Genomic DNA, 57671 nt, shown 5'->3' with positions numbered 1-57671 from the left:
ACGCAACCGCACCGCGGCAGCGTCTCCGGAGCGGGCCGCGCCACGTCCCGGTCCGGTTCCGGGTCCGCGACCGGTACCGCCGCGGAGTTCGCCCGCAAGGTCCTGGAACTGGTCAATGCCCAGCGCGCCCAGGCCGGTTGCGCGCCCCTGACCGTGGACCGGCGCATCCAGGCCGCGGCCCAGGCGCACTCCGACGACATGGCCGCTCGCAACTACTACGCCCACGACACCCCCGAGGGCGTCGACCCGGGTACCCGCATGACCAATGCGGGCTTCCACTGGCAGAGTTGGGCCGAGAACATCTTCAAGAGCCCCAAGGACCCGGCCACGGCGGTGGACGGCTGGATGAACAGCCCCGGGCACCGCGCCAACATCCTCAACTGCTCCTACAAGTCCACCGGCGTGGGCGTCAACCTCAGCTCCAACGGCCCCTGGTGGACACAGGACTTCGCGACCGGTTCCTGAGACTGGCCGTACGCGTCCAGCGGGGTCAGCACGCGAGCCAAGGGACGGCGCCTTCCGGGAGGAGCGGGCGGGCGCCGTCCCGTCGCCGGCCAACCCGTCTCAGGCGGCCCAGGCAATTCAGGCAGGGTGCGCGCCCGTCCTGCGCGACGGCTCCGTAGAGTGAGGGCCCATGGCGGCGGAATCCCCCCTGATACAGAGCATGCGAGCGGCCGTTGCCGCGGCGCCCGATGACATACCCCTGCGGCTGCACCTCGCCGAGCTGCTGCTGACCGCCGGGGACGACAGCGCCGCGGTGCGCGAACTCGCCGCGGCGCTGCACCGCGTGCCCGACGACGCCCAGGCGCGCGGGCTGATGCTCCGGGCCCTGAGCGACACCCCGACGCCCGCTCAACCCGCCGTCGTCGCAGCACCACGGACACCACCACAGACACCAGTACAGACATCTCCGCGGACGCCGCCACCGTCGCAGTCCCAGGCGTCGCCCGGTCACCCCCCGGCCATCGCGTCGGAGACGCCCGAGGCGCCACCCCAGGCACCGCCACAGTCCCCCGCCGGCTTCGACTGGAAGGCCGCCGAGGACCAGGTCGGCGATGCCGTGCCGCCCCGGTTCGTGACCGCGCCGCTCGCCGTCGACGGTGCCGGGGATCCGGGCGACGCCGCCGCCTGGGACGTGGCGCGGCCGGGTACCGTCCGCCTCACGGACGTGGGCGGCATGCAGCAGGTCAAGGAGCGCCTGGAGGCCGCCTTCCTGGCGCCGTTGCGCAATCCGGAGCTGCGCCGCCTGTACGGCAAGAGCCTGCGCGGCGGGCTCCTGCTCTACGGCCCGCCCGGCTGCGGCAAGACCTTCATCGCGCGCGCCGTCGCCGGCGAACTCGGCGCCAACTTCCTTTCGGTGTCGGTCAACGACGTCCTCGACATGTGGATCGGCAACTCCGAACGCAACATGCACGAGCTCTTCCAGACCGCCCGCCGCCAGGCACCGTGCGTGGTCTTCCTGGACGAGTTGGACGCGCTCGGCGGGAAGCGCAGCCGCACCCAGAGCGCCGGCATGCGCAACACCGTCAACCAGTTGCTGACCGAGCTGGACGGCGTCGAGGCGGACGCCAACGAGGGCGTGTTCGTGCTCGCCGCCACCAATGTGCCCTGGGACGTGGACCTCGCGCTGCGCCGGCCCGGCCGGCTGGACCGCACCCTCCTGGTGCTGCCGCCCGACGCGCCGGCCCGGGAGGCAATCCTCCGCTACCACCTGCGCGAACGCCCCATCGAGAACGTCGATCTCGGCAAGCTGGTGAAGGCCACCGACGGGCTGTCCGGCGCCGACCTGGCCCATGTCTGCGAGGCCGCGGCCGAGCACGCGTTGCTGGACTCGGCCCGTACCGGAACCGTGCGCCTGATCGGGATGCCCGACCTGCTGGCCGCGGCCGGGCAGATCGCGCCCTCGACCGAACCGTGGTTCGCTGCCGCCCGCAACGTGGCGATGTACGCCAACGACGGCGGGATGTACGACGACCTGGTGGCCTACCTCAAGAAGAGGCGCAAGCTGTGACCGCACCGCACCCGGCCGTCGAACGGGCCCAGGCCCTCATCGACTTCGAACGCCACGACCAGGCAAGGGAGTTGCTGGCCCGGCATCTCGCCGAGATCCCCGACGACCTGCGTGCCTGGGTCAAGCTCGGCTACTGCGAGCTGCACGCGCAACAGCCGGAAGCGGCCCTGCACGCGTCCGACGAGGCGCTCAAGCGGGCGCCCGTGGACTTCGGGGCCCTCATCCTGCGCGCCCAGGCACTGACCCGCCTGTCGGGCCGGGGATGGCGGGAGGCCGAACCGGTACTGCGCGAAGCGGTCCGCGTCGACCCCGGGCACTGGTACGGCTACGCCATGCTCGCCGACGCGGTGTCCCGCATGTCGCTGGTCCGGTACGCCCAGGCCAACAGCCTCAAGGAACTCCCCGAACGCGGGCTCGACGTCGTCGTGGCGGAGGCGACCGCACTGGCCGCGGAGGCACTGCGGCTGGGACCCGAGGAGGTCTACGCCCACGAGGTCGCCAGTCAGATCGCCGGCTTCGCGCGCGACGCCGAGGCCGTCGACCGGCACGACCGCGCCCTCCTCCGGCTCGACCCGACCCATGCCGAGGCGCTGGCCAGACAGACCCGCAAGGCCGCCCAGGCACCGGGCGTCAAGGCGGCCGAGGCGGCCGACCTCTACGCCACCGGACTGGCCGCCGCACCGGACTCCACCGCACTGCAACGCGGTCTCGACCGGGCCACGTACCGGATGCTGCGCGGCGTACGGTGGTTGGCCCTGCTCTGCGTCGGCCTGGCGGGCGCGATGATGGACCTGTTCGCCGTCGAGGGCCAGGTGCAGCGGGAGTTGCCGCTGCCGCTCGGCCAACGCCTGTGGTATCTGGTGCCGATGACGGCCATCTGGCTGGTCGGCTGCCTGCTGCGCTACCGACAGCGGCGGGCCGGCGTCCGGCTCAACGCCCGGTCACTGATCCGCCGTCATATGTGGTCCCGCATCGTGCTGGGCCAGGCCGCCTGGGCCATGCTCTGCGCCCTGGTGATCGCCCAAGCCCCCTGGACGGAACGGGCGTTGCCGCAGGTGCTGTTCTGGGCGGGGCTGGCGCCCACCTTCGCCACGGTCTGGTTCGACCGCCCGAACGACCGCTGATCGGCGCGCGACTCGTTGGCGCCAGCGGCCGGCCCGGCGACCGGCGAAGACGGGCCGGCCGACGAAGCAGCCGACACAACCACGTCACCACCAGCCGCCACAACAGCCGACGCGACCAACCGTCACCGCAGCCTACGCAACAGTCGACAAAACAAAAGGCAAGGAGCACGTCCGCTCCTTGCCACTTTCAAGATATAGCGCACTGGGGGCCTTGCGGCAAGGCCCCGGTCATGCCGCACAATCACTGGCCGAAGCCAGAAGTTGGCGGAATGGGAGATTTACGAAGTGTGTGCGGTTTTGTCGAGGTATGAGGAATTTTCTGACGCTGGACCGTCGACGGGGCTCGCGTTCGACCTTCCCGACCGCCTCTCCCCCAAGGCCGATCCGGCGTTGATCGCCGCGGACGAGAGGCACTTCGCGGCCGTCGGGGCCAGCCTGCGGCAGGCGATCGACGAGCTGTCCGGCCGCCTCGACGCCGAGCTCAAGGCACCCGGCGGCACCGGCCGCGAGGCGATGGACCGGGACGCCGAGATCCACCGGCTGACCGGTCGCCTGCGCGCCCTGCGCCGCTTCGGCCTGGACCTGTGCCTGGGGCGCGTCGTCCGCGCCGACGACCCCGAGCCGCTCTACGTGGGCCGGCTCGGTCTGACCGACAGTGCGGGGCGCCGGCTGCTGGTCGACTGGCGCTCCCCCGCGGCCGAACCGTTCTTCGCGGCGACCCACGGCAACCCGATGGGCCTGGCCAGTCGCCGCCGGTACCGCTGGACCGGCGGCCGGATCAGCGACTACTGGGACGAGGTGTTCACCGCCGACGGGTTGGAGCGGCACGCCGCCCTCGACGACCAGTCCGCCTTCATCGCCAGCCTGGGCGGCAACCGCTCGGACCGGATGCGGGACGTGCTCGCCACCATCCAGGCCGACCAGGACGCCATCATCCGGGCCGGCTCCCGCGGCGCCCTCGTCGTCGACGGCGGCCCGGGCACCGGCAAGACCGTCGTCGCCCTGCACCGCTCCGCCTACCTCCTCTACTCCGACCCCCGCCTCGGCCACCGTCGCGGCGGCGTGCTCTTCGTCGGACCGCACCAGCCCTACCTGGCGTACGTCGCCGATGTCCTGCCCAGCCTCGGGGAGGAGGGCGTGCAGACCTGCACCGTGCGGGACCTGGTCGCCGAGGGCGCCGGGGCGGCGGCCGAGACCGATCCGGACGTGGCGCGCCTGAAGTCGTCCGCGCCGATGGTCCGGGCGATCGAGGCGGCCGTGAGGTTCTACGAGGAGCCGCCCGCCGAGGGGATGACCGTCTCGACCGACTGGGCCGACCTCTGGTTGAGCGCCGACGACTGGGCCGAGGCGTTCGACGCACCCGGACCGGGCACGCCGCACAACGAGGCGCGCGAGCTGATCTGGGACGAACTGGTCGCGATCCTGCTGGACAAGTGCGACGACGACGTCCCGCCCGAGCAGTTCAGCCGGTCGCTGCGGTACGACGAGGAACTGGTCGGCGCCCTCGGCCGTGCCTGGCCGCTGCTCGAAGCGACCGACCTGGTCGGCGACCTGTGGTCGGTACCCGCGTACCTGCGACGGTGCGCGCCCTGGCTCGACCGCGACGAGATCCGGAGCCTGCAACGCGCCAGGCCCCAGGCATGGACCGTGTCCGACCTGCCGTTGCTGGACGCGGCGCGGCAGCGGCTCGGCGATCCGGAGGCGACCCGGCGCAAGCGTCGGCACGAGGCCATCCTCGCCGCCCAACGCGAGCAGATGGACCAGGTCGTCGACAACCTGATCCAGGCCGCGCGCGACTCCGGCGCCGACGGTGACGACGGCGAGGGCCTGGTGACCATGTTGCGCGGCCAGGACGCCCAGGTCAGTCTCGTCAACGAGGCCGAACTCCCCACGGTGGAACCGGACCTGCTCGCCGGCCCGTTCGCGCACATCGTGGTGGACGAGGCGCAGGAACTGACCGACGCCGAGTGGCAGATGCTGCTGCTCCGCTGCCCGTCCCGCAGCTTCACCATCGTCGGGGACCGCGCCCAGGCCAGGCACGGCTTCACCGAGTCGTGGCAGGAACGGCTCGAACGCGTCGGACTGGACCGCGTCAACGTGGCCTCGCTGAGCGTCAATTACCGCACCCCCGAGGAGGTCATGGCGGAGGCCGAGCCGGTGATCCGGGCCGCGCTCCCGGACGCCAACGTCCCCACCTCCATCCGCAGCAGCGGCATCCCGGTCACCCACGGCCCCGTCTCGGACCTGGACGCGATCCTCGATGCCTGGCTCGCCCGACACACCGACGGCATCGCCTGCGTCATCGGCGCCCCCACGTTCCGGGCAACGCCCCGCGTCCGGTCGCTCTCCCCCGAACTCGTCAAGGGCCTCGAATTCGACCTGGTCGTCCTCGTCGACCCGGACACCTTCGGCAACGGCATCGAGGGCGCGGTCGACCGCTATGTCGCGATGACCCGCGCGACCCGGCAACTCACCATCCTCACCAGCGGCTGACGGCGGCGGGGCGGCCTGCCCGCACCGCGCCGCCCGTCACCGCCCCCCCGACACCCTGGTAGCCACCGCGAACTTTGGTATACCGTACCGGCCAATCCGTCCTCGTCCGGCCCGAAAGGTGACAGCCATGTTGATCCGTGACGTCCGGCCCTGGGGTGGCGAGCGCAGCGATGTCGAACTGGCCGGCGCCCGCATCGCGGTGGTGCGGCCGCACGACCCGGCCGCGCGGCCGGCCGGCGAGGTGGTCGAGGGGCGCGGCCGGCTGCTGCTGCCGTCGTTCAGCGATGTGCACGTCCACCTGGACTCGACCCGGATCGGCCTGCCGTTCCGGCCGCACACCGGCGGCCCGGGCGTCATGGCGATGATGCTCAACGACCGGCAGAACTGGCGCACCGCGGAGGTTCCCCTCCAGGAGCGGGTGGCCGGCACGTTGGAGCGGATGATCGCCCGCGGTACCACCCGGGTGCGGTCGTACGCCCAGGTGGATGTGGACTGCCGGTTGGAGCGGTTCGACGCCGTGGTGGCGGCGAAGGAGAGGTTCGCCGGGCGGGCCGACGTCCAGATCATGACGTTCCCGCAGGCGGGCATCCTCCGCGAGAAGGGCACCGTCGACTACCTGGAGGCGTCGTTGAAGGCGGGCGCCGAGGTGATCGGCGGTATCGACCCCTGTTCGCTCGACCGGGACCCCAAGGGGCACTTGGACGTGGTGTTCGGACTGGCCGAGAAGTACCAGGTCGAGGTGGACATCCATCTGCACGAGCCGGGGCACCTCGGGGTGTTCTCCACCGATCTGGTCTTGGAGCGCACCCGGGCGCTGGGCATGCAGGGCAAGGTCACGATGTCGCACGCCTACGCGTTGGGGTCGGTGTCGGAGGCGGTGAGCCGTCGACTCATCGACGAATTCGCGGAGTTGGACGTCGCGATGGCCACCGTTGCGCCGCCGGACCGCGGGCAGTTGTCGCTGGTGGCGCTGACGGAGGCGGGCGTCCGGGTGGGCCTGGGCGAGGACGGCCAGCGGGACTACTGGAGCCCGTACGGCAACTGCGACATGCTCGACCGCACCTGGCAACTGGCCTTCACCAACGGCTTCCGGGACGACGCGCTGATCGAGATGTCGTTGGCGGTCGCGACCGTCGGCGGGGCCTCGATCATGGGCCATGGCGTCGCCCGCCTGGCCGGCGTCGCCGACCGCCCCGGGCTGGCCGTCGGCGACCGCGCCGACCTGCTGCTGGTCGACGGCGAGACGCCCACCAGCGCGGTGATGGACCGCGGCACCGACCGCACCGTCCTGCACGACGGCGTCGTCGTGGCCGACCAACTGGCCGTACTGGGCGACTGATTCAGCCCTCGACACCCGTTCGCCCGGCCACAGACACCTTGCGCACCCGCCGCACCACCCGCCGGACCCCGTAAGCCAGCAGCACCACGCCCAGACTCCCCAGACTCATGAGGAGTTGCGGCCGGGTGTCGGCGAACAGTGCCATGGAGAACAGGATCGCCAGGAGTGCGGCGATGGTCAGCCAGGTCAGGTAGGGGTGGGCCCACATGCGGAAGGTCAGCCGGTGGGGTTCGGTGCGCCGGGCGCGGGTGCCCAGGCGCAGTTGGGAGACGGCGATCGTGACGTAGAGGAAGATGAGCACGGCGCCGGTGGAGTCCAGCAGGAAGCCGAACGTCCGCTCCGGCTGGAGGACTTGGGCGCCGATGGAGAGATAGCCCATCACGGTGCCGAGGAGGAGGGCGCGGGTCGGGGCACCGCGGCGGTTGGTGTGCGCCAGGGCCCGCGGCGCCTCACCATGGCGGCACAGCGTGGTGAGCATGCGGGACGAGGCGAAGAGGGTGGAGTTGAGCACCGAGAGCAGGGCGGCCAGGATGACGGCGGTCATCACGGTGCCGGCGAACGGGACGCCCATCCGCGCCATGGCGGTGGCGTAGGGGCTTTCGGCCCCCGCCACGGTGTCCCACGGCACGATCGCCACCACCAGGAAGATCGAGCCCAGGAAGAACACGAGCACGCGCCAGAGGACCTGACGGGTGGCCCGGGCGACGGCGGCTCCGGGGTCCGGGCTCTCGGCCGCGGCGATGGTGACGATCTCGGTGCCGCCGAACGCGAAGACCACGACCACCGTCGCGGCGAGCACGGCGCCGGGGCCGTTGGGGAGGAAGCCCCCGTGGTCCACGAAGTGACTGAGGTGCGGGCTCCCGTCGCCCGGCCAGAAGCCACAGACATAGGCGGTGCCGAGCGCGAGGAATCCCACGATCGCGCCGATCTTGACGATCGCCAACCAGAACTCGACGCTGCCGAACGAGCCGGTGGAGCACAGGTTCACCACGGCCATGGCGGTCAACAGCACCACACTCACCGCCCAGACAGGCACCGCAGGCAGCCAGCCGTGCACGATCCGGCCGCCCGCGATGGCCTCGATCGCGACGATCGCCACGAACGCGTACCAGTACAGCCAGCCGATGGTGAACCCGGCCCAGTCACCGAGCGCCAGGCGCGCGTAGTCGGCGAACGAGCCCGCCATCGGCCGGGCGACGACCATCTCGCCCAGCATCCGCATGACGAGGATCACCAACAGGCCGGCGAGGGCGTAGGAGAGGACGGCGGCGGGCCCGGCACCGCGAATGGTCTGGGCGCACCCGAGGAAGAGGCCGGTGCCCACCGCCCCGCCCAACGCCATCAAGGTGAGATGCCGTTGCTTCAGCGCGCGCCCGGCGGGCGCGGACTCCCCGGGACGGTGGCCTTCCGTGCCGTGTGTGCCGTCCGGGCCGCCCGGGCCGTCCGGCGCCGGTCTGTGGCCCGGTGCGTCCGCCGGCCGTCCGGATGTGGCCACGGTCATGCTGTCTCCCCCTCGTTGGTTACTCAACGAGAAGTATGTACGGGTTCGGGGTGGGCCGCCTCGACGGGCCTGGTCACCCCGCAGACACGAAGCCGACCGGCCGGCCGTTCAGGACTTCGCAGCCCCTGCTTCGGAACTCCCGCTTCACGTCCCCGACTCAAGATCGCTCAGCGCATCGGCCCAATGCTCTGCGCTGTCGGGTGCGAACGCGGCCTCGTCCACGGTACGGAGCCGCCGCTCCAGGCGCTCGACCCGCGCTTCCTGGGCCTCGACGTCGTACTCCGGCTCCTGCTGCAGGGCGACCAGCGCGAACTCGCGGGCGAAGGTGACGAAGGCGGCGAGGCTGCTGTTGAGCAGCGTGGCCTCCTCGTAGTCGGTCTCCGCGCCGACGATCTCCACCGCCCCGGCGGGGCTGAGCACCAGATCGTCGTCGTGCCACGTCCCCAACCAGTGGTAGGCGTCCATGCCTTCGGGGACGTAGAGGGCGTCGGGGTCGTCGGGGTCTTCCGGGCCGACGCCGACCTCGTCCAACGGGGCCGGGCCGTCCGTCGCCAGGTCCCGGTCCAGGGAGAGGCCGGGAACGGGACAACGGGGCAGCCCGATGCCGCACAGCACCTCGCGTGCCTGCGCGGCGAGGTCGGCGCTCGCCGCGCCGTCGTCGAGAACGAGGACCTGGTCAGCGCCCCAGAGGTCGACGAGGTCGGAGTGCGACGGCAGCCCCGCGGCGTCGCGCTCGGCACCCCCGCCACAGTCACGCGTCGATTCGGGCGCGGGGATGCCGGTCAGGTCGAGTTCGGTGCGTTCGCCCGAACCGGCCGCCAGTCGCCCGGCGTCGAGACGGAGGGCGAGCGGACCAGCCGAAGTCCCCAGCAGGAGCAGCCCGTCGGGGGCGAGATGGACGGTGCGCGTCCACGCGCTCAGCCGGAGGTCGAGCAGTGCCTGACCCGTGTCTGCGTCTCCACCTAGTAGATAGACGCCGTCGCCGTAGGCGCAGGCCACCAGGGGCAGTCGGGTGTCCTCCGCCTCCAGGACGGTGGCGCTGAGGTGCAACGGTCGGCCGGGGAGCGGCCGCGCCTGGCCGAGCGGTTCGCCGGTGCGCGGGTCCCAGGCACGTAGCCGCGCCTCGGTGTCCGTCGTGAGCAGCGCGTCTCGCCCGCCGACCGCCGACCGCGCCCAGATCATGTGCGTGACGCGGGTCTCCGAGGCGGTCCAACGCGCCATCAGCCGGCCGGTTTCCGCCTCGTGGACGGACACCTGTCCGTCCTCGCTCACCGCGATGCACGTCGTCGTGCCCACGGGACTCGTCGTACCCACCGGATGCGTCGCGTCCACGAGGTTCGTCGTGTCCGTGAGACCCGTCGTGCGCGGGAGGAGGCCCGCGCACAGGCAGTCCGGGCTCCGCAGTTCCGGCAACGGCAGCTCGACCAGGCACCTGTGGGCCGCGACGTCCCAGACCCTGATGCCTTCGTAAGGGTGGGCGGTCACGATCCGGGGTTCGGGCGACCCCGTCACGGTCGTGAGGAGGCCGACGCCGGACGAGCTCTCCCCCGCGTAGGCGTGACGGGTGCCGTCGAGGGGCTCGACGATGTCGCGCGTGCCCACGCCGATCGGCGAAGCGGGCCCGGCGACCAGCGCGAACGTGTCCTCGTCGGCGTCACAGAGCATGGCGGGTGCCAGCCGCTCCCCGGTGGCGGCGTCCAGGAGCGTCAACCGGTGCGGTGTGGTGAAGCCGACGCTCGCGAAGGCCATGCCCCCCTTCCACGCGGCGGTCTGTGCGGCCATCACGGGCCCCGGCCAGCCGGTCCACGCCCGCGGAGCGGCGTCTTCGGCAGGCCGCAGGCGGGCCCAGAGGGGGGTGAACGGCGGGGTCATGCTCTCTCCAAGCCGACTGACTGTCGTGGTCTGCGCAGCCTAGTGGTCGGACGTGTGATCGGACGGTGCGGCCCCCGCGCCCGTGCGCAGTCGGTCGGGCGCGAACGCCAGACGGATGCGGGAACCGCCGAAGCCGACGTCGAGTTGGCCCGGGCCGGCGGGCGCGAGTGCCGTGATGTCGGAGCCGAACCGGAGTTCCGCCACGGTCGATCCGTCGTGCAGCCGCGCCAACCACAGCCGGTCGCCCGCCGCGCAGGCGCTCAACGGGTCCGGCGTCGCGGCGACGAGGCACACGTGCTCCGCCACCTCGTCGGCACGGACGGTGGGACGCAGGAACCGGCCGTCGGCCTGGCTCCGGACCTGCAACAGGCCCTCCCGGTCCGCCAACAGGACCACGGGGACGCCGTCGAGGACGGTGGACTGGCTGGCGGTGAGCGGCGTCCCGTGCAGCGTCCACCGGAGCGGCGCCGCGCCGTCTGTCCGGCCGGCCTCCAACGTGCCTGTCTCGGTGAGGACGACGGGCTGCGGGGAGGCGACGGGTTCCTTCGCCCCGGTCGCCTCAGTTGCCCCGGCCTCCCCGGCCTCACCGGCGCTCTCCGCGGGCTGCGCCTCCCGCTGTTGCGAAACGAGCCGGAGTGCGCGGAACGGCAACCGGTCGTGGCCGGACTCGACAGCCGCCGCCAGGCGGCTCAACCCGTGCTGGAACGCGGCTACTTGGAGCCGGGCCGCCTGGTGGGACGACGGCGGATGCAGCAGGTCCAACACCGGGCGCAGGGCGACGGCGGCGTCGTCCGCGGTGGCGTCGACCGCGGTGCGGAGCTCGTCGAGATCCGCGTGCAACACCACGTCGGGGTAGTCGAGCAGGGGCCCGAGCGCTCCGGGAACGGCAGCGGACTGCCGGATCAGCGTCGACAGCAGCGCGGGAGGGGTCTCCGACCAGAGGGGGTGCGAGGCCCCTTCGGTCTCCGGAGCGACGGGCACCCACCCCGCGAGGGAGTGGACGATGGCCGTGCGGCCCTGCCGTTCCGCCTCCGGGTCGCGCAGGCCGAGGAGCGCGGCGCCGACGGCGGGATGCCGCAGCCGATACCGGCTCTCCTCGTCCCCGCCCTCGGCCGTCGCGAACCCGCCCTGGTCGAGCAGCACTTGGGACTGACCGAGGGCCGCGTCGAAGTCCCGCGAGCCGACCTGGCGCCCCGCCACCGCGGCCGTCGTCAGGCGCCACAGTCGACGGTCGAGCCCGTTGGGCCCGGCGAGCGCCAGCGCGTAGAGGGCGTCCGCCACGAGCGGGACCTCGGCGGAGAGCGCGTGCAGGTGCCGCGCGACGGTGGCGTGAACGCTGTCCGGGAGTTCACCCACGGACGGGGGCTGGTCCTTGGCCTGCCCCTGGATCTGCTCCACCGGCGCCACGAACACCCGGTCCAGGACGAGGAGTTGGGCGAACAGGAAGTTGGGGAACGCGGCCCGGGAGATCGGGTCGGCGAGCAGCGGCGGTTGGCCCTCCCGCTCATCGTCGTCCTCCCCGCTCGCGGCGAAGTCGCACAGCGTCGCCACATAGCGGTCGAAGGCGGCCCGGTCGGTCCAGCGCGGCTCGTCCAAGTCCACGACCGTGCAGTCCTCGAAGAGGCGGGCCCACTCCGACGCCCCCTCGGTGACCAGCCGCACGTTGGGCAGCTTCGCCATCGGCGCCAGCAACGTCTCGATGACGCGCACCGCGTGCCGGTCGTCCGGCACCGGACCGGCCTCGTCCAGCTCGCCGACGATCACGCAGACCGGACGCGCGTCGGCGCCGAGCACCGACAGCAACTCCCCGGCCGTGGCCGTCTCGTAGCCGAGTTGCTGCCCGAGGGCCGTCGCCAGGTCGTCGGCGCCCCGGCCGCGCGCGCCGAGCGCCGCGTGGAAGACCGAACCCGCCGGGCTGCCACCCGCCCCGTCGTCGGCGTCGTCCCGCTCCGCCTGGCTGAGGAGGAAGAGCCAGGTGAGCACGGTGCTGCGGCCGCTGCCCGGCGCCCCCGTCACATAGAAGGTGCCCCCGCCGTCCGACGACACCGCGAGGAACTCCTGGAAGGCATCCGCAACGGCCTGCCGCCCACACGGGAAGTCCGGACCGGCGCTGCGCTCGCCCGTCGACGCCGGGCGCCCGGGGCCGGACTCCTCCGACGAGAAATCGGTACCGCTCACTCCCCTGACCCCTCCGACTCCCCTGACTCCTCCGACTCCTCGATGAAGGCGGCGAGTTCGCGGATGCCCGCGGCGCGGCCGTCGGCGTCGGGGCCGTAGTCGAAGCTGTAGCTGACCTCGGCCTCGGGGAAGGTGGCGGCCAGCCACTCGGCGCAGTAGCAGCCGGGCAGTTCGCAGGGTTCGAGATCCGCGTGGATCCGGGTGACGCGGTCCGCTTCGATGCCCCGCTCCAGCAGTTCCGTGCCCAGGCGGCGCGAGACGTGCCCCTGCCCGGGAAGGGAGTAGCCGGAGACCGTGCGCGTCGCGCCGGCGTCGGTGCGGAACTCGAAGATTCCCGAGGCGTCGACCGACGCGGTGAGGCGGAGGTCGTCGGTCACCAGCGGCCACCAGTTGTCCTCGTCGGACATCGCCTCGGGGTCGAGGGCGGCGAGGCGGTCCCGGAAGGCCGTGATCGCGGCCACCGCGCCCGGACCGATGGGGTCGGACGACAGCCGCCCGAGCAGCCCGCCGAGTTCGGCCAGGGCGGTCAGCCATGCCTGGGCGGAGCTGTTGACCAGGCGCGTCGGGAACAGGGCCCCGCCGGAGGCCGAGAAGACGGCACCGGACGGCGCGCAGCAGATGTGCGACCCGCTGTCGTCACCGAGCCGCCAGAACGCGGTGGCGTCGCCGACGGGCCGGGGAAGCTGGACCTCCTGCGTGTACCGCGTGAGCAGGTCCGGCTCGTCGGCGGCCCGGAAGTAGGGGCCGACCTCCTCCGGGACCCCCACCGTCGCCAGCAGCTCGCCGACGGGTCCCGGCAGCCCGAGCTCCGCCAGGAGCCTCGGGTGCCAACGACGCACCGGCGCCCCGGTCCGCCCCCACGCATCTTGCATGCCCATTAAGCCGTTCCTCCGCTACCGCATTTCAAGTTCGCCGCACGTCAACTTCGCCGCTTGATGGGCGGTTCCCCGAAGACCCACCGTAGGTGGTCCTGCATGTCTCGATTCCCCTGTTTCCTCGAAGGCTTCGTGTTGTCGTATTCGAAAGCGTAGCTGCGCTCGGCATCCGGGAAGTAATGCCGGGTCCAGTCGTTGCAGTTGGGGGCCTTCTGGTTGCAGTAATCGCGTTCCGAATACATGCGGGTGACTTTGATCTTGCGGTCGGGCCCGGGGTCACGCCCCTCCGCGATGGCGTGCTTCCGCTCCTCGTCGAGCCGCTGCTGCCGCTCCAGCAAGGGGACGCCGATGACGCGCTCCGAGTGCATCCCGTCCTTGCTGCGGTCGACCTCCACCCGCTTGTTGCCGTGCTCGTCCTCGAACTCGAATGCCGCGTAGTTCTTCCCGCTCTTGTCGCCCTCCTTCTTCCGCCGCTCATTGACCTTGACCGCCAGGTCGTGCGTGCGCGGATCGACTTTCGTGGCGTCCTGTTTGGGATTGCGCTTGGCAGTGGCCGGCAGTGGGAACTTGCTGGGCTTCTTCCGCCGCTTCGGCTTCTTCTCCTCGGTGTCGGAACCCTCGGACGAAGGACCGCCCTTGCGCTTGAGGGAGCCGCTGCCCTTCTCCCCGTCCAGATTGAGTCCCTTGAAGCGGCCGGACAGCCCCTTGTCGTTGTCCTGATGGTTCTTGTCCATCTGCTTGACGCCGCCGGACATGTCTTCGCTGAGGTGTTTGGCGACCTTTTTGGTGCCGTCCTCGATCCCGCTGATGACCTTGTCGAGCATGGGGTTGGCGGTGTTGGCGATGATGTCCTTGCCGCGGGTACGCCCCTGGTGGCTCTTGGCGCGACGGATCTTGCCGCCGGCGTTGTCGCGGAAGGAACCGCCGGCGCTCTCCAGGCTCGTGGCGACCCGGCTGTGCGCCTCCGGATCGTGCGTGAACCCGCCGCTGCCGCCGGAGGACCCGCCGTGCCCAGAGGATCCACCGCTCCTCGACGAACCGCCGTGTCCGGAAGACCCGCCACGGCTCCCCCCGCCGTGGCCGCCGCCGGTGCTGAGCAGTTCCATCTGCCCACTGGCGGCGGACTTCGCCGCGTCCTTGCCCGCCTCGGCGGTGCGCCCCAGGTCGACGCCCTTCTGACCGCCGAGGGCGTTGGCGCCGAGCTGCACCACCAGGTCCCCGACCATCGCCCCGAGCGCCTCCTCCACCGGCGTGAGGGCCATGCTGACGACCTGCTGGGCGATCTGCTCGCAGACCTCCTTGATCAACCGCTTGACGATCGCCCGGGTCGCCTGGGTCGCCGCGATCGCACCGGCCTCGGAGAGCCCGAACGTGAACGGGGCCGCGGCCTGTGCCGCGATCACCTCCGCCGCGAGGATGCCCAACTGGACCAGGGCCGCGATCTTGGCCCCCTCGATGAGGGTGGCCACACCGTCCATGGCGGTGCCCGCCAAACGCCCGCACTCCGCAAGGCCCTTGAGGTGTTTGTCGTTGATCTTCCCCCAGTGGGAGTTCAACGCCTCCACGGCGATCGACCCGCCCGCCGAGCCCACCAACCCCTGGATCGCGGTGTGCGCCTGGTTGGCGCCGTCCTCGATGTCATCGGCGAACTCCCGCATGGCGTTCGCCATCTCGCGGTAGTCGTCCTCGTCAACGTTGGGCCACGACACACCGATGAGGTCGAGCACCTCGTCCGCCCAGCCCGGCAGTACCACACCCACGCGAAAGACGCCCCCCGCTCAGCAACCTGTCAACCCATCAGACACTCTCAGCCGGGCAAACGGTTCCTCAAGTCCCGAACTATTTTCCCGCCCGCGCGCTTCGCCCACACCACCCGGCCGGCCGCCAGCCCTCAACTCCCCCTCACCGACGGATACTCGGCAACGGGCCGAGGGCAGCACGGCCGGCCGAGAGAGGGTGCCCCACATCCAACTCCCCCTCACATACCGCCCGTTGCCCATAACGGGAGGAAAGCGGACCGAACTTCACGTCGCCAGGCTCCAACTGACAGTCACCCGCACCCAGTCGTGGGCATGACCCACGTCCTCGGGATCGCCCTCGCGCCTCGAACTGGCTTGATCATGCGCTCCGCCACCGCCAACGCCTGCCCGACGGACGGCGCCCGCCCCCTTCGCACCCGAGGCGGCGAAGGCGTCGACGAGGCGGCAGGCGGCCGGGGCGGAGGCGATCAAGCCGAACGCGGCCGGCTCGGCTCTCGGCAGGGCGGCGTCCGCGCGGCAGCCCCCGCCGAGTAAGGCCGCAAGCACGGGGGCGGGAGGACCCTGCCGGGTTCGTGGACGGCGCGCGGCGGCCTGCGGCACGCGAGGAAGGAGCCGGTGCCGTACGCCGGATCGCTCCATCCAGCGCCCCGGCGAAGGAAGTTGGCACGAACCCGGAATCCGAGCCGGGCTCAGCCACCCGGCACTGCCGTCAACGCTAGGGCCTCGGAGCCGGAGGCTGCAGACCGAGCATGTCCAGGGCGGAGTTCATCTCGGCCTGGAACAGCACCTGCGGATTGGCCTCCGGACCGAACTGGCCGAAAACCTCCAGCGCCACCGGCCCGTACATCCGCCCCCACACCCGCAGGGAGGCCAGCAGCGCCTGGGGAAGGGAGGTAGGGGAAGACCTCCTCGAATCCAAGGTGAAGTCGCTGTCCCACACGGGCCCCAAGGTCGAAACCCTCTACGGCAAGGACGGCAGCCTCCTCCAGCACGCCGACGACGCTCCCAAGAGCACGTCGTCCCAATCCGCCGTGGGCGCAAACAAGCCGCGCGTTGAGGCCCCGGTCCGCCAGAAGGAGCCGGTCCTCGCCAGCGTCGGCGGACGGGGCGACGATGCCAGGCACGTCGGCTCGGACATAACTAACCCGACCCACGCCAGCGATATCGCGGGCACCGTTCCTACCGGCGGCAAAGCCGATCACACGCCGGGCGGCGAAGGCGGCACCTCCCACACCCCGATAACCGGCGGGCTGGACAACTCCAAGGAGAGCGTGCCGCCCGAGGGCTGGCTCAGGCTTGGGAGTTGGCGTGGTCGAGATGTGAGGCACAGCTGTCGAGCCCCAATAGAGCCCGAACACGGGCGTACTTGGCGATGAGCCGCTCCTGGGTCGGTGCGTCCAGGATGGCCAGCCGTACCGGATCGGCATTGTGCGCGAGATCAGATTCCTTGATCAGAAGTGCACCGGGTGTGGCCAGGATCCGCGCGGTGTACTCCTCGACCGGCTCGCCGGCGCGCTTGGTGACGGCCAGCACCATCGCCTTGGTTGCCTCGCTGAGCGGCGCCTCCATCAGCCACGCCTCGCTCAGCGCGTCGTCCTCCACGGCATCGTGCAGCCAGGCCGCCGCAACCTGCTCCTCGCTGCCGCCGCGCTCCCGTACGCCGGCCGCAACCGCGGCCAGATGCTCGGCGTACGGGCGGCCGGCCTTGTCGGTTTGCCCCGCGTGCACGCGCCGGGCCAGCGCCTCCACCTCGGCAAGCGACAGCAGCCGGCACACCACCTCGGGTGCGGACGGAGTCTCAGAGGAAGCCATACGGCCATTGTCACGCAGCAACTCCCGCTCAGGTGTACGCCCCGGAAGCGAGCATCAGCTTGTCCGCATCGGTCAACGTCCACGAATTGCGACGGCCAGTGCGGCCTTGAGCCAGGGGGCCGGCGGTGCGGCACTGCCTGATGGCCAAGAGTGGGCAACTGCCGTTGACATCAAAGGGTCAGGCGATACCCCGTGTTGCGAGGGCCTTGGAGGTGGCACCTGAGGGCTTCTCGATGGTCCGGCTGATGCAGGTGACGATGAACGCCTCACCGGTGTGGGACTGGTGGCTGATCGCCATCCACCGGAGGGCTCCTGGCGCGAGCCGCTCGCCCTTGCGCGATGAGGGTGGGGTCGGCATCGGCTGCGGCGCGGCCTCGCGGTCGCCCTTGATATCCACTCCCTCCGGATTCGTCGTCGCTGTGCTGCTGGTCGTGTGACGCTTCGTGTCTTGCGGTGGGCCGATGAGAGGGATGGCGCTGATTCCCGGTTCAAGGCTGGGGTGTTGGGATCTGTGACTTGGCAAGGGAGCGGCGTCAGCTCATCCGCCGCGCCATCCTGGAAGTTCTCAGGTTCAGCGGCTGCGGTCGATGTCATACCGCCCGAACCAGGGGAAGTGATGCCGTCGGAGGGGTTTCGTCAGACGAGTTGGGGGGCCTTCCGCGTTGCCGTCGAACGGCTCGTCGGGAGAGGAGAAGCTCCGCGAAGATCAGAATCCAGCTCGTGACCAAGAAGTTCGACACCATGACCGACCACACACAACCCGCGCCCCCGGACGCAAGGCCCCACTCCATGCCGCCGGCTTCGGGCTCGGGCTGGCGCATCACGCACAACAGCGGGTCGTGATCACTGGATCACAACCCGCCGACGTGTACTTATTTGAGTGTCCGAGGGGGGACTTGAACCCCCACGCCCGATAAAGGGCACTAGCACCTCAAGCTAGCGCGTCTGCCATTCCGCCACCCGGACTTAGGTGGTCTTCGCGGGGCGTTCCCCGCGGCGACATGGATAACAATACCAAGGTTTCGGAGTGCCTTTCACCTGCGTATCCCCGTCGGGCATAAGGCGCGTTTATGAGCGACGGCGTTCGACGTCAGCCGGCCAGATGGCTTGATCGTGGCGTTGCCCCCTGGACAACCAGGGGGTGGTGAGGGATAACGGGTCCATACAGTATTTGTCGACTGGCGATTGTATACAGTCTTCAGTCGACGGGAAGGGTGGCCCCTGTGGCGGCGTCGAGGCGCTTCGGTCGGCGGCTCTCGGGGGCTCAGTGACTCGGTTCGGCGGCTGTGGATGCGCGCGGCAACCGCGCCCGGAAGGAAGCGACGCAGATGGCTCAGGACAGGCAGATCACTCGGGGCAAGGACCAGCAGGGCGGCGAGCGGGGAGGCAGCCGTACCGGGATTTCCGGGGGGCACCTGGTGGCCAAGGCGCTCAAGGCGGAGGGGGTGGAGGTGATCTACACGCTCTGCGGGGGGCACATCATCGACATCTACGACGGGTGTGTCGACGAGGGCATCGAGGTGGTGGACGTCCGGCACGAGCAGGTGGCGGCGCATGCGGCGGACGGGTACGCGCGGCTCACCGGGCGGCCGGGGTGTGCGGTGGTCACCGCGGGGCCCGGGACCACGGATGCGGTGACCGGGGTCGCCAACGCCTTTCGGGCCGAGTCGCCGATGTTGCTGATCGGCGGCCAAGGGGCGCGTACGCAGCACAAGATGGGGTCGCTGCAGGACCTGCCGCACGTCGAGATGATGACGCCGATCACCAAGTTCGCGGCCACCGTGCCGGACACCGCGCGGGCCGCGGACATGGTCTCGATGGCGTTCCGGGAGTGCTTCCACGGTGCGCCCGGGCCGTCGTTCCTGGAGATCCCGCGCGATGTACTGGACGCCGAGGTGCCGGCCGAGGCGGCGCGGGTGCCGCGGGCCGGGCACTACCGGGCCTCGACCCGTTCGCTCGGCGACCCCGAGGACGTGCAGCGGCTGGCCGATCTCCTGGTGCACGCGGAGAAGCCGGCGATCCTGCTGGGCAGCCAGGTGTGGACGACGCGCGGGACCGACGCCGCGGTGGAGCTCGTCCGGGCGCTGGACGTCCCGGCGTACATGAACGGGGCCGGGCGGGGGACGCTGCCGCCCGGCGATCCGCACCACTTCCAACTGTCGCGGCGGTACGCGTTCGCCAACGCGGACGTCATCGTGATCGTCGGGACGCCGTTCGACTTCCGGATGGGCTACGGCAAGCGGTTGTCGCCGGACGCCACGGTGGTGCAGATCGATCTGGACTACCGGACGGTGGGGCGGAACCGGGACGTCGATCTGGGGATCGTGGGGGACGCGGGCCTGGTGCTGAAGGCGGTCACCGAGGCGGCGTCCGGACGGATCAACGGGGGTGCCGCCAAGCGCAAGGAGTGGTTGGACGAGCTGCGCGCCGCCGAACAGGCAGCCCTGGCGAAGCGGTTGCCGCAGTTGCGGTCGGATGCCTGTCCCATCCACCCCTACCGGTTGGTGAGCGAGATCAATGAGTTCCTGACGGAGGATTCGATCTACGTCGGGGACGGCGGGGACGTCGTCACCTTCTCCGGACAGGTCGTGCAGCCCAAGTCGCCTGGGCACTGGATGGATCCGGGGCCGCTCGGGACGCTCGGCGTCGGTATCCCCTTCGTCCTGGCCGCCAAGCAGGCCCGGCCGGAGAAGGAGGTGGTCGCGCTCTTCGGGGACGGCGCGTTCAGCCTGACGGGCTGGGACTTCGAGACGCTGGTCCGCTACGACCTGCCGTTCGTCGGCGTCATCGGCAACAACTCGTCGATGAACCAGATCCGTTACGGGCAGCGGGCGAAGTACGGCGCGGAGCGGGAGCGGGTCGGCAACACGCTCGGGGACGTCCGCTACGACGAGTTCGCGCGGATGCTGGGCGGCTACGGCGAGGAGGTCCGGGACCCGGAGGACATCGCGCCGGCGCTGCGGCGGGCCCGGGAGTCGGGCAAGCCCTCGCTGATCAACGTGTGGATCGATCCGGACGCGTACGCCCCAGGAACGATGAACCAGACGATGTACAAGTAGGAGGGAGTCGGTCATGTCCAAGGCACTCGACGGCATCCGCGTCCTCGATATGACGCATGTTCAATCCGGGCCGTCCGCAACGCAGTTGCTGGCGTGGCTCGGGGCCGATGTGGTCAAGCTGGAGGCGGTGACCGGAGACATCACGCGGCGTCAGCTGCGGGACGTCCCGGACGCCGACTCGCTCTACTTCACGATGCTCAACTGCAACAAGCGCAGCATCACCCTGAACACCAAGACCGAGCGCGGCAAGGAGCTGCTGACCGAGCTGATCCGGCGCAGCGATGTGCTGGTGGAGAACTTCGGGCCGGGCGCGGTCGATCGGATGGGGTTCTCCTGGGAGCGCATCTCGGAGATCAACCCGCGGATCGTCTACGCCAGCATCAAGGGGTTCGGCGAGGGCCCGTACACCGGCTACAAGGCGTACGAGGTGGTGGCCCAGGCGATGGGCGGGTCGATGGCGACGACCGGCTTCGAGCAGGGGCCGCCGCTGGCGACCGGGGCGCAGATCGGCGACTCCGGCACCGGGGTGCACTGCGTCGCGGGGATCGTGGCCGCGCTCTTCCAGCGCACCCGCACCGGCCGCGGCCAACGGGTCAACGTCGCCATGCAGCACGCGGTGCTCAACCTGTGCCGGGTCAAGCTGCGGGACCAACAGCGCCTGGCGCACGGCCCGTTGACGGAGTACCCGAACGAGGACTTCGGCGACGAGGTGCCGCGCAGCGGCAACGCCAGCGGCGGCGGCCAGCCGGGATGGGCGGTGAGGTGCGCGCCGGGCGGGCCCAACGACTACGTCTATGTGATCGTGCAGCCGGTCGGCTGGCGGCCGATCACCGAGCTGATCGGACGGCCGGAGCTGGCCGGGGACCCGGACTGGGCGACGCCGGAGGCGCGGCTGCCCAAGCTGTCGAAGATGTTCCAACTGATCGAGGAGTGGAGCAGCACGCTGCCCAAGTGGGAGGTGTTGGCGCAGCTCACCGCCCATGACATCCCCTGCGGGCCGATCCTGTCGACCAAGGAGATCATCGAGGACGCCTCGCTGGCCGAGAACGGGATGGTGGTGCGGGTCGAGCACCCGCAGCGCGGCGCCTTCACCACCGTCGGCTCACCGCTGAAGCTGTCCGACTCCCCCGTCGACGTGCACCGCTCGCCGCTGCTGGGCGAGCACAACGCCGAGGTGTACGGCGACGAACTGGGCCTGGATGACGCGGAGTTGGCACGGCTGAAGGCGGAGGGAGTGATCTGATGCGGATGAGTGAGGGTCAGCGGGCTGCCGTCGGTGGGGTGTTGGCGGCTGCCCGGGGTGAGGGACGGACGGTGCTCACGGCTCCCGAGGTGAAGGTGATCGCCGACGCGTACGGGATTCCGGTGCCGGCGGAGGGGGTGGCGGAGGACGCCGAGGAGGCGGTGTCGCTCGCCGCTCGGATCGGGTTCCCGGTAGTACTCAAGATCGTTTCGCCGGACATTCCGCACAAGACCGAGGCGGGCGGGGTGCGGACCGGCCTCGCCTCGGCGGCCGAGGTGCGCGGCGCGTTCACCGAGGTTGTGGCCAACGCCCGGGCCCACGCGCCGGGCGCGCGGATCGACGGTGTGCTGGTGCAGCAGATGGTGCCGGCGGGGCAGGAGGTGATCGTCGGGGCGGTCAGCGATCCGACGTTCGGGAAGGTCGTGGCGTTCGGGCTGGGCGGCGTGCTGGTCGAGGTGCTCAAGGACGTCACCTTCCGGCTCGCGCCGGCGACGGCCGAGGACGCCGCGTCGATGCTGGACGGCATCCGGGCCGCCGAGGTGCTGCGCGGGGTGCGCGGCGGGCCCGCAGCGGACCGCGCGGCGCTGGTCGACCTGATCGTCCACACCTCTCAACTCGCCGCGGATTTCCCGGAGATCGCGGAGGTCGACCTCAATCCGGTGTTCGCGTCGGCGGACGGGGTGTGCGCCGCCGACGTCCGGATCCTGCTGAGCGAGGGGGCGCCGCCGGCCCGTCCGCGCCACGGCCGGGCGGAGATCCTGGCCGCGATGCGGCGGCTGATGCGGCCCCGTTCGGTGGCGGTCATCGGGGCCTCCAACACCCCGGGGAAGATCGGCCACTCGGTGCTGCGCAACCTGCTCGACGGCGGGTTCTCCGGCGAGATCCATCCGGTGCACCCCACGGCGGACGACATCCTGGGCCGCAAGGCGTACCGGTCGGTGCGGGACGTGCCCGGCGAGGTGGACGTCGCGGTGTTCGCCATCCCCGCGCCGCTGGTGCCGGCCGCGTTGGAGGAGGTCGGCCGCAAGGGTGTCCCGAACGCCGTGCTGATCCCGTCCGGCTTCGCCGAGAGCGGTGAACTCGCCCTCCAGGAAAGGATCGTGGCGATCGGCGCGGAGTGGGGCATCCGCCTGCTCGGGCCGAACATCTACGGCTACTACTCCACCTGGCAGGACCTGTGCGCCACCTTCTGCACCCCGTACGACGTCAAGGGCGGGGTGGCGCTCACCTCGCAGTCCGGCGGCATCGGGATGGCGATCCTGGGTTTCGCCCGGACGACCCGGACCGGCGTCTCGGCGATCGTCGGGCTCGGCAACAAGGCGGACGTCGACGAGGACGACCTGCTCACCTACTTCGGCGAGGATCCGCACACCGACTGCATCGCGATGCACCTCGAAGACCTCAAGGACGGCCGGGCGTTCGTCGAGGCGGCCCGGGAGACGGTGCCGAAGAAGCCGGTGGTGGTGTTGAAGGCGGGCCGGACCGGGGCCGGGGCGCGGGCCGCCGGCTCCCACACCGGTGCGCTGGCCGGCGACGACGCGGTCTACGACGACATCCTGCGGCAGGCCGGGGTGATCCGGGCGCCGGGCCTCGCCGACCTGTTGGAGTACGCCCGGGCGCTGCCCGTCCTGCCCGTCCCGAAGGGCGACAACGTGGTGGTGATCACCGGTGCCGGCGGCTCCGGGGTGCTGCTGTCGGACGCGCTGGTGGACAACGGCCTGCGGCTGATGGACATTCCGGCCGATCTCGACGCGGCGTTCCGCAGGCTGATCCCGCCGTTCGGCTCGGCCGGCAACCCCGTCGACATCACCGGCGGCGAGCCCCCGGCCACCTACGAGGCGGCCCTGCGGTTGGGGCTGTCCGATCCCCGGATCCACGCGCTGGTGTTGGGTTACTGGCACACCATCGTCACCCCGCCCGCGGTCTTCGCGGAGCTGACGGCGCGGGTCGTCGGGGAGTTCCGGGCGCGCGGCGTCGAGAAACCGGTGGTGGCGTCGCTGGCCGGGGACACCGAGGTCGAGGCGGCGGCCGCCCGGCTCTTCGACAACGGGGTGGTCGCCTACCCGTACACCACCGAGAAGCCGGTGGCGGTGCTCGGTGCCAAGTACCGCTGGGCGCGGGCCGCGGGGCTGCTCGGTCCCTGACGCCGTTCCTGACACCCGAAGCGAAAAGGGACAGAGGGCGCGCTGACCGGATTTTTTCGATTCCGAGGTGAACGGCATGGATCGCAGTCGCAGGAACGGGCGGGATGACGGCAGGGGAAGGACGGAGGCAACGGAAACGGGAACCGAGGGAACCGAACAGACACCACGAACCGCCGCAGGCACAACGCCGGGCACGACGACGGACACCGCGGCAACCGGCTACCGCGAGATCACCGACGGCAAGGGGCGGATCTACCGCATCGGAGAGACCGATCGGGAGCTACTCGGCGGCCACTCACGGAAGTTGATGGTGTATCTGCCGTGGGTGTCGATGATAGCGATCAGCGTCTCCGAGTACGCGTACGGGTCGGCCGAGGGCACGCTGTCGCACGCCCACGGTTGGACGCAGAGCGACACCTTCTGGATCCTGAGCGTCTGGGTGTTCTTCCAGGCGGGGATCGCGTTCCCGGCCGGTTGGTTACGGGAACGCGGCATCCTGACCGCGCGCCGGGCGATGTTCATCGGGGCGGTGCTGAGCCTGTTGGGCTTCGTCGCCCTGGGGCACCTGGACAACGTGCCGGCGGCGCTCTGCGGTTTCGGGGTCGTCGGCGGCATCGGCTCCGGGCTCGTCTACGCCACCTGCATCAACATGGTCGGCAAGTGGTTCCCGGAGCGGCGCGGCGCGAAGACCGGGTTCGTCAACGGTGGATTCGCCTACGGCGCCCTGCCGTTCATCTTCGTCTTCAACTACGCCTTCAACACCCGTGACTTCGACGAGGTGTTGGACCTCATCGGGGTCTACGTGCTGATCGTGGTGGCGGGTTGTGCCTGGTTCTTCAAGGACCCGCCGAAGAACTGGTGGCCCGCGGACGTCGAGCCGCCGCTCGCCGTCGGCGGCGCGCGGAAACCGGCGGCGGGACTGGTCAAGAACCCGCCCGCGGTACGGCAGTTCACGCCCAAGGAGGCGATCCGCAGCGGGGTGTTGCCGCTGATGTGGATGAGCGTGGTGCTGACCGCCGGCGTCTCGATATTCGGGATCTCGTTCCAGGTCGACTTCGCCAAGGAAGTGGGCTTCGGCCCGCTGGTCGCGGCGTCGTCGATGGGGATCATGTCCGTCGTCAACGGCGTCGGGCGGACGGCGGTCGGTTGGCTGTCGGACCTGTGGGGCCGGAAGACGACCCTGGTGCTGGTGATCGTCGTGTTGGGACTGGCCCAGTTCGGGGTGTTGTGGGCCGGGGACCTGCACAGCCAGTGGCTGTTCCTGTTCTTCGCCTTTCTCTCCGGCTTCGGCGGCGGCGCCTTCTATCCGCTCTTCGCCGCCCTCACCCCCGACTACTTCGGGGAGAACTACAACGCCAGCAACTACGGCCTGGTCTACAGCGGCAAGCTCATCAGCGGCCTGTTCGGCGGCGGACTGGGCTCGATGGTGGTCAGTGCCTGGGGTTACAACGGCGCGTACCTGCTGGCCGGCGGCATCTCCCTGGTCGCGGCGGCCTTCACCCTGCTGCTGCACCAACCGGGCCGGCCCCGGCTCCGCGACGCGGCTCCCAACCCCCGTCCGATCAGCCGGGAGATGATCTGAACCACCTTTCCCGCCCCGGGAGTTGAGGGATTCCTCGACCCCGGGGCGGGCGGCGTTCGCGGTAAGGGGCGCGGTCAGCCGACGGCCGGCCCGGCCCCCGCGGCCGGTTCCCCTCCGTCGCCGATCACTGCCCGGTCCGCGATGGCGCGGTGGTGGCGGACGACCTCTCCGATGATGAAGTTGAGGAACTTCTCGGCGAAGGCCGGGTCCAGGCGGGCCTCTTCGGCCAGGCGGCGGAGGCGGGCGATCTGGGCGGCCTCGCGGGCCGGGTCGGCGGGCGGCAGGCTGTGCCTGGCCTTGAGCTCGCCGACCTGCTGGGTGCACTTGAAGCGCTCGGCGAGCAGGTGCACCAGCGCGGCGTCGAGGTTGTCGATGCTGCCGCGCAGGTAGAGCAGCCGCTCGCGGGCCGCCTCGTCGGCGACGGAGGCCGCTTCGCTGGCCGCCGCCGCTGTCCCTTCGCTCATGTGCGTCTCGCCGTTCTGGTCGGGTTCAGGTGGTTCGTCCGTGATCGGCTGATGCGCGATCGCCTGCACCCTACCCGCCGGCGGCCCGCTCCTCGCCCCTGGTCTCGCCCCTCGGACGGGAGGCGGGACGGCGCGGCGGCAGGGATCGGCCACCCCGGTCTCCGCCCTGGTCAGGCGTCCTCGTCGTCGCGTTCGTGGTACATCCGCCGGGTGTGCTCGGTGTGCGCGCGCATCACGGCGGTGGCGCGCGCCTCGTCGCCGTCGGCGATCGCCGCGATCAGCTCGCGGTGTTCGGCCCAGGACCGCTTGCCGCGTCGGCGGGCGACCGGGGTGTAGTACCAGCGCACCCGGCGCCCGACCTGCCCGGCCAGTTCCGCGAGGACGGCGTTGCCGGCGAGCGCGGTCACCTTGGCGTGGAACTCGGCGTTGAGCGCCACCGCGGTCTCCACGTCGTCGTCGTGGACCGCGCGCTCGCCCTCGTCGCAGAGCCGTTCCAGCTCGGCGATGCCGGCCGGGGCGGCGTGGACGGCGGCGAGCCGGGCGGCCTCCGCCTCCAGGAGCGTGCGGACCGTGAGCAGTTGGTCCGCCTCCTCCTCGGTGGGCTCGTGGACGAACGCGCCCTGGGCGGGCCGCAGATCGACCCAACCGTCGGTGTTGAGCCGCTGGAGGGCCTCGCGCACCGGCTGGCGGGAGACGCCGAGATGGCCCGCCAACTCGCTCTCGACCAGGTGCTGGCCGGGCGGCAGCGCACGGGTGGTGATCAGTTCGAGCAGTGCCTCGTAGACGCGCTCGCGCAGTGGGCCGGGGCGTTCCAGCTTGGGCACGGTGCCCTGCGGCAAACCTCGGGACAGCATCGGGGCCCCCTCCGTTATTGGCTATCGTCTACAGTCTACCGAGCGCGACCGGTGCCCCACAGGCCGCCGCGACGATCTGGCTCATCCGGGTCGGGTGGCCGTCGCCGACGGCCGCGCCGGGTGAACACCCGTACCGGACAATGGACATCGGGCATCGACCATCGGCGAACGCGCCCACCACCACGACGGACACCGGTGAGCACGCCCATCACCGCAGACAGGACCGGGGCTGATCAGACATGGGACGGGTCACCGAGCGACGCCGCGTCATCCGGATCCGTGGCGGCGCGGTGAGCAGCCGGCCGGACACCCTGGTCGCCGAGGAGCCGCTGGAGATCCGGCTGAACGGCCGGCCGTTGGCCATCACCATGCGCACTCCCGGCGACGACTTCGCGCTGGCCGCGGGCTTCCTGGTCAGCGAGGGGGTACTGGGCGCCGCGGACGAGGTCGCGAACATCGTGTACTGCGCGGGGGCCACCGAGGACGGGCGCAACACGTACAACGTCGTCGACGTGCGGCTGGCGGACGGGGTTCCGGTCCCCGACATCACCCTGGAGCGGAACGTCTACACGACGTCGTCGTGCGGGCTGTGCGGCAAGGCGAGCCTGGACGCGGTACGCACCACCGCCCGCTGGTCGCTGACCGCCGATCCGGACCCCGTGCTGCGGATCACCCCGGAGACCCTGGCGGCCCTCCCCGACCGACTGCGGTCCACCCAGCGGGTCTTCGAGCGGACCGGCGGGCTGCACGCGGCGGCGCTGTTCACGGCCGACGGCGAACTGCTCGACGTCCGGGAGGACGTGGGGCGCCACAACGCGGTGGACAAGGTCGTCGGGCGGGCGCTCCGGGACGACCGGCTGCCGCTGTCGTCCAGTGTGCTGATGGTGTCCGGACGGGCCTCGTTCGAGCTGGCGCAGAAGGCCGTGATGGCCGGCATCCCGGTCCTGGCCGCGGTCTCCGCGCCGTCCTCGTTGGCCGTGGACCTGGCCGCCGAGGCGGGGTTGACGCTGGTCGGCTTCCTGCGCGGGGCGTCGATGAACGTCTACGCGGGCGAGCACCGGTTGGCGCTGGACGGGGCGAACGCCGGCGGCTGAGGGCGCCAGGTAGGCCGGCTCACTCCCCCGGGGCGACGATCCGGCCCAGCAGCGCGACGAGTTGGGCGCGCTCCTCGTCGCTGAGCGCGGCGGTCAGCTCGGCGTTGGCCTGGTCGCCGAGGCGCTGGGTGCGGTCCAGTCGCCGCTCCCCCGCCGCCGAGATCTCGATGGCGTTCTTGCGGCGGTCCTTCGGGTCGGGGGTGCGGGTGACCAGCCCGTCCTGCTGGAGGTCGTTGACGACCGCGACGATGTCCTTGGGGTCGATGCCGACCCGCCGGCCGAGCTCCGCCTGGGAGAGCGGGCCGAGTTCGGCGACGGCCGAGAGCACGGCGTGGTGCATCATCCGCATGCCCTCGGCGGCGAGCGCGTCGGCGACGAGCCGGTGACCGCGGGCGGCGGCGCGCCCCAACAGCCAACTGGGCAGGGCCCGGATCCGGCTCGGGGCGTACGGGGCGGGGGTGTGGTCGGACATGGGATCACCGTACCCAGGTGTCCGTGGGTGGCACCAACGTAGGGATGCCCCACGAAAAACCATTGGCAGGCCCAACGGTTTCCGCTTATCGTTGGGACACCCAATGAAATGGGTCGCGGTCGCGCGGCCCACCCCTCCCGGAGGTGACGGCCGATGCGCCGCGTCCGATTCCACGCCTACGGCGGTCCCGAGGTCCTGCGGCTGGAGGAGGCCGAGGACCCGGTGCCGGGTCCCGGCGAACTCCTCGTCCGCACCGAGGCGATCGGCGTCACCCTGCCGTCGGTGCGCCGGGTGCGCGGCGACGGCAAGGGCGGTGGCGACCCCCTGCCCGGCGTGCTGGGCGGCGAGATCGCCGGCGAGGTCGTCGCCCTGGGGCCGGACGTCCCCGGGTTCGCCGTCGGCGACCGGGTCACCTCGCTCACCCTCACCGGCTCGTACGGCGAACTCGCCCTCGCCCCGGCCTCCCTGGCCAGTCACCTCCCCGACGGCGCGAGCGCGGTGCAGGCGGTGGCGCTGGTGCGCGGCGGGCACGTGGCGCTGGCCGCGCTGAGCACCGCCGCGCCGTCCGACGGCGAGTCCGTGCTGATCACCGGCGCGGCCAGCGGCACCGGGCACCTCGCCGTCCAACTGGCCAAGCTCCGGGGCGCCGCGCGCGTGGTGGCCGCGGTGAGCTCGGAGGCCAAGGCGGGGTTCCTGTACGGGTTGGGGGCCGACGAGGTGGTGACCTACGACCAGGGGTCCTGGGGCGAGCCGGTGGACATCGTGCTGGACGGCGTCGGCGGGGAGTTGCTGCCGCGGGCCCTGGCCGCGCTCGCGCCCGGTGGCCGGCTGGTCTTCTTCAACTCCGGTGGCGGCACGGTCCCGGCGTACGAGCTGCTGGCCGGCGCGAAGACCATCACGGGGCTGACCATGCGGCGCTTCGCCACCGTCCATCGGGAGCGGTACGCGCGCCACCACGACGAGTTGTGGGAGCTGGCCGCGGCCGGCCGGTTGACGGCCGCGGTCCACGCCGAACTGCCGCTGGCCGAGGCCGCGAAGGCGCACGAGATCATCGAGGCGCGGGCCAACCTGGGGAAGGTGGTGCTGCGGCCGTGAGGCGTCCCGACGGGGTGCGGCCGGGCCGCCGGACGCACCGCCGGCCCGAGGTGGCGCACACGGCGCAGTGCGCCCGGCCCGGGAGAGTGAATTCCGGGGCGGGCGGGGAGAACCGACGTCGGCTCCTTGTCGCTCTTGGCGCACGGCAGTAGCTTCCGTCCCATCTGCACATAGGACGTTGGATGTCCTGATGACCCGACCCGATGCCTCGAAGGGCAGGCCGGACCATGACGTCAGATCCCCGCGCGCACCCCCGCCCCCGCCACGGACCCCGGCAGCGCCGTGCCCGCGCCACCGCCGCCGCGCTGACCGCCACCGCGCTCGCCGCCCTGGCGACCGCCCCCGCCCGGGCCGCCGGTGACGCCCCCGCGGGCGGCTTCGACCAGCGGGTCCTCTTCAAGGCGGCGCAGGAGAAGGGGTACTTCTGCTTCCGTATACCCGCCATCGTGCGGACCGTCCGCGGCACCCTGCTCGCCTTCGCCGAGGGCCGGGTGCACGACTGCGGGGACGCCGGCGACATCGACCTCGTCGTCAAGCGCTCCACCGACGGCGGCCGGACCTGGGGCCCGCTGAAGGTCGTCAACCACGGCGACGGGGACACCCACGGCAACCCGGTCCCCCTCGTGGACCGCCGCACCGGCCGGATCCTCCTCGCCGAGACCTACAACAAGGGCCGTACCGACGGCCTCAGTTGTGACGTGCCCTGCGACCGCACCCCGCACCTCCAGCACAGCGACGACGACGGCGCCACCTGGTCCGCGCCCCGCGACCTGACCCGCAGCATCCGCCCCCGGCGGTGGAACTCCTGGTACGCCACCGGCCCGTTGCACGGCATCCAGCTCGCCCACGGGAGGCACGCGGGCCGGCTGGTCTTCGGGGTCAACGCCGAGAGCTACGCGGGCCATCGCCTCACCGCCAACCACGCCGCCCTGGTCCACAGCGACGACGGCGGGACCACCTGGAAGATCGGCGCGCTCGACACCTGGCCGATCGCGCCCGACGGCACCTTCCGTCAGAAGCCGTCCGAGATGGCCCTCCTGGAGCGCACCGACGGCTCGATCTACGTCAACGGCCGCGAACAGGACGGCACCGACCTGGGCAACCGCACCGCCGCCGTGAGCCGGGACGGCGGCGACTCCTTCGCCGCCCCGTTCCGCGCCCTGCCCGACTTCTCCGCCCCGATGGTGCAGGCGTCGACGCTGCTGCTGCCGCGCTCGTCGGCCGCCGGCGGCGGCACCCGCACCCTGCTCGCCGCGCCCGCCGACCCCGACCGCCGCCGCGTCATGACCATCCGGTCCTCCTACGACCAGGGCCGCACCTGGGAGGGCGTGGACCGGGGCGCCCGGGTCACCGCCGACTGGTCCGGCTACTCGGACCTGGTCGCCGTCTCCCCCACCGTCACCGGCCTGCTCTACGAGGGCGGCGCCGCCGACGCCCGGGACGAGATCCGCTTCGCCCGCTTCACCGAGGCGTGGCTCGGACCGCGCCGCGGCCCGGACCCCACCACCCCCGACCTGGCCCGTGGCGCCCGGCCGGCGGCGGTCCTCGGCGGCGCCCGGCTCACCGACGGCCCCTTCGGCCGCGCGCTGTCCTTCGACGGCACCGACGACGCCGTGCGCCTCCCCTACCGCGACTCACTCCCCCTGGGGAGCCGGGAGTTCACCTGCTCCCTGTGGTTCCGCTACCGCGCCACCCGGGGCGCACAGCCGCTGCTGTGGCTGGGCGGGATGGGCAGCGCCTCCCCGCAGGTCGCGGTGAGCGGCGACCCCGCGCACGACCGGATCACCGCGCACCTGACGGCCGTTGACGGTGCCCGACCGCCGGCGACGGTCCAACTCACCGGCGCCGGCGCCTACAACGACGGCCGCTGGCACCACCTCGCGCTGCGCCGCGGCGGCGGCCGGCTGCGACTGACCGTGGACGGCACCGCGACCGCGTCCACCACCGACGCGCCGGGATCGGTCAGCCGCACCTCGGTGTTCGGCGCGTTCCTTGGCCAGCAGCCGGACGGGCGGGCGCGGTTGACCGGCGCACTGTCCCAGGTCCGGGTCTACGGGCGGGCGTTGACCGACGCCGAGCTCTCGCGGGTGCGCGGGGGCAGTGCCTCGGTGGCCGGCCCGTTGGTGCTCGGGCTCCCGTTGGACAGGGTGGACGGCGGCCGCTGATCGGACGGTTGGGGCCCGGCGCCGTCGGGCCCCGCCGCCGGCTCCTCCTCGGCGTCCGCTCGGGCCGCGTACCGCTTGGCGAGCACCGCGCACACCATGAGCTGCATCTGGTGGAAGACCATCAGCGGCAGCACCGCCAACCCGGCCTGGGCGCCGAACAGGACGCTGGCCATCGGCAGCCCGGCGGCCAGGCTCTTCTTCGAACCGGCGAAGGTGATCGCGATCCGGTCGGCCCGGTTGAAGCCCAGCTTCCGCGACCCGTACGAGGTGAGCGTCAGCATGGCCGTCAGCAGCAGCGCCTCGACGCCCAGCAGGCACAGCAGCCGCAGCGGGGAGACCTGGTGCCAGATGCCCTGCACCATGCCGGCGCTGAACGCGGCGTAGACGACCAGCAGGATCGAGCCGCGGTCGACGTAGCCGAGGACCTTCTTGTGCCGGACCAGGAAGCCGCCGACCCAACGGCGCAGCAGCTGCCCGGCGAGGAACGGGAGCAGCAGTTGGCAGACGATCGAGACCAGGGAGTGCGCGGAGAAGCCGCCGCCGTCGCCGTGCAGCACCAGCCCGGCGAGCAGCGGGGTGACGACGATCCCGACGATGCTGGAGAACGAGCCGGCGCAGATCGCCGCCGCCACGTTGCCACGGGCGATGGAGGTGAAGGCGATGGAGGACTGGACCGTCGACGGCACCAGGCACAGGAACAGCAGGCCCGTGTAGAGGGCGGGCGGCAGGACGTGGGGAACCAGGCCGCCGGCGGCCAGGCCGAGCACCGGGAACACCACGAACGTGCAGGCCAGCGTGGTCAGATGGAGCCGCCAGTGGCGCAGCCCGTCCATCGCCTCCCGGGTGGAGAGCCGGGCCCCGTAGAGGAAGAAGAGCAGGGCGACGGCCCCGGTGGAGGCGCCGTCGGCGACGGTGGCGGCGGTGCCGCGGGCCGGCAGCAGGGCGGCCAGGCCGACCGTGCCGAGCAACGCGAGGATGTAACCGTCCACGGGGAGCCAGGAGGGCAGGCGGAACACAGGGCGGCGCATGGTCTCTCTTCGGGGTCGACGGCTCACGGGCGGTGGCATGGACGGTGCCCTCCCCAGCCTGCCGGGCGGGGCGGCGATCGGGAACCCCTCTTACTGTGGTGACTGTCATCATGGATCGCGATAGCAGTCGCGGATACCGAGGGGGGAGCGGAGCCGATGGTGGAGCAGGTGGGACGCCCGATGTTCGACCCGGTGCAGTTGCGCACCTTCCTCGCGGTGGCGCAGACGCTGAGCTTCACGCAGGCCGCGCACCGGCTGGGGCTGCGCCAGTCGACGGTGAGCCAGCACGTGCGGCGGCTGGAAGAGGCCGCCGGGCGGCGGCTGTTCGTGCGGGACACCCACGCCGTGGACCTCACCGAGGACGGCGAGGCGATGCTGGGCTTCGCGCGCACCATCTTGGAGGCCAACGAGCGGGCGGCCGGCTTCTTCGCCGGGACCCGGCTGCGGGGGCGGCTGCGCTTCGGCGCGTCCGAGGACTTCGTGCTGACGCGCCTGCCGGAGGTCCTGGAGGGGTTCCGGCGGGACCATCCGGAGGTCGATCTGGAACTGACCGTGGAGCTGTCCGGCACGCTGCACGAACTGCTGGCGGCCGGCCGGCTCGACCTCGTGCTGGCCAAGCGGCGCCCGGAGGAGCCACGGGGCCAACTGGTGTGGCGGGACCGGCTGGTGTGGGTGGGCGGCGAGCGGCTGCGGCTGGATCCGCAACGGCCGGTCCCGTTGGTGGTCTTCCCGCCGCCGGCGGTGACCCGGGCGCGGGCGCTGGAGGCGCTGGAGGAGCAGGGCCGGCAGTGGCGGATCGTCTGCACCAGCGGAAGCCTCAACGGGCTGATCGCGGCGACCCGGGCGGGGTTGGGGGTGATGGCGCACACCCGGGGGCTGATCCCGCCGGGCCTGGTGCGGATACCGTCCCGGGCCGGGCTGCCGGAGTTGGGCGGGGTGGACTTCGTCCTGCTGCACGGGCGGCGGGTGGGGGCGGCGCGCGGCCCGGCGGAGGCGCTGGCGGAGGCGGTCCTGGCGGGCGGCGACCGGCTGCACCTCCCGTAGGGGCGCGGCCGCGGGCGGCGGAATCCGTCGCACCGCTCCGGGGCGTGCCACGGGCCGCCGGCGGTCGGTCAGGCCGCCGCGGGAACTCCCGGGAAGCTGCCGCAGATCGCCGCAGTCCGCCGGAATACGCCTCCGACATGGTTCAACGTCGCAAAAGATGCAGAGATTCGGTGCAGATCCGGTCCCGGCGCCGTGTTCGCGGAGCGGCGGGACGGCCGGATAATGTCCAGCGTTACCCCAAGTAACCCGATTTCCCCACCTGGCCAGTTCGCACTCCCCCGCCGGCCCGGCGTGGTAGCGCACTCCCACCCGCCGTTCCCGTGGGGTACGGTCGCGGCCTTGTGAGAAGCACCACGAGGAGCTGGGTCATTGCGCGAGTTCACCGTCCCACCGTTGGCGACCGCGCCCCGGGTCGGCGGGCTGGCCGACTCGGTCTACGACAACGCGGACTCCGACCCCGGACGGACCGCGCTCGCCGTTAAGGACGCCGCCGGGCAGTGGCAGGACGTCTCCGCCGGACAGTTCCGGGACCAGGTCATCGGGCTCGCCAAGGGCCTGCTCGCGCAGGGCATCCGGTTCGGCGACCGGGTCGGCATCATGTCCCGCACCCGTTATGAGTGGACCCTGTTCGACTATGCGCTGTGGTCCATCGGCGCCCAGTCCGTGCCCCTCTACCCGACCTCGTCGGCGGAGCAGGTCTTCTGGATGCTGCACAACGCGGACGTCTCGGCCTGCCTGGTGGAGCACGAGGACCACGCGATGACCGTCGGCTCGGTCGTCGGCAAGCTCCCCCAACTGCGGAAGCTGTGGCAGTTGGACGCCGACCCGGTCGCCGAACTGACCGCGGCCGGCGCGCACATCGACGACGAGGTGGTGCACCGGCACCGGATGGCGATCACCCCGGAAGCCGTCGCGACGCTCATCTACACCTCGGGCACCACCGGCCGCCCCAAGGGCTGCGTGATCACGCACGCCAACTTCATGGCCGAGGCCGACAACATCGTGCAGCGCTACGACAAGGTCTTCCGCTCCAAACCCGGCGACGAGGCGGCGACCCTGCTCTTCCTGCCGCTGGCCCACGTCTTCGGGCGGATGGTGCAGGTCGCGGCGGTCCGCGGCCGGGTCAAGCTGGGCCACCAGCCCGAGTTGTCGGCCCGCGCGCTGCTGCCGGACCTCCAGGCGTTCCGCCCCACCTTCGTCCTCGCGGTGCCGTACATCTTCGAGAAGGTCTTCGCGGCGGCCCGCCGCAAGGCCGAGGTCGAGGGCAAGGAGGGCCCGTTCGACAAGGCCGTCCAGGTCGCGGTCCGGCACGCGGAGGCGCTGGAACACAAGGCGTTCGGCACCGGCCCCGGTCCCGGCGCCGCGCTGCGGATGCAGCACCAGCTCTTCGACAAGCTGGTCTACAGCAAGGTCCGCGAGGCGCTGGGCGGCCGGGTGCGGCACGCGATGTCCGGCGGCTCGGCGATGGAGCGCCAACTGGGCCTGTTCTTCGCCGGCGCCGGCGTCCGGATCTTCGAGGGCTACGGCCTGACGGAGAGCACCGCGGCGGCCACCGCCAACCCGCCCGAGCGGACCCGCTTCGGCACCGTGGGCACGCCGGTCCCCGGCACCACCGTCCACATCGCCGAGGACGGCGAGATCTGGCTCCACGGGGGCCAGGTCTTCCAGGGCTACCACAACAACGTCAAGGCGACCGACGCGGTGCTGCACGACGGCTGGTTCGCCACCGGGGACCTCGGCACCCTGGACGAGGACGGCTACTTGACGATCACCGGCCGGAAGAAGGAGATCCTGGTCACCTCGGGCGGCAAGTCGGTCTCGCCGGTGCCGTTGGAGGAGCGGGTGCGGGCCCACCCGTTGGTCGCCCAGTGCATCGTCCTCGGCAACGACCGGCCGTTCATCTCGGCGCTGATCACCCTGGACCCGGAGGCGGTGGCGCACTGGCTGACGATGCGCGGCAAGCCGGAGATGGCGCCGCGCGACCTGGTGCGCGACCCCGACCTGGAGACCGAGATCCGGCGGGCGGTGGTCGCGGCGAACACCCTGGTCTCGCAGGCCGAGTCGATCCGCACGTTCCGGATACTGGCCAACCAGTTCAGCGAGGAGCAGGGCCTGCTGACGCCGTCGCTGAAGCTCAAGCGCAAGGCGATCGAGGCCGCGTACGCGGCGGAGGTGGACGCGCTCTACCGGGCGTGAGAGGCGGGGTGCGGCGGGCGAATTTCGTCGGCGTACGCGGGAATGTCCGGCGACGGATGATCGTTGTCGGCAGGGAACAAGCACCGCCGACGTAAGGATCGAATTCCCCGTGAGCACGGTTCCGTCCATCACGCTCAACAACGACGTCACGATGCCCCAGCTCGGTTACGGCGTCTGGCAGATCCCCGATGAGGAGGCGTTCACCGCCGTCGGCCACGCCCTGGAGGCCGGGTACCGCAGCATCGACACCGCCGCGATCTACGGCAACGAAGCGGGCACCGGCAAGGCGCTCGCCGCCTCCGGCATCGCCCGCGAGGAGCTCTTCGTCACCACCAAGCTGTGGAACTCCGAGCAGGGCTACGACTCCACCCTCCGCGCCTTCGACGCCTCGCTCGACAAGCTGGGCCTGGAGTACGTCGACCTGTACCTGATCCACTGGCCGCTGCCGTCCCGTGACACGTACGTCGACACCTACAAGGCGTTCGAGAAGATCTACGCCGACGGCCGCGCCAAGGCCATCGGCGTCTCCAACTTCCTCCCCGCCCACCTGGAGCGGCTGCTCGGCGAGACCTCCATCGTCCCGGCGGTCAACCAGATCGAGCTGCACCCGCAGCTCCAGCAGGCCGAGTCCCGCGCCTTCCACGCCAAGCACGGCATCGCGACCGAAGCCTGGTCGCCGCTGGGCCAGGGCAAGGGCCTGCTGACCGACGCGACGGTCGCCAGGCTGGCCGAGAAGCACGGCAAGACCCCGGCCCAGGTGGTCCTGCGCTGGCACCTCCAGCTCGGCAACGTGGTCATCCCCAAGTCCGCCACCCCCTCGCGGATCCGGGAGAACTTCGACGTCTTCGGCTTCGAGCTGGACGACGCCGACCTGGCGGCGCTGGCCGGCCTGGACTCCGGCACCCGCCTCGGCCCCGACCCGGCCACCTTCGACGTGGTCTGAGAGCGGCGCATCGGCCCGCTGGCCCGGCAGGACGCCGGCCCACGGGCGGTTCCGCGTGCGGCGCCGTCCGTCCCGTCCGGGGCGGGCGGCGCCGCTGCGTAATGGGCGCGTCACCGTGGGGCGTTGCGCCGGCGCACAAGGGGTACGGCATCCCCGAGTGGCGGGTTCGGCGGGCGGCGGGAAACGTGGAGAGGGAGGCGGCCCCGGCGGTGCCGGCCGTCACGGACGGCCGCCGCGGGGCAGCAGCCACCACTCCGCCCCAGGAGGCCACCGATGTCCGACGTCACCACTCCCTACCCGCCCGGGACGCCCTGTTGGGTCGACCTCTCCGCCCCCGACCAACAAGCCGCCATCGACTTCTACTGCGACCTCCTCGGCTGGACCGGCGAGGTCGGCCCACCCGAGGTCGGCGGCTATGCGGTCTGCCAACTGCACGGGAAACCGGTGGCCGGCATCATGGCGGCGATCGCGATGGGCGACCAGCCCGCCCCGCCGACGGTCTGGACCACCTATCTCTCCTGCGCCGACGCGGAGGCCGCCCAACGGTCGGTGGAGTCCGCCGGCGGCACCGTCCTGATGCCGGTGATGGACGTGATGACGCTGGGCCGGATGTTTATCGCCGCCGACCCGACGGGGGCGGTCTTCGGCGCCTGGCAGCCGGTCGACTTCCGGGGCGCGGGCGCCGTCAACGAACCCGGCGCGCTGATCTGGAACGAGCTCAACACCACCGACCGGTCCGCCGCCTCCGCCTTCTACCGGGCCGCCTTCGGCATCGAGGCCGCGGCGGCGGAGGGCGTCGAGCACTACGACACGCTCCAGGTCGCGGGCCACCCCGTGGGCGGCATGCAGCCGATGCCGGAGCATCTGCCGGCCGATACGCCCTCGCACTGGCTGACGTACTTCGCGGTGGCGGACGCCGACGCGGCGGTCGCCAAGACCGACAAGGCCGGCGGCGGGGTGGTCCTGGAACCGTTCGACATGTTCGCCGGCCGGATCGCGGTGCTGGCCGACCCGCAGGGTGCGGTCTTCGCGGTGATCCACCCCAAGTCCGGGGAGTGAGCGGCGAGTCGGGGACACCGTGCGTCAAGGAGGCGACGGCCCGGCCCGGTTGAGGCAGTCCAGCGGTCGGGCGCCGGCTCACTGCTCCGGTGCGCGGGCGGTGTGCACCGTTTGGGCGGAGAGCAGGAAGACGTCCGGGCGGCGGGTGACGCCGGCGGGGTCGTAGGGGTCAGTGAGGCGGGTGAGAGTGCTGAGGTCGTCCGGGTCCAGCCGGTCGCTGTAGCTCTCGACGGCGCGGCCGAGGGTGGCCTGGAGCTGGCGGCGGGCGTCATCGGGGAGCGGGGCCGGCAGGTCCAGCAGGAAACTGCGGGTGCTCGGGGTGCGCAGCCCGGCGTTGGCCAGGAAGGCGGGCCAGTCCTCCAGGGTGTCGGTGGCGTCGGGCAGCGCCGCCCGCATCTCGGTGAACCAGTCCTCGGCGGCCGCGTCCAGTCGGGCCTGGAGCCCCGGGCGGCCGATGCCGAGGTCGCGGGGGAGGAAGCGCGGGGCGAGGCCGCCCTCGGCGATCGCCAGCAGGCCGCCGGGGCGCAGATGGCCGGCGAGGGCGGCCACCGCGGCGCGTTGGTCCCCGACGTGGTGCAGCGCCTTGCTCGACCAGATGAGGTCGGCGCCGCCCAGCGGGTCGAGGCCGTGCGGGACCTCCGCGCAGTGGGTGTGGATCCGGTCGGCCAGGCCGAGCCGTTCGGCGCGGGCCCGGGCGCGGGCCAACAGCGCCTCGGTGGCGTCCACCGCGCACACCTCGGCGTCCGGGAAGGCCCGGGCCAGCAGGCAGCTCACGACCCCCGGGCCGCTGCCGACGTCGAGGACCCGCCGCACGGTCACGGCCCGGGTCGGCGCGCCGCCCGCGGCTGACCCATCGTCAGGCCCGGTGGTGGAGAGCAGCTCGCGCAGCCAGGCGGCGACCTGTTCGTGGAGCGGGGCCTGGATCTCGGCGCCCCGTTCGAGGTACGGGCCGAGCACCTCCCAGTCGAGGGTGGCGCCACTGTGGTCGCTGGCGTGCTGCCCGGGCGCGGGGCGGTCGTGACTGCTCATGGGATTGAGCCTCCGGTACGGGGTGGGCCCCGGCAAGCGGCGGGCCGGTCCGGTGGGCCCGTCCACCGCCCCTGGTGACGGTCGGGGTCGGGGCCACCGTAGGGTCTTGGCCTGTGGGTACTCCGGGATGGATGCCGCCGACGGAGACCGAGCGGCGGCTGTACGAAGCGACGGCACGTGGGGACGAGGGCGGTCAGATAGCGGCGATCGCCGGCGAGGACCTGTATCTGGCGGTCCCGCAACAGGGTCAGGACCCGCTGCCCGTCTACGACGATCCGATGGCGGCCGGTAAGTGCATTCCCGTACTGACGCGCGGCATGCTGCCGGCGTGGGAGCCGCAGCGGTTTTTCGACCGGGTGACGGTCGAGGAGCTCGCCCAGGACTGGCCCAATGACAAGTGGCAGTTGGCGGTCAATCCGGGCACCCCGTTCGCCGCGTACCTGCGCGCGACGCCCGCGCACCGCGGCCGTTGGATGCAGACCAGGGCGCAGCTCGGGGCGCGGCCCGGCGGCTTGTTGGTGACGCACTACGGCGGGCCGCTGCACGGCCCGTTGGCGCAGGGGCTGGCCTGCGGGGCGCCGCTGGCGGTGCACCACAGCGTGCCGTGGAACGAGCTGGGGACCGCGTTCCTGGACTACGCGGCGGACGCGGAGACGCTGCGCGCGCAGTGGTCGGTGACGGATCCGGTGAGCTGGCAGCAGCGGTTCGAGCAGATGTTGGGCGGGGCGTTCGTGCCGGCGGAGGCGGAGGCGGCGTTGCGCGCCCGGTCCGCGGGAGCCGACGGGGGCGGACCGGCGGACGGCGGGGAGGCGCCCGCGGTACCGGAGTTGGTGGGCCGGTACGAGGAGCGGTTCCGGGCGGACGGGCTGCTGCCGGCGGACGGCCGGGTGGGGTCCGTAGTGGCGCTGGACCTGGCGCACGCGGTCGGCCTGGTCCGCTGGGGGCTGGGCGCGCGGCTGTGCGCACCGCCGCAGGCCGAACAGGCGGTGACGCGGGTGTCGGCCCGGGCCGGGGAGGTCTATGGCTCGTGGGAGGGGTTCGCCGCGGGGTACGCACTGGGGCGGGCGTTGGCGTTCGACAACGGCTGGTTCGGGCCCGCGTACACCGAGACGGTGCACCTGCACCGGGTGTTGACGCAGGATCCGGCGTCCCCCTGGCGGGCCCTGCCGCTGGGCTGATGCCGCGGCCCGCCGTTGCCGGCCGGGCGGCTGGGCTCCCGACTCGTCGCGGGTCGGCGCCGCCGCGGGGGATGATGCAGGGGCTAGGGCCGGGACGATGCCGGGCCAGTTCGGCACTGAGGGCGGATACGACATGGGCGGGAGCGGTATGCGGGGGGTCGCGCGGCGGGGGTCCGGCACGGAGGCCGAGGCCGCGCCGTCCGACGCTCCGGTGCGGACCGGGCCGGAGCGGCCGGCCCGTCGGACGGCCTGGCAGCGGTACCGCACGGCGCTGCGCCGCACACCGCTGTCGGTCTGGCACGACGACCTGACGGACTACGCGGCGAGCCTGACGTACTACTCGGTGCTGGCGCTGCTGCCGTCGGCGATCGTCACCATCTCGCTGATCGGGCTCGCCGATCCGGCCGGCACCGAGCAGTTGATCAATCGGCTGAGCTCGATCGCGCCGGCCGAGTCGGGCGCGACGGTCCGGCACGCGCTGGTGGTGATGGCGCAGCAACGGGCCGCCGCATGGGTGGTGGTGGGCGGCGCCGCGGTCAGCGCGCTGTGGTCGTCGTGCAGTTATCTGGCGGTGTTCCGGCGGGCGTTGCACGCGATGCACCGGGTGAAGGACGACCGGCCGCCGTGGCGGAAGGCGCCGCGCATCCTGGTGACCGCGCTGCTGCTGATGGCGCTGCTGATCAGCAGCGCGGTGGCGCTGCTGGTGAGCGGGCCGGTGGCGGCGGCGCTGGGGCGGGCGCTGAGCTTCGGAGAGACGGGCGAGACGCTGTGGAACATCTTGCAGTGGCCGCTGTTGCTGGTGTTGGCGACGGTGTTGGCGATGGTGCTCTTCCGGTCCGGGCCGCCGAGTTCCCGCGGGGTGCGCCGGGCCGTGCCGGGGGGCGTGGTGGCGGTGCTGCTGTGGCTGGTGTCGTCGGCGGGCTTCGCCTTCTACGCGTCGTACGTGGGCACCTTCAACCGGCTGTACGGGTCGCTGGCGGGGTCGGTGGTGTTCCTGATCTGGCTGTGGTTCTCGAACCTGTCGCTGCTGTCGGGGGCGCAGTTCAACGTGGAGTTGGCGCGGGCCGGGCGGGTCGTCCGGCCGCGCCGCCCGAGCTGACGCGGCCGGCGGGGCGGCCGGTCAGCGGGCGCCGTGCCCGGCGGCGACCTCCTCGATGCGGCGGGCCAGGCCGAAGTCGAGGTAGGTGATCCGGCCGCCGACGCTGTGGGTGTTGACCGTGATGGTCAGTTGGTTGTAGCCGAGGGTGAGTTCGGCGTGGTGGCCCAACTCCTCCTGGATCTGGGCGATGTGGACGACCATCGCGGCGCCCTGGAAGTGCCGGTCGAAACGGTAACTGCGGCGCAGCCGGTCCCCGTCGGCGGTCCAGTCGGGGAGCTCCAGGAGGCGGTCCTGGATCTCCGACGCGTCGAGTGGTGCCACCTGTGCGCTCATCACGCTCGCCTTCCGCCGGGGTACGGGTCGCCGCCGCCGGGGCGGCCCTTCCAGCCTGTCACGGCTGCGGCGGTTCCGCGTCCGCCCGCGGCCCGCGCCGGGGCCGCGCACCCGCCCGATCCTCGAAGTTACCGTTGGTAATGCCGCTCGTTCGGCTACCGTCCCGGTCATGACGACTGCCACGGCGTCCGCACCGGTAGCCACGGGAGTGGGCGCGCTGCTGCGGGAATGGCGCGACCGGCGCCGGATCAGCCAACTGGAACTGGCGCTGCGCGCCGACTCCTCCGCCCGCCACATCAGCTTCATCGAGACCGGCCGCGCCCGCCCCAGCCAGGAGATGGTGCTGCGGCTGGCCGAGCACCTCGATGTCCCCGTACGGGAGCGCAACGCCCTGTTGATCGCGGCCGGTTACGCCCCCACCTTCCCCGAGACCCCGTTGGACGACCCGTCGATGTCCGCCCTACGGGCCGGCATGGAGCGCCTGTTGGCCGGCTACGATCCGTACCCCGCCCTGGTGTGCGACGGCACCTACCACGTCCAGGCCGCCAACCGGGGCATGGGGATGCTCCTGGACGGCGTCGATCCGGAGCTGCTGCGGCCGCCGATGAACGCCATGCGGATCACCCTCCACCCGCGCGGCATGGCGCCCCGCATCCGCAACTTCCTGGAGTGGCGCGAGCACCTCTTCGCCCAACTCGACCGACAGCTGGCGCTGTTGCGGTCCGCCCCGCTGCGCGCGCTGCACGAGGAGGTCAGCGCCTATCCCCTGCCGGACGGCGGCCGGGCGAGCGCCGTCTCCGGCGAGCACCCGCCGTTCGCCCTGCCGTTGGTGATCGAGCACCGCGGCACGGTGCTGTCCTTCCTCTCCACCATCGCCACCTTCAACACGCCGATGGACGTGACCGTTTCGGAGCTGGCGCTGGAGGCGTTCCTGCCCGCCGACCCCGAAACGGCCGCCTATCTGCGCGAGGTGGCCGGGTGAGGCCGGCTCAGGCCGCCGGGACGCGGTCCAGGAAGCCGAGCACCGCGGTGATCCGACCGTCCGCGGCCAGCCGCACCACGTCGAAGCCGGCGACCGGCGCCGACCCGTCCGGCGCGACCAACTCCCAGCCGAACCGGGCGATGTCGTGGTGGCCGTCCACCGCGCCCAGCGGCCGGAACACGAAGCCGGGGAACCGCTGGTGCGCCCCGGCGATCGCCGCCCCGAGCCCGTCGTGCCCGGCGACCTCGACCAGCGGGTCGGTGTAGGTGGCCCCCTCGGCGAACGCCGCGGTGACGGCCTTGGCCCGGGCGCCCTCCTCGATGGCGTTCCACGCCTCGAAGTACCGCTCGGCGGCGGCCGCGTGGTCGATGGCCGGCCCGGTAGCGCCCTGCTGCACCTGCTGCGACATCTCGAACTCCTGGTGGTATCCGTCGTGACATCCGGTACGGATCCGGCGCGCGTCGAGGCCCGGATCCGACCGACCGGCGACTGACGGAACGTCAGCACCGCATCGGCACCGATCCACGGGCCGGAGTGCGCCGGCCCGTGAACCGATGCCTCGACTCTGCCGGAGCGGAGGGTGAGGGTCGATTACGCGCAAGGTAATGCCCCTGGTCGCAGGGGTGCGGCCAGGGGCGGAGGGGCGGGCGGGGCGGCTAGTTCGCGGCCGGGCCGGTGGTGGCGACGACCGGCTCCGCCGGGGCGTCAGCGGTCGCCTTCTCGGCTGCGCTCTCGGCCGCGTCCGACGAGCGGCGCCCGCGGCCCGCCCGGCGGGCCGCCAGCAGCGCGTAGACCAGGATGCCCGCGAAGAGGAACAGCACGCCCTGGTAGATCGCCTGGTAGCCGGCCCCGGCCACCAGCCAGAAGGTGAAGCCGAAGGCCGCCAGGGCGATGGTCAGGTCGCGGACGAAGCGGCCGGGGCGGACCCGGTCGCGGCGGTCGGTGAACAGGAAGTAGATCTGCGCGGCGGCCGCGAGGAGGTAGGGCACGGTGGCCGAGAAGGTCGTGATCAGCACCAGGGTCTCGAAGACGCCGGCGCTGCCGCCACCGAGGTAGTTGTTCACCGTGAGGGCGGAGGCCAGCACCGCGGCGGCCAGCACGCCGAAGGTCGGCACCCCGCGCCGCTTCTTGAGGAACACCGCCGGGAAGAGGCCGTCCTTGGCGGCGGCGTACGGGGACTGGGCGCTCATCAGCGTCCAGCCGTTGAGCGCGCCGAGTATGGAGATCACCGCGGCGGCCGCGATGACCGCACCGCCCCAGTGGCCGCCGAACATCGCGTTCACCGCGTCCGAGAACGGCGCCTTGGAGTGGACCAGCTTGTCGTGCGGGACGGAGCCGAAGACCGAGAGGGTGCCCAGCAGGTAGACCACGGCGGCGCCGAGGGTGCCCAGGACGGTGGCCCGGCCGACGTTGCGCTCGGGGTTGCGGACCTCGCCGGCGCTCATCGTGGCCGACTCCACGCCCAGGTAGCTGTAGAGCAGCATCGCGGCGGAGGCGGAGAGCCCGCCCAGCATGCTGCCGCTGCCGGCGTGGAACGCCCCGATGTTCTTCGGGTCGAAGAAGAACAGCCCGACGACCGCGATGAGCAGCAGCGGCACGAACTTCAGGACCGTGGAGACCAGTTGGACCGCGCCGACGTAGCGGGTACCCGCGAAGTTGGCGAGGGCCGGCAGCCACAGCGCGGCCAGCGCCACCATGAGGTCCGTGGTCGGGGACTCGTGGCCGGGAAAGAGCACGTGCACATAGCCGACGGCGGCGACCGCCAGTGCGGCGTTGCTGACCCAGGACATCGTCCAGTACGACCAGGCCGAGAGGAAGCCGGCGAAGTCGCCGAACGCCTCGCGGGCGTAGATGTAGGGCCCGCCGGTGTCCGGATGGCGCCGCGCCAGCTTGCCGAAGACCAGGGCGAGGCAGAGCGCGCCCAGGGTGAGGATGCCGAAGGCGACCAGACTGATGGTGCCGAAGGGGGCGACCGAGGCCGGCAGCAGGAAGATCCCGCCGCCGATGATGTTCCCGATCACCAGGGCGGTGGCTGTTCCCAGACCGAAACGGCGGGTGTGCCGGTCTTGCATGGCGTGGTGGGCCTCTCATCGTGCTGTGCACCCGGGATTGCCGGGACACGCCATGTTCGGTGACCCGAGGGCCCCCGCAAAATCACCGACTTTTGTCCCGCGGGGGGCGGGTGTCACGGAAAAAACCCTCGACGGCCCGGCCCTTCACCGCAGGTCGTCCGCTTCCCTCAGAGCGGCCGTTGCGGCAGGTCGACCCGTTGGGGGCGCGGGCCGACGGGCACTTCGGGGCCGTCCGCCTCGCGCAGCCAGCGGCGCAGTACCCGGTGGATCTGCTCGGCGCCGACCAGCGGGGCCCCGTCCGGCACCGGCGGGGTCAGTTCCGCGGGCCACAGCAGGAACGGCCGGCTCTGCGGGCCGCCCAGGCCGCCGTGCGAGCCGATCTGCTCCTCGAAGGCGTGCACCGCGCCGGTCGCCGGATCGCAGGCGGAGTTGATCATGAGGTCGGCGACGTGCGGGAAGCGGTCGGTGCGGCGGACCGCGTCGACCGCACCGGGGCCGAAGGGTGCCAACGGGTCGGCGCCGACGACCCGTCCGGTGTCCAGGTGGTGCTCGCCGCCCTCCGGGCCCAGCACCACCGCGCCGTCCGCGGTCGAGCGGACCAGCACGAAGCCGATGCCCGGGTGGCCGGCGAGGGTGCCGAGCAGCGCCGGGTGCCGGCGGTCCAGTTCCTCGCGGGTCATCCGGTGGGGGACGTCCGGGAACGACACCAGGCCGAGGTTGCCGGAGGCCAGCACGACGGGCTGCGCCCCGCGCCGGTGCCCGTCCGCGGTCCCCTCGGGCCGGCCGAGCGCCGCCCGCGCCGCCTCCCGCGCCTCGGCGCCGCTGGGGGTGCGGCCGGCCCGCCGCCGCACCGGCAGCCCGCAGCCGGCGCGGACCAGATCGCCCAGGGTCAGCCCGTAGCGGTCCCGGAAGGTCGCGCCGGGGCTCTGCCCGTGGTCGGAGAGCAGCACGATGCGGTACGGGCGGGGCGCGTGCCGGGCGGCCTTGGCGAGCAGCGCGAGGGAGCGGTCCAGGCGGCGCAGCACCTGGTGGGTGTCGCGGTGCCCGGGGCCCGAGTGGTGCGCCACCTCGTCGTAGGCGACGAGGTCGGCGTAGACCGCGGTGCGGCCGGCCAGCATGTCGCCGGCCACCGCGGCGACCACCACGTCCCGCTCCACGACGGTCGCGAAGGCCCGGATCACCGGGTACAGCCCGCCGCGCTTGACCCGCGGCCGCTCGCGGCGGCAGCGGCTGCGCAGCGCCTGCCCGATCTCCCGGAGGACCTCGGCGACGAAGGAGACCGCGGTGCGGGTGGCGTTGGCCGGGTCGGAGAAGTACGCGAAGTAGCCGGCCCGGGAGCGGTTGCGGCGGTCGCGCCGGGCGGCCACCGACATGACCAGGGCGACCTGGTCGGCGCCGCCGCTGAAGAGGTTGCCGCGGCTGGCGCCGTCCCGGGCCAGCAGCCCGTCGTCGCCGGTGCGCGCGACGGCCCGGCGCTGCAGCTCCGCGGCGCTGCTGGGCCGGTTGCTGACGACGAGGTCGCCGGTCTCCTTCTCGTACCAGCGGAACGCCGGCAGGTCCTCGTTGCTGCCGTGCAGGATGGCGAGTTGGCTGGCGCCGGTCTGGCTGGACCAGTCGGTGTGCCACTCGGTGACCCGGTGGCTGCTGCGGAGCCAGCCGGCGACGGTCTCCATCAGGGGGCGCTCGCCGCTCGTCGCCTCCAGGAGGACGTCGTGGCCGACGCCGTCCAGTTGAACGAAGACGGTCCCCGGCGTGGCCGGAACGCGGTCCGCGGCGGCCCGCCGTCCCCGCCGGCCGGCCAGTCGCACCAGCCGGCGCCGGTACGCCTCGTCGTTGCGGACCGCCAGGAAGGTGGAGGTCGCCGAGGACGCCGCGGACATCGCGGCGGCGACGATCATCGCGGTCTCCGGGGTGGTCTGCCCGCGCCCCGCCGGGATCAGGCTCAGCGCCACCAGCAACATCGAGCCGTTGAGGAAGAACACCAACAGCCCGAGCACCAACGCCGGCACCAACAGCAACGCCCGCACCAGCAGCGGCCACACCAGCGCGCTGAGCAGACCGAACGCGCCGGCGCCCAGCGCGGCGGTCACCGCGGTCCGGGTCAGACTGTCCCCGCCGCTGGCCTGGAGCCGGAAGTCGGGCAGCACGACGGCCAGCACCAGCAGGGTCAGGCTGGAGACCGCCCAGACGGCCAGCACCCTCAGCAGCGCGCCGCCGAGCGCCTTCCACCGCGGGGTCCGCACGCCGTCCCGTCCTCTGCGCTCCGGCCCGCCGCACCAGCCGGGCGGGCATTCCGGCCAAGGGTGTCATCAAAGCGGCCGGCTGTCACAAAGCGGGCGGCCACCGCGGAAGGGTGGTGGCCCCTGGGACCGGTGCGCCCGGGGACACGGCAACGGGGGAGCCCCGACACCGCCCCTCCGTACGGAGGGGCGATACGGATGGGGGAGGATCGAAGGGCAGCGGAAGGGGCCCGGAGGAACCGGCACGGCGACCGGCGCGGGCGCCCCACCCGACCGGAAGGCGGACGGAACATGGCGGTGGAGATCACCTGGTGGGGACATGCCACGGTGACGATCGAGGACGCCGGCGTGCGGGTGCTGACCGACCCGCTGTTCGCCGCCCGCCTCGCCCACCTGCGCCGCCGCCGGGGCGCGCTGCCGCCGCCCGCCGCGGCCCGGGCCGACGCGGTCCTGATCTCCCACCTGCACGCCGACCACCTGCACCCGCCCTCGCTGGCCCGGCTCGCCCCCGGCACCCGGCTGATCGTGCCGCGCGGCGCACCGGCCGCCGTACCGGGCCTGCGCCGGGTCGCCGCGGCCCGCCGCCTGCCGCTCACCGAGCTGCGCCCCGGCGAGGAGTGCCGCCTCACCCCGGGCCCCCTCGCCCCCACCGTCCGCGCGGTGCCGGCGGCGCACGACGGCCGGCGGCTCCCGTACGGACCGCACCGCGTCCCCGCCCTCGGCTACGTCCTCCACGGCACGGCCCGCACCTACTTCGCCGGCGACACCGGCCTGTTCGCCGAGCTCCCGGACGAGGTCGGGCCGTGCGACGTGGCGCTGCTCCCGGTGGGCGGCTGGGGACCGTGCCTCGGCCCCGGCCACCTGGACGCCCGGCGGGCCGCGCAGGCAGCAGCTCTCCTGGCGCCGTGCAGCGCCGTCCCGATCCACTACGGCACGTACTGGCCGATCGGCCTGGACGCCGTCCGTCCGCACGAATTCCACGCGCCGGGCCGGGAGTTCGCACGACAGGCCGCGCTGATCGCGCCGGATGTGACCGTCCACCGCCCCGACCACGGCGAGTCGGTACGCCCGAGGACCACCCGATGACACCCACCACCACACTGGCCGACGGCCTCCACCAGGTGATCACCCACGCCCCGCCGGAGTCCACCCAGCAGGCGGTGGGCTACCCCTCGCTGTTCCTGCTGGTGGTGCTCGGCTCGCTGGTGCCCGTCGTCCCCACCGGCGCGGTGGTCAGCTCGGCCGCGGCGGTCGCCTTCCACCACAGCTCGCCGCTGGCCCTGCTGTTCGTCTTCGTGATCGCGTCCTGCGCCGCGTTCCTCGGGGACCTGGGCCTGTACTGGCTCGGGCGGCGCGGCCTCGACTCCCGCAACGGCTCGCGCTGGCTGGCCCGCCTACGGGACCGCGCCACACCCGAGCGCCTGGCCCACTCGCGGCGCCAACTACGGGAGCACGGCGTCCTGGTACTGGTGCTCTCCCGTCTGGTACCGGCCGGCCGGATCCCGGTGATGCTGGCCTGCCTGCTCGCCGCGATGCCGCCCCGCCGGTTCGCCCGCGGCGACCTGCCGGCCTGCCTGGCCTGGGCGGCGACGTACCAACTGATCGGTGTGCTCGGCGGTTCGCTGTTCCGCGAACCCTGGCAGGGCGTGGCCGCGGCGATCGGCCTGACTGTCCTCTTCACCGCCGCCCCGGCCGCCTGGCGCCGCCTCCGGCCGGCACCTGTGGGGGAGGGCGCTGGGCGGGCCGGCGGGAGTGACGGAGACTGACGGCTGGGACTGGGGAGGCGGCTGCCTCAGCGCCCCTCCCCCACCCGCGGCTCCACCGCCGCCGGCTCTACCGCTCCCGACTCCCCCGTCGACCGCGACTCGACCGCCCTGGCCCCGGCTGCTCCCGACTCCGGCGCCCTCGGCTCCAACTCCCGTGACGCGCCCACTGGTAGGTCCCACAGGTCCGACGTCGGACGCCCGGTGGCCGCCCAGGCGGCCCGGATGCGGTGCAGCGGCTCCAACGGCGGCTCGGCCGAGAGCAGGAACGTCGACCAGTGCATCGGCGCCAGATACCGCGCACCCAGGTCCTGACAGGCCCGGACGGCCTCCTCCGGGTCGGTGTGCACCGGGCGCAGCATCCAGCGCGGGTCGTACGCCCCGATGGGCAGCAGCGTCAGGTCGATGTCCCGGTAGCGGCGGCCGATCTCCTCGAACCAGTGGCCGTAACCGGTGTCCCCGGCGAAGTGGATCCGTCGCCCGTCGGGCGCGGTGAGCACCCAACCTCCCCACAGGGAACGGCAGGTGTCGGTCAGCGTCCGTTTGCTCCAGTGGTGCGCGGGCACGAAGTCGAACCGCACCGGGCCGCCGGGGCCGGGCAGTTCCACCGCCTCCCACCAGTCCAGGTCGGTGACCCGGGTGAACCTGCGCCGCCGGGCCCAGGGCGCCAACCCCGCGGGGAGCAGCAACGGGGTGTCGCGCGGCAACCGCTTCAGCGTCGGCGCGTCCAGGTGGTCGTAGTGGTTGTGGCTGATGACGACGGCGTCCACCGGGGGCAGGTCCTCCCAGCGGACCCCTACGGGCGTGACCCGCGCCGGCGTCCCCAGGATCTTGCGGGACCAGACGGGGTCGGTGAGGACGGTCAGCCCGCCGATCCGGATGACCCAACTGGCGTGCCCGGCCCAGGTCAACGCGATGGTCGAGGAGCCGGCGTCCGGCAACGGCCCGGGTTCGAAGGGCAGTTGCTGGATCTGCCGGAGCGTCTCGGGCACCGGGCGGAGCTTGCCCTCCCGCGCAATCCGGGCCAACGCCCGGACACCGGGCAGCGGCGCGGTCAACCGGTCGGTGAAGTCACGCGGCCAACTGCGCGACTCCGCCAGGGGACGCGGCTCGGCCAACGGGGGCGGGGTGGCGTCCGGACGCGGAACGGAGTCCGGACACGGTGCGGTGCCCGGAAGCGGTGCGGTCGCGGTGCGGCCGGTCGGCTCGGTGTCCCCCTCACCGCTCCCCTCACCGCCCCTCTCACCGTTCCGGGGGCCGCCGTTGGGGCTCTCACGCTCCTCGACGGCGGGGCGCCCCTCGGTCCGGGACGGCCCGGCCGGCGACGAATCGGCCCGGGACGGCTCGGCACGAGACGGGGTACGAGACGCTTCGGTACGGGACTCTTCGGGACAGGACGCATCGGTAGGGGACGGCTCGTCGAGGGAGCGCCCCGCGAGAGAGCGCTCGGTCTGTTCGGTCATCCAGGAACTCCATTCGATGGCCGGGCGGAACCGGAGTCACGGGGCGGGCGGGTGAGTCGGGGCGGAGCGGGAGCAGCGCAGGCAGAGGGGGAGGAACGGGGGTAGGGGGCCTTCCCTTGAGTCGAGCATCGGAGCGCCTACGGCCGGCAACGAGGGGCGGGACGGCCCGGCGCCCCACCACCGCCGCACCGACACCCCGCGCCCGGCCGCTCAGCGTTCCTCGCCCCCTTCCGCGCGCGAGCCCCCACCCGCGGCGCCCGTCCCCGCCTCCGGAGTACCGCCGGGCCCGTCCACCCCCGACCGATCACCGCCGCCGCCCACCACTCCACCCAGCTCGGCCAGCACCCCCGCCAAACGAGTCAACCCGTCCCGCACGTGCGGCAGTTCCAACGGATCCGCCGCATCCAGCACGCGCTGCCGCTGGTCCACGTCGACACCGAGCAGCGGATCCGCCCCCAGACGCACCCGCAACGCATCCGGGTCGTCCTCGAAGTGGTGCCCACCGCGGGCCGCCCAGGGCGCCAACTCCCGTTCCAGGGATGCCGATCCGGCGATGCCACGCGCGGCCAACGGGCGCCGCAGCGGTTCGAGGTCGGCATAGAGGACGCTGCCCGCGTGCGGCGGGCGGCACAGAGCGCCGGCCGTGGTGAGCGTGCGGTACAGCGCGCCGGTGAGCGCCCCGTATACCCGGGCGGCGGCCGCGGTCCGCTCCCGCACGGCGCCGGATTCGCCGAGCGCCCGGGTCACCGCGCCCGCCAACGGCCCCGGAAGCGGCGTGCGTAGCCGGGCGAGCGTGTGCAGCACCGCGTCCCGGAGGACGGCACCCCGTCGAGTGCCCGGAAAACGGGCCAGCGCCGCCGGCCAGGAGGCGGGCACCAACGCGGCCCGCAGATCGGTCAGCACCACGACCTCACCGGGCAGCATCTCGGCCGGGCTGAGCACCACGGTGTCGTGCGGATCGTGCAGCAGATCCCGGCGCGACTCGTCGCTGATCACCCACAGCCCCTCCTCGGCCGCCGCCTCGCACACCTCGTGCAGTTGTTCCGGGGGCGGGCAGGTGCCGGTGGGGTCGTCGGCGACGGACAGCACCAGAACGCGCGGGGTGTCGCCGTGCATCCGGGCCCGCCGCACCGTCTCCAACAGCGCGAACGGGTCCGGCAGCCCGCCCGATTCGGCCGGCACCGGCGCCAGGTGGACCGTCCTCCCGAGCAACCGGGCGGGCGGCGCGTACCAGGGCGAACACGGCCGCGGAAGCAAGACCGCCCCGTCCACCGCGGCATAGAGGGCGAGCAGCAGAACGGACGCCCCCGGGCCGGCGAGCACCCGGTCGTCAGGGGTGTGCAGGCCACGGCGCTCCCAGTAGCCGCAGGCGGCGGCGCGCAGCGAGGCGGAGCCACCGGGAGGTTCGGGGGCGGTGCGGTCGGCGGCGGCGGAGAGGTGCGCGGCGAGCTCCGGGAGGACCGGCATCCCCACCGGCGGGGCCGGCTCCGGCTCCCGCTGCGGATCCGGGGCGGTCCGCTGCATCCGTACCTCCACTCCACGGCGGCCGGTCGATCGTGGGCCCATCACATGATGAACGGCCCCGACCACCTTCGCAGATCACCGCGGTGGCGACGGCGGACGACACGTCCCCGGAGGGTGACCGCGCCACGCCGAGCCAAACGGGACGGCCACCACCAAACGCCCCTCCCCTCTCCCTGCCCGCTACGTTCCCGCCTCTCGCCCGGCCGGCGGCGGCGCCGCGTACCGGTACACCTCCACCTCCTCTGCCACCCCTCCCGCACGCCACACCTGCCGCTCACCGCCGCATCGCACCCAGCCCCGCCGCTCGTACAGCGCGACGGCCGACGCGTCGGAGGTCTTCACCTCCAGGACGAGCCGCACCCCACGGACCGCCGCCTCCGCCTCGACGGCCGCCAGCAACCGCGCGCCGAGGCCGCACCCGCGGGCGCGGGGCGAGACGTAGAGCCGGCTGATCTCCCGCCCGCACAGCGCGGCATGGCCGAGCACCGCCCCGCCCACCTCGGCGACCCACGCGGCCGACAACCCGTCAGGCGTGAGCCAACGCGCTGGTTCCTCGGGCCAGTGGTGCGGGTACCCGCTGTGCGCGTGCACCTCGGCGAGCACCGCCACACAGACGTCGAGGTCGGCATCCGCCCGCCTCCTGATCACCCCGCGCGCCCGTTCCCCCAGCGCCCTCGCGCCTCCGTATGCCCCGCTCACCCACACCCCCCTACCCGCCCATATTCCGAGAAGCCCAACCGCCCAGCATCTTGCCTCGCCCCATCCACCGCATCCACCACACCCGCCCCTTCCGCTCGGTCCCCCCTCGGCCCCCTCCAGACCCCGCTCGGGCCAGCCTGCCCGCCCGTTCCGGGGGTACAGGTGACCCATGCGCACACGAAAGCTCGTCAGCAACCTCGACCGGTGGGCCTTCGACCGGATCGCCTCCCGCAACTGGCCCGGCGCCCACCGCGTACTGCCGCGGCTGACCCGCAGCGCCGATCACGGGCTGTTGTGGTTCGGCATCGCGGCGGGGGCGGCGGCACTGGGCGGGCGCCCGGCGCGCCGCGCCGCCCTGCGCGGGGTGGCCTCCCTGGCCGTGGCCTCCGCGACCGTGAACACCCTCGGCAAACGCTCCGTGCGCCGCGCCCGCCCTCTCCTGGACGCCGTCCCCGTGGTGCGCCAACTCGGCCGCCAGCCCTTCACCTCCTCCTTCCCGTCCGGGCACGCGGCCTCGGCCGCCGCCTTCGTCACCGGCGTCGCCTTCGAGAACAAGTGGTGGGGACTGACGCTCGCCCCGCTCGCCGCCTCCGTGGCGTTCTCCCGCGTCTACACCGGCGTGCACTACCCGGGCGACGTGCTGGCGGGCGCCGCGCTCGGCGTGGGCGCGGCCTTCGCGGTCCGCGGTGCCGCGCCGACCCGCGCCCAACTGGCCCCGCCCGCCCGGCCGCGCGCCGAGGCGCCCGCGCTGCCCGGCGGGCGCGGGCTGTTCGTGGTCGCCAACGCGTCCTCCGGGCAACGCTCGGGCCCGCGCCCCGACCGGGCCGCGGAGGTCCACGGGGTGCTGCCGCACGCCGAGGTGACGGTGTGCGGCGGCCCGGACGGACCGCCGATGGACCAGGCGTTGGCGGAGGCCGCCGCACAGGCCGGGGCGCGGGGCGGCGCGCTGGGGGTGCTCGGCGGCGACGGCACCGTCAACGCGGCGGCCGCGGTCGCGATGCGGCACGGCCTGCCGCTCGCCGTCCTCCCGGGCGGCACCCTCAACCACTTCGCCTACGACCTGGGGATCGAGACCCACGCGGAGGCGGCGCGCGCCGTGGAGAGCGGCGAGGCCGTCGCGGTCGACGTGGCCCGCTTCCGCGCCGAGCCGCACCGGGAGGGCCACCACTTCCTCAACACCTTCTCCATCGGCGTCTACCCGGAGTTGGTACGGATCCGCGAACGATGGGCCCACCGGATCGGACCCTGGCCCGCGGGGGTCCTCGCGGCATGGGAAGTGCTGCGCTCCGCCGCGCCGTTGAACATCGAGCTCAACGGCGAACGCCACAGCATCTGGCTGCTGTTCGTCGGCAACTGCCAGTACCGCGGCCTGGGCACCGCCCCGGTACGCCGACACGACCTGGCCGACGGCGTGCTCGACGTCCGCGTGGTGCACGGCGGCCGCCTGGCCGGCACCCGCCTCCTCCTCGCCGCCCTGCTCGGCACCCCGCGCAGCTCCCCCGTCCTGGGCGAGGCCCGCCTCCCCCGGCTGCGCCTCAGCGGCCTCCGAGACGGCACACCACTCGCCTACGACGGCGAAGTCGCCGCGTTTCCAGGAGAGTTGGCCCTGGACAAGAAGACCGAAGCCCTGACGGTGTATCGCCTCCTCCGCGACTGACTGACGGGTTTGACGGTCAACTCCCTTGGTCGGCAGGCCATTTCCCTGCCCTGACCCCCGCCCTCCCTCGCCTCCTCCCCCTCTCCCCTCCCCCGCGCCCACCCCCCGCCCCTCCTCCTCGTCCACATCGCAAGACGCATCTCTCGTCATGCGAGACGCCGGCGTACCGTGTGAGCAGCACGCCGCAGGGCATCCGTACCCGGCCGTGGTCCGCCACGGCCTCGTGCGACAGCCCCCGATGTTCGCGAAGGAGCCGTCCATGCCGCAGGAATCCGCCGTATACACCCACGGCCACCACGAGTCCGTACTGCGCTCACACAACTGGCGCACCGCCGCCAACTCCGCCGGATATCTGCTGGATTCGCTCCTCCCTCACATGCAGATCCTGGACATCGGCTGCGGCCCCGGCACCATCACCGCCGACCTGGCGGCCCTGGTACCGGACGGCCAGGTCACCGGCCTGGAATACGCCCCCGCCGTACTGGACCAGGCCCGCGCCACGGCCGCCGCCCGCGGCGTGGAGAACGTCCGCTTCACGGTCGGTGACGTCCACGCCCTGGACTTCCCGGACGACACCTTCTGCGTGACGCACGCCCACCAAGTCCTCCAGCACGTAGGCGATCCCGTGCAGGCCCTGCGCGAGATGCGCCGTGTCACCAAGCCCGGCGGCATCGTCGCCGTCCGCGATTCGGACTACGCCACCATGACCTGGTACCCGGAGGTCGAGGGCATGGCCGACTGGCTGGACCTGTACCGCCGGGTGGCCCGCGCCAACGGTGGCGAGCCCGACGCCGGACGCCAACTGCACGCCTGGGCGCGCCGGGCCGGCTTCCCGCCGGAGAACATCACCGCGACGGCGAGCGCCTGGTGTTACCAGACCCCCGAGGAGCGGAACTGGTGGTCCGAACTGTGGGCGGACCGCACGGTCGCCTCCTCCTACGCCGAGATCGCGATCAACAACGGGCACGCCACCGACGACGACCTGACCCGCATCGCCGCGGCCTGGCGGGAGTGGGGCGCACAGGAGGACGGATGGTTCGCCATGCTGCACGGCGAACTCCTCTGCCGCGTCTGACATGAGCGCCTGACGTGAGCGCCTGACGTCAGCCGTCACCACCCAACGTCAGCACGACGCCTCCGCCACCCCGCCTCCACGACACGACCGCATCGCAGTCACACCGTCGCCAAGGTTCGCGCAGCCGTGGGCCGCCCAACTAGGCTGATTCATATGGACATTCTGGGGACCTCACTTCGGGTATGTGTCGGCGATCTCGATGCCGCGGTCACGGTCTACGAACGGCTGACCGGCACCGAGGCGATCCGCTTCCAGCGCGGCGGGGTGGCGGTAGCGGCGGTCGGGTGCTTCTTCCTGATGAGCGGTCCCGAGGCGGAACTGTCGGTGCTCCGGAAGATCACCGCGACCATCGCCGTCAAGAACGTCGACGCGGCGGTGGATGACCTCACCGCGGTAGGCGCGGACATCATCGCCGGACCGCTGACCACCCCCATCGGCCGGAACGTGGTTGCCCGCCACCCCGACGGGTCGATCTTCGAGTACGTCGACCGCGTCCAGATCAGCTGAGACCCGCTCCACCCGGCCGGCTCATCCCACTTCACGCCATCCCCCTCTCACACTCTCGTGGCCCGTCAGCTCGTCAGCTCGCCGCGCTACGCCACATCACGCTTCGGCGCGCCGCGCCTCGCCTTGCCTCGCCTCCGCACCCAAGGGCAATGCGCGGCATCTCAAGGCATCGTGGGTGCGGTGTTGGGTGTGGCGCTGCGCCCAACACCGCGCGCCTTCCGCCTCGTTGGATTAGCACCGCGCGCAACGCCAGGCAGTGACGCGTCCGCGGGGCGCCCCACAGTGCCCGCGTCAACGACGTGACGACGCGGTCCGACGGGAGCCGCCCCTCAGCTGGCAACCGTCGCGCCTCCTCGCTCGCGCCACCTACTCCTTCAGGCTCCTCAGCGCCCCTCACACCTCCAGTCACACCTCCAGAATGATCTTGCCTCGGGCCCGGCCCGCCATGCTGAGCCGAAACGCCTCCGCGGCGTCCCGCAGCGGAAGCACCGTGTCGATCGGCACGGCGAGCTTTCCGGCGTCCGCCAGAATGCCCAGTGCGCTCAGATCGGCGGCGTCCGGTCTGACCCAGACCATGTGGCCGCCCTTTGCCCTGACCTCGCCGTCGGTGATCGACACCACTCTGCCGCGGTCCTTCAGCAACTCCTGGGAGACTTCCACGGCCCCACCGCCGACGAAGTCCATGGCGGCGTCGACGCCTTGGGGCGCCAGCGCCCGCACCCGCTCCGCCAGCCCGTCGCCGTAGGTCACCGGCTCGGCGCCCAGGGACCGCAGAAACTCGTGGTTGCGCTCGCTGGCCGTACCGATCACGCGGGCCCCCTCGGCGACCGCGATCTGGACCGCCAGTGAACCGACCCCGCCGGCGGCGGCGTGCACCAGCACCAGGTCATCCTCTCTCACCCGGGCCCGCTTGAGGGACTGATAGGCCGTCAGCCCGGCGAGCGGGAGCCCGGCGGCCTGCTGCCAACTGAACGCTGCCGGCTTGCGGGCCAGCGTCCGCACCGGAGCAGCGACCAACTCGGCGAAAGTGCCGTGCTGGACCTCGTCCTTGCGGACGTAGCCCATGACCTCGTCGCCCACGGCGTACTCGGTGGCGTCGACGCCGACCTCTTCGACCACTCCCGCCACGTCCCAACCGGGGACGAGCGGGAAGTGAACGTACATCAGACCGTCCAGATGGCCCGCGACGATCTTCCAGTCGACCGGATTGACGCCGGCCGCCTTCACCCGGATCAGCACCGAGTCGGGTGCCACCTTGGGATCGGGCTGCTCGGAGTAGGTGAGAACCTCAGGGCCGCCATAACTGTTCGTGGTAATTGCTTTCATGACCGTCACAACGCGTGACGATCGACGGAGATTCCAAACCGTCACGATCTTTTCCAACTGGCATATGCCAATCGCCTGCGGAGCGGGCCGGGTTGGGGCACCGCCCCGTCCCGGCCCGCTCCACCCGGCGTGCGACCCCTACGCCGCGTCCGTCGGTCGCATCCGGAACTCGTAGCGTTCCGGCAGCGGATGCTCCGCCCGCGCCCGCGCGGCGGTGTCCGCGTCGATCGGACCGTCCCCCGCCACCAGCCGTTCGGCGATGGCGTACCAGGTGTCGCTCAGCGCCTCGTCGCCCTCCCGCAGATCGGCGATCTCGAAGCCCTCGTCGAAGATCTCGCGGGCCTCCCGCGGCCGCCCCTGGGCGAGCAGCACCTGCGCCGCCAGCAGCCGGCAGCGTCCGCCCGCGCGCTCGGCCGGGCTCAGCGCCGCCAGCATCTCCGCGGCGTCCTCGGGACGTTCGGCCGCGAGCAGCGCGGGAACCGCCTCCCGGACGAAGGCCGGCAGGACCTCTCGCCAGGCCCGGGCGGTCGCCGGATCGTCGGACGCGGCCGACCGCACGACACAGGCGAAGCCCTCGGCGAAGCGATCGGCGGCGTGCCCGGTCTCGCCCGCGAGGGACTCGGCGACGGCCAGGCAGTACAGCGGCAGGCATCCGGCGCCGTGCGCCAGTGCACGCTCCCAACTGCGGACGGCCTGCGCCCGGTCCCCGGCGTGCCACTGGGCGAGCCCGAGGTGGTACTCGGCGGCCGGCCCCGGGTCCGCGGACTCCAGGAGGTCGCGCCAGGCCGCGGAGACCGGCGCGGGCCCCGGTACCGGGCCGACGGCCGGCAGTTCCCCGGTCCTGAGCAGGGTCAACCAGGGCCCTTGCTCGGCGCCCAACGTGGCCGTGGCGAACGGCGTCCCAGGAAGGTCCCACCCCGCGCGGGCCACCTCCAGGGCGCCCCAGCCGGAGCCGCTCGCCAGTTGTTCCTTCGGTTCCTGGTCGGCGTACGGGAGCCAGGCGGCGTAGGCGTCCTCGACCTGGGTGCGGGGCAGCGTCGCGGCCAGCCGCTCCTCGACGGCGTCGCGGGCTGCCGCCCAGTCGGTGCCGTGCACCGCGGTGGGATCGGCGGCCAGCGGCCCGTACGCCTCCAGCCAGGAGAACTCGCCTCCGGCGTCGAGCGGCACGTGTTCCAACTGGGTGCGGGCCAGGCCCGCTTGGATCTCCGCGTAGCCGCCGGTGCCGGGCTCGGTGAGCCACCGCTGCCACCGCCGGCCGGCCCGCCCGGCGCCCCACACGAAGAGCTTGCGGCCGTGCAGGCCGTCCGTGGAGGTCTG

45 protein-coding genes and 1 tRNA gene (2 of these 46 running past the window's edge) are annotated in these 57671 nt (G+C 72.6%); 24 read left to right on the top strand and 22 right to left on the bottom strand.

The genetic code is table 11. The features are described from left to right. From ACIQU6_RS12310 to ACIQU6_RS12290, 5 genes are all read left to right on the top strand, one after another. Window positions 1–465: the 3' portion of a CAP domain-containing protein gene (locus tag ACIQU6_RS12310; protein WP_403481553.1), read on the top strand. It extends 480 nt beyond the left edge of the window; the window shows 465 of its 945 coding nt (coding positions 481–945); the start codon falls outside the window, past its left edge; the stop codon is at window positions 463–465. A gap of 169 nt (window positions 466–634) precedes the next feature. After that, the gene (locus ACIQU6_RS12305) at window positions 635–2011 is read left to right on the top strand and encodes a tetratricopeptide repeat protein (RefSeq protein WP_403481552.1); all 1377 of its coding nucleotides are present in this window, start codon (window positions 635–637) and stop codon (window positions 2009–2011) included. After that, window positions 2008–3135, top strand: a complete 1128-nt coding sequence (locus ACIQU6_RS12300; RefSeq protein WP_403481551.1) for a tetratricopeptide repeat protein — start codon at window positions 2008–2010, stop codon at window positions 3133–3135. The genes ACIQU6_RS12305 and ACIQU6_RS12300 overlap by 4 nt, the downstream gene beginning before the upstream one ends. A gap of 285 nt (window positions 3136–3420) precedes the next feature. Further along, window positions 3421–5628 (top strand): RNA polymerase recycling motor ATPase HelR, encoded by a 2208-nt coding sequence (gene helR, locus ACIQU6_RS12295; RefSeq protein WP_403481550.1) that lies wholly within the window; start codon window positions 3421–3423, stop codon window positions 5626–5628. A 127-nt stretch (window positions 5629–5755) separates the two neighbouring features. Further along, entirely contained in the window at window positions 5756–6967 is a 1212-nt protein-coding gene (locus ACIQU6_RS12290; RefSeq protein ID WP_403481549.1) for an amidohydrolase family protein, read from the top strand. 1 nt (window position 6968) lies between these two features. On the opposite strand, the gene ACIQU6_RS12285 is transcribed toward ACIQU6_RS12290, so the two are convergent. From ACIQU6_RS12285 to ACIQU6_RS12250, 8 genes are all read right to left on the bottom strand, one after another. Beyond that, window positions 6969–8468 (bottom strand): amino acid permease, encoded by a 1500-nt coding sequence (locus ACIQU6_RS12285; protein WP_403481548.1) that lies wholly within the window; start codon window positions 8466–8468, stop codon window positions 6969–6971. Between the two features lie 144 nt (window positions 8469–8612). Then, the gene (locus ACIQU6_RS12280) at window positions 8613–10217 is read right to left on the bottom strand and encodes an SUKH-4 family immunity protein (protein WP_403481547.1); all 1605 of its coding nucleotides are present in this window, start codon (window positions 10215–10217) and stop codon (window positions 8613–8615) included. A gap of 162 nt (window positions 10218–10379) precedes the next feature. After that, complete coding sequence (locus tag ACIQU6_RS12275; protein ID WP_403481546.1) at window positions 10380–12518, bottom strand: hypothetical protein; 2139 nt, start codon at window positions 12516–12518, stop codon at window positions 10380–10382. Further along, window positions 12515–13396, bottom strand: coding sequence for an SUKH-4 family immunity protein (locus ACIQU6_RS12270; protein WP_403481545.1), 882 nt, complete (start codon window positions 13394–13396; stop codon window positions 12515–12517). The genes ACIQU6_RS12275 and ACIQU6_RS12270 overlap by 4 nt, the downstream gene beginning before the upstream one ends. 41 nt (window positions 13397–13437) lie before the next feature. Further along, the gene (locus ACIQU6_RS12265; protein WP_403481544.1) at window positions 13438–15153 is read right to left on the bottom strand and encodes a nucleic acid/nucleotide deaminase domain-containing protein; all 1716 of its coding nucleotides are present in this window, start codon (window positions 15151–15153) and stop codon (window positions 13438–13440) included. A gap of 715 nt (window positions 15154–15868) precedes the next feature. Further along, a complete protein-coding gene (locus ACIQU6_RS12260) occupies window positions 15869–16093 on the bottom strand; it encodes a TetR-like C-terminal domain-containing protein (RefSeq protein WP_403481543.1) in 225 nt (74 codons plus the stop codon). 350 nt (window positions 16094–16443) lie between these two features. Beyond that, a complete protein-coding gene (locus tag ACIQU6_RS12255) occupies window positions 16444–16965 on the bottom strand; it encodes an HD domain-containing protein (protein WP_403481542.1) in 522 nt (173 codons plus the stop codon). Between the two features lie 881 nt (window positions 16966–17846). Further along, window positions 17847–17931 (bottom strand) — tRNA-Leu (locus tag ACIQU6_RS12250). Window positions 17932–18293: 362 nt separating this feature from the next. Between ACIQU6_RS12250 and ACIQU6_RS12245 the strand changes: the two genes are divergently transcribed. From ACIQU6_RS12245 to ACIQU6_RS12230, 4 genes are all read left to right on the top strand, one after another. Further along, a complete protein-coding gene (locus ACIQU6_RS12245; RefSeq protein ID WP_403481541.1) occupies window positions 18294–20024 on the top strand; it encodes a thiamine pyrophosphate-binding protein in 1731 nt (576 codons plus the stop codon). Window positions 20025–20037: 13 nt separating this feature from the next. Further along, window positions 20038–21267 carry a formyl-CoA transferase gene (frc, locus tag ACIQU6_RS12240; RefSeq protein ID WP_403481540.1) on the top strand — a complete coding sequence of 410 codons (1230 nt, stop codon included), beginning with the start codon at window positions 20038–20040 and terminating at the stop codon, window positions 21265–21267. Window positions 21268–21272: 5 nt separating this feature from the next. Next, a complete protein-coding gene (locus ACIQU6_RS12235; RefSeq protein ID WP_403481539.1) occupies window positions 21273–23411 on the top strand; it encodes an acetate--CoA ligase family protein in 2139 nt (712 codons plus the stop codon). A gap of 76 nt (window positions 23412–23487) precedes the next feature. Continuing rightward, window positions 23488–24993: an OFA family MFS transporter gene (locus ACIQU6_RS12230; protein WP_403481538.1), complete on the top strand. Its 1506-nt coding sequence runs from the start codon at window positions 23488–23490 to the stop codon at window positions 24991–24993. 74 nt (window positions 24994–25067) lie between these two features. Here ACIQU6_RS12230 and ACIQU6_RS12225 read toward each other — a convergent pair whose 3' ends face one another. Next, window positions 25068–25457 carry a chorismate mutase gene (locus tag ACIQU6_RS12225; protein ID WP_403481537.1) on the bottom strand — a complete coding sequence of 130 codons (390 nt, stop codon included), beginning with the start codon at window positions 25455–25457 and terminating at the stop codon, window positions 25068–25070. A gap of 170 nt (window positions 25458–25627) precedes the next feature. Continuing rightward, on the bottom strand, window positions 25628–26311 hold the full coding sequence (locus ACIQU6_RS12220) for a GntR family transcriptional regulator (protein ID WP_403481536.1): 684 nt from the start codon (window positions 26309–26311) through the stop codon (window positions 25628–25630). Between the two features lie 239 nt (window positions 26312–26550). On the opposite strand from ACIQU6_RS12220, the gene fdhD reads away from it, so the two are divergent. Then, the gene (gene fdhD, locus ACIQU6_RS12215) at window positions 26551–27405 is read left to right on the top strand and encodes a formate dehydrogenase accessory sulfurtransferase FdhD (protein WP_403481535.1); all 855 of its coding nucleotides are present in this window, start codon (window positions 26551–26553) and stop codon (window positions 27403–27405) included. A 19-nt stretch (window positions 27406–27424) separates the two neighbouring features. Here the strand turns inward: fdhD and ACIQU6_RS12210 are convergent, their stop codons facing one another. Further along, complete coding sequence (locus tag ACIQU6_RS12210; RefSeq protein WP_403481534.1) at window positions 27425–27877, bottom strand: MarR family winged helix-turn-helix transcriptional regulator; 453 nt, start codon at window positions 27875–27877, stop codon at window positions 27425–27427. A gap of 153 nt (window positions 27878–28030) precedes the next feature. Between ACIQU6_RS12210 and ACIQU6_RS12205 the strand changes: the two genes are divergently transcribed. Together ACIQU6_RS12205 and ACIQU6_RS12200 are read left to right on the top strand one after the other, a co-directional pair. Further along, window positions 28031–28972 carry a zinc-binding alcohol dehydrogenase family protein gene (locus ACIQU6_RS12205; protein WP_403481533.1) on the top strand — a complete coding sequence of 314 codons (942 nt, stop codon included), beginning with the start codon at window positions 28031–28033 and terminating at the stop codon, window positions 28970–28972. A gap of 227 nt (window positions 28973–29199) precedes the next feature. Next, window positions 29200–31137, top strand: a complete 1938-nt coding sequence (locus ACIQU6_RS12200; RefSeq protein WP_403481532.1) for an exo-alpha-sialidase — start codon at window positions 29200–29202, stop codon at window positions 31135–31137. Here the strand turns inward: ACIQU6_RS12200 and ACIQU6_RS12195 are convergent. Beyond that, window positions 31023–32165 (bottom strand): bile acid:sodium symporter family protein, encoded by a 1143-nt coding sequence (locus ACIQU6_RS12195; protein WP_403481531.1) that lies wholly within the window; start codon window positions 32163–32165, stop codon window positions 31023–31025. The two genes, ACIQU6_RS12200 and ACIQU6_RS12195, sit on opposite strands and share 115 nt — an antisense overlap. 180 nt (window positions 32166–32345) lie before the next feature. Here ACIQU6_RS12195 and ACIQU6_RS12190 point away from each other — a divergent pair, with 180 nt between their 5' ends. From ACIQU6_RS12190 to ACIQU6_RS12175, 4 genes are all read left to right on the top strand, one after another. Then, a complete protein-coding gene (locus tag ACIQU6_RS12190; RefSeq protein WP_403481592.1) occupies window positions 32346–33209 on the top strand; it encodes a LysR family transcriptional regulator in 864 nt (287 codons plus the stop codon). 369 nt (window positions 33210–33578) lie between these two features. Next, on the top strand, window positions 33579–35405 hold the full coding sequence (locus tag ACIQU6_RS12185; RefSeq protein WP_403481530.1) for an AMP-dependent synthetase/ligase: 1827 nt from the start codon (window positions 33579–33581) through the stop codon (window positions 35403–35405). Between the two features lie 109 nt (window positions 35406–35514). Further along, the gene (locus ACIQU6_RS12180; RefSeq protein WP_403481529.1) at window positions 35515–36348 is read left to right on the top strand and encodes an aldo/keto reductase; all 834 of its coding nucleotides are present in this window, start codon (window positions 35515–35517) and stop codon (window positions 36346–36348) included. Between the two features lie 273 nt (window positions 36349–36621). Continuing rightward, entirely contained in the window at window positions 36622–37407 is a 786-nt protein-coding gene (locus tag ACIQU6_RS12175; RefSeq protein ID WP_403481528.1) for a VOC family protein, read from the top strand. A 78-nt stretch (window positions 37408–37485) separates the two neighbouring features. Here ACIQU6_RS12175 and ACIQU6_RS12170 read toward each other — a convergent pair whose 3' ends face one another. Next, on the bottom strand, window positions 37486–38436 hold the full coding sequence (locus ACIQU6_RS12170; RefSeq protein WP_403481527.1) for a class I SAM-dependent methyltransferase: 951 nt from the start codon (window positions 38434–38436) through the stop codon (window positions 37486–37488). Window positions 38437–38567: 131 nt separating this feature from the next. Here ACIQU6_RS12170 and ACIQU6_RS12165 point away from each other — a divergent pair, with 131 nt between their 5' ends. Together ACIQU6_RS12165 and ACIQU6_RS12160 are read left to right on the top strand one after the other, a co-directional pair. Continuing rightward, the gene (locus ACIQU6_RS12165) at window positions 38568–39614 is read left to right on the top strand and encodes a DUF1266 domain-containing protein (RefSeq protein ID WP_403481526.1); all 1047 of its coding nucleotides are present in this window, start codon (window positions 38568–38570) and stop codon (window positions 39612–39614) included. A 133-nt stretch (window positions 39615–39747) separates the two neighbouring features. After that, complete coding sequence (locus ACIQU6_RS12160) at window positions 39748–40713, top strand: YihY/virulence factor BrkB family protein (RefSeq protein ID WP_403481591.1); 966 nt, start codon at window positions 39748–39750, stop codon at window positions 40711–40713. A gap of 21 nt (window positions 40714–40734) precedes the next feature. On the opposite strand, the gene ACIQU6_RS12155 is transcribed toward ACIQU6_RS12160, so the two are convergent. Next, the gene (locus ACIQU6_RS12155) at window positions 40735–41046 is read right to left on the bottom strand and encodes a 4a-hydroxytetrahydrobiopterin dehydratase (RefSeq protein ID WP_403481525.1); all 312 of its coding nucleotides are present in this window, start codon (window positions 41044–41046) and stop codon (window positions 40735–40737) included. A 169-nt stretch (window positions 41047–41215) separates the two neighbouring features. Here ACIQU6_RS12155 and ACIQU6_RS12150 point away from each other — a divergent pair, with 169 nt between their 5' ends. Beyond that, window positions 41216–42028, top strand: coding sequence for a helix-turn-helix domain-containing protein (locus ACIQU6_RS12150; RefSeq protein ID WP_403481524.1), 813 nt, complete (start codon window positions 41216–41218; stop codon window positions 42026–42028). Between the two features lie 7 nt (window positions 42029–42035). Here ACIQU6_RS12150 and ACIQU6_RS12145 read toward each other — a convergent pair whose 3' ends face one another. The 3 genes from ACIQU6_RS12145 to ACIQU6_RS12135 form a co-directional block, all read right to left on the bottom strand. After that, complete coding sequence (locus ACIQU6_RS12145) at window positions 42036–42437, bottom strand: nuclear transport factor 2 family protein (RefSeq protein WP_403481523.1); 402 nt, start codon at window positions 42435–42437, stop codon at window positions 42036–42038. A gap of 247 nt (window positions 42438–42684) precedes the next feature. Next, on the bottom strand, window positions 42685–44100 hold the full coding sequence (locus tag ACIQU6_RS12140; RefSeq protein WP_403481522.1) for an amino acid permease: 1416 nt from the start codon (window positions 44098–44100) through the stop codon (window positions 42685–42687). Window positions 44101–44267: 167 nt separating this feature from the next. Further along, window positions 44268–46343, bottom strand: a complete 2076-nt coding sequence (locus ACIQU6_RS12135) for a phage holin family protein (protein ID WP_403481521.1) — start codon at window positions 46341–46343, stop codon at window positions 44268–44270. Between the two features lie 288 nt (window positions 46344–46631). Here ACIQU6_RS12135 and ACIQU6_RS12130 point away from each other — a divergent pair, with 288 nt between their 5' ends. Then, the gene (locus tag ACIQU6_RS12130) at window positions 46632–47426 is read left to right on the top strand and encodes an MBL fold metallo-hydrolase (RefSeq protein ID WP_403481520.1); all 795 of its coding nucleotides are present in this window, start codon (window positions 46632–46634) and stop codon (window positions 47424–47426) included. Beyond that, entirely contained in the window at window positions 47423–48106 is a 684-nt protein-coding gene (locus ACIQU6_RS12125; protein WP_403481519.1) for a DedA family protein, read from the top strand. The genes ACIQU6_RS12130 and ACIQU6_RS12125 overlap by 4 nt, the downstream gene beginning before the upstream one ends. A 26-nt stretch (window positions 48107–48132) precedes the next feature. Here ACIQU6_RS12125 and ACIQU6_RS12120 read toward each other — a convergent pair whose 3' ends face one another. From ACIQU6_RS12120 to ACIQU6_RS12110, 3 genes are all read right to left on the bottom strand, one after another. Then, complete coding sequence (locus ACIQU6_RS12120) at window positions 48133–49221, bottom strand: MBL fold metallo-hydrolase (protein ID WP_403481590.1); 1089 nt, start codon at window positions 49219–49221, stop codon at window positions 48133–48135. Window positions 49222–49776: 555 nt separating this feature from the next. Continuing rightward, a complete protein-coding gene (locus ACIQU6_RS12115) occupies window positions 49777–51090 on the bottom strand; it encodes an aminotransferase class I/II-fold pyridoxal phosphate-dependent enzyme (RefSeq protein ID WP_403481518.1) in 1314 nt (437 codons plus the stop codon). Between the two features lie 180 nt (window positions 51091–51270). After that, window positions 51271–51789, bottom strand: coding sequence for a GNAT family N-acetyltransferase (locus ACIQU6_RS12110; RefSeq protein WP_403481517.1), 519 nt, complete (start codon window positions 51787–51789; stop codon window positions 51271–51273). A 169-nt stretch (window positions 51790–51958) separates the two neighbouring features. Here ACIQU6_RS12110 and ACIQU6_RS12105 point away from each other — a divergent pair, with 169 nt between their 5' ends. The 3 genes from ACIQU6_RS12105 to ACIQU6_RS12095 all read left to right on the top strand — a co-directional run bounded on the left by ACIQU6_RS12105 (window position 51959) and on the right by ACIQU6_RS12095 (window position 55028). Beyond that, the gene (locus tag ACIQU6_RS12105; RefSeq protein WP_403481516.1) at window positions 51959–53446 is read left to right on the top strand and encodes a phosphatase PAP2 family protein; all 1488 of its coding nucleotides are present in this window, start codon (window positions 51959–51961) and stop codon (window positions 53444–53446) included. A gap of 259 nt (window positions 53447–53705) precedes the next feature. After that, a complete protein-coding gene (locus ACIQU6_RS12100; protein ID WP_403481515.1) occupies window positions 53706–54521 on the top strand; it encodes a class I SAM-dependent methyltransferase in 816 nt (271 codons plus the stop codon). Between the two features lie 153 nt (window positions 54522–54674). After that, a complete protein-coding gene (locus ACIQU6_RS12095) occupies window positions 54675–55028 on the top strand; it encodes a VOC family protein (RefSeq protein ID WP_403481514.1) in 354 nt (117 codons plus the stop codon). A gap of 405 nt (window positions 55029–55433) precedes the next feature. On the opposite strand, the gene ACIQU6_RS12090 is transcribed toward ACIQU6_RS12095, so the two are convergent. Continuing rightward, window positions 55434–56354, bottom strand: a complete 921-nt coding sequence (locus ACIQU6_RS12090; RefSeq protein ID WP_403481513.1) for an NADP-dependent oxidoreductase — start codon at window positions 56352–56354, stop codon at window positions 55434–55436. 138 nt (window positions 56355–56492) lie between these two features. Then, window positions 56493–57671: the 3' portion of a DUF5107 domain-containing protein gene (locus ACIQU6_RS12085; protein ID WP_403481512.1), read on the bottom strand. The gene runs 861 nt beyond the window's last position; 1179 of the gene's 2040 nt are visible here — the last part of the coding sequence; the start codon falls outside the window, past its right edge — the gene reads right to left on this strand; it ends in the stop codon at window positions 56493–56495.

It is taken from the genome of Streptomyces sp. NPDC090442, from assembly GCF_044769405.1.
Taxonomy (GTDB): domain Bacteria; phylum Actinomycetota; class Actinomycetes; order Streptomycetales; family Streptomycetaceae; genus Streptomyces.
The sequence above is the reverse complement of the archived record's forward strand: the minus strand, read 5'-3'. Positions and strand labels throughout refer to the sequence as shown.

Excerpts from the sequence above, each read along its gene's own strand:
- ACIQU6_RS12305 (WP_403481552.1), top strand. The coding sequence starts at position 635 with ATGGCGGCGGAATCCCCCCTGATACAGAGCATGCGAGCGGCCGTTGCC.
- ACIQU6_RS12290 (WP_403481549.1), top strand. The coding sequence starts at position 5,756 with ATGTTGATCCGTGACGTCCGGCCCTGGGGTGGCGAGCGCAGCGATGTC.
- ACIQU6_RS12285 (WP_403481548.1), bottom strand. The coding sequence starts at position 8,468 with ATGACCGTGGCCACATCCGGACGGCCGGCGGACGCACCGGGCCACAGA.
- ACIQU6_RS12280 (WP_403481547.1), bottom strand. The coding sequence starts at position 10,217 with ATGGCCTTCGCGAGCGTCGGCTTCACCACACCGCACCGGTTGACGCTC.
- ACIQU6_RS12270 (WP_403481545.1), bottom strand. The coding sequence starts at position 13,396 with ATGGGCATGCAAGATGCGTGGGGGCGGACCGGGGCGCCGGTGCGTCGT.
- ACIQU6_RS12255 (WP_403481542.1), bottom strand. The coding sequence starts at position 16,965 with ATGGCTTCCTCTGAGACTCCGTCCGCACCCGAGGTGGTGTGCCGGCTG.
- ACIQU6_RS12245 (WP_403481541.1), top strand. The coding sequence starts at position 18,294 with ATGGCTCAGGACAGGCAGATCACTCGGGGCAAGGACCAGCAGGGCGGC.
- frc (WP_403481540.1), top strand. The coding sequence starts at position 20,038 with ATGTCCAAGGCACTCGACGGCATCCGCGTCCTCGATATGACGCATGTT.
- ACIQU6_RS12235 (WP_403481539.1), top strand. The coding sequence starts at position 21,273 with ATGAGTGAGGGTCAGCGGGCTGCCGTCGGTGGGGTGTTGGCGGCTGCC.
- ACIQU6_RS12230 (WP_403481538.1), top strand. The coding sequence starts at position 23,488 with ATGGATCGCAGTCGCAGGAACGGGCGGGATGACGGCAGGGGAAGGACG.
- ACIQU6_RS12225 (WP_403481537.1), bottom strand. The coding sequence starts at position 25,457 with ATGAGCGAAGGGACAGCGGCGGCGGCCAGCGAAGCGGCCTCCGTCGCC.
- ACIQU6_RS12220 (WP_403481536.1), bottom strand. The coding sequence starts at position 26,311 with ATGCTGTCCCGAGGTTTGCCGCAGGGCACCGTGCCCAAGCTGGAACGC.
- fdhD (WP_403481535.1), top strand. The coding sequence starts at position 26,551 with ATGGGACGGGTCACCGAGCGACGCCGCGTCATCCGGATCCGTGGCGGC.
- ACIQU6_RS12210 (WP_403481534.1), bottom strand. The coding sequence starts at position 27,877 with ATGTCCGACCACACCCCCGCCCCGTACGCCCCGAGCCGGATCCGGGCC.
- ACIQU6_RS12205 (WP_403481533.1), top strand. The coding sequence starts at position 28,031 with ATGCGCCGCGTCCGATTCCACGCCTACGGCGGTCCCGAGGTCCTGCGG.
- ACIQU6_RS12200 (WP_403481532.1), top strand. The coding sequence starts at position 29,200 with ATGACGTCAGATCCCCGCGCGCACCCCCGCCCCCGCCACGGACCCCGG.
- ACIQU6_RS12195 (WP_403481531.1), bottom strand. The coding sequence starts at position 32,165 with ATGCGCCGCCCTGTGTTCCGCCTGCCCTCCTGGCTCCCCGTGGACGGT.
- ACIQU6_RS12190 (WP_403481592.1), top strand. The coding sequence starts at position 32,346 with ATGTTCGACCCGGTGCAGTTGCGCACCTTCCTCGCGGTGGCGCAGACG.
- ACIQU6_RS12175 (WP_403481528.1), top strand. The coding sequence starts at position 36,622 with ATGTCCGACGTCACCACTCCCTACCCGCCCGGGACGCCCTGTTGGGTC.
- ACIQU6_RS12170 (WP_403481527.1), bottom strand. The coding sequence starts at position 38,436 with ATGAGCAGTCACGACCGCCCCGCGCCCGGGCAGCACGCCAGCGACCAC.
- ACIQU6_RS12165 (WP_403481526.1), top strand. The coding sequence starts at position 38,568 with ATGCCGCCGACGGAGACCGAGCGGCGGCTGTACGAAGCGACGGCACGT.
- ACIQU6_RS12160 (WP_403481591.1), top strand. The coding sequence starts at position 39,748 with ATGGGCGGGAGCGGTATGCGGGGGGTCGCGCGGCGGGGGTCCGGCACG.
- ACIQU6_RS12155 (WP_403481525.1), bottom strand. The coding sequence starts at position 41,046 with ATGAGCGCACAGGTGGCACCACTCGACGCGTCGGAGATCCAGGACCGC.
- ACIQU6_RS12150 (WP_403481524.1), top strand. The coding sequence starts at position 41,216 with ATGACGACTGCCACGGCGTCCGCACCGGTAGCCACGGGAGTGGGCGCG.
- ACIQU6_RS12145 (WP_403481523.1), bottom strand. The coding sequence starts at position 42,437 with ATGTCGCAGCAGGTGCAGCAGGGCGCTACCGGGCCGGCCATCGACCAC.
- ACIQU6_RS12140 (WP_403481522.1), bottom strand. The coding sequence starts at position 44,100 with ATGCAAGACCGGCACACCCGCCGTTTCGGTCTGGGAACAGCCACCGCC.
- ACIQU6_RS12130 (WP_403481520.1), top strand. The coding sequence starts at position 46,632 with ATGGCGGTGGAGATCACCTGGTGGGGACATGCCACGGTGACGATCGAG.
- ACIQU6_RS12125 (WP_403481519.1), top strand. The coding sequence starts at position 47,423 with ATGACACCCACCACCACACTGGCCGACGGCCTCCACCAGGTGATCACC.
- ACIQU6_RS12115 (WP_403481518.1), bottom strand. The coding sequence starts at position 51,090 with ATGCAGCGGACCGCCCCGGATCCGCAGCGGGAGCCGGAGCCGGCCCCG.
- ACIQU6_RS12105 (WP_403481516.1), top strand. The coding sequence starts at position 51,959 with ATGCGCACACGAAAGCTCGTCAGCAACCTCGACCGGTGGGCCTTCGAC.
- ACIQU6_RS12100 (WP_403481515.1), top strand. The coding sequence starts at position 53,706 with ATGCCGCAGGAATCCGCCGTATACACCCACGGCCACCACGAGTCCGTA.
- ACIQU6_RS12095 (WP_403481514.1), top strand. The coding sequence starts at position 54,675 with ATGGACATTCTGGGGACCTCACTTCGGGTATGTGTCGGCGATCTCGAT.
- ACIQU6_RS12090 (WP_403481513.1), bottom strand. The coding sequence starts at position 56,354 with ATGAAAGCAATTACCACGAACAGTTATGGCGGCCCTGAGGTTCTCACC.